We start from the raw sequence: 44,995 nt of genomic DNA, 5'->3' as shown, positions 1-44,995 counted from the left end.
TTTCATTTTTGTAAAAAGTATTTAGCTTAGATAAAATGTAAGCCTTGCAATAGCAAGGCGAAGAATCCATTAAATTCAAGGTATTTCTTAATAACTTCGCAAATTCTTGGCTTCTCTTAGAATGACAAAAGTATGGTTGTTATATTTAGACGTAGCCAAAATATATCACAGTCCTTTGTCATATTAAGCTTTGCGAAATATCTCTTTTTGAATTAAGAGTTTCTTCGCTTTTTGCAAAAGCTCAGTATGACAATGTGAGACTTGAGATGCTTATCACACGCTTGGTATGACAAAAAAGGGTTTGAGCTTTTTCGCTCAGTATGGCAAGGATTTTGTCATTCTAAGCGAAGCAACTCAGCAGGGCTTTTAGGCGTAGCCCAAGCAAAAAAATCTCTTTGCTTGTCATTTTGAGCTTTCGTAGAAAGCGAAAAATCTCTACTTATATTTTGAGCGTAGCAACTCAGCAGAGCTTTTAGGCGTAGCCCAAGCAAAAAATATCTCTTTTTGAATTACGAGTTTCTTCGCTTTTTGCAAAAGCTCAGTATGACAAAAAAGGGCTTGAGATACTTCGCACGAAGCCTCAGTATGACAATGTGAGACTTGAGATGCTTATCACACGCTTGGTATGACAAAAAAGGGTTTGAGCTTTTTCGCTCAGTATGGCAAGGATTTTGTCATTCTAAGCGAAGCAACTCAGCAGGACTTTTAGGCGTAGCCCAAGCAAAAAAATCTCTTTGCTTGTCATTTTGAGCTTTCGTAGAAAGCGAAAAATCTCTACTTATATTCTAAGCGTAGCGACTCAGCAGGGCTTTTAGGCGTAGCCCAAGCAAAAAAATATCTTTTTGAATTAAGAGTTTCTTTGCTTTTTGCAAAAGCTCAGTATGACAAAGGTGGGCTTGAGATACTTCGCTTTTTGCAAAAGCTCAGTATGACAAAGGGGGGTTTGAGATACTTCGCTTTTTGCAAAAGCTCAGTATGACAAAAAAGGGCTTGAGATACTTCGCACGAAGCCTCAGTATGACAATGTGAGACTTGAGATACTTATCACACGCTTGGTATGACAAAAAAGGGTTTGAGCTTTTTCGCTCAGTATGGCAAGTAATTTGTCATTCTAAGCGTAGCGACTCAGCAGGACTTTTAGGCGTAGCCCAAGCAAAAAAATCTCTTTTTGAATTACGAGTTTCTTTGCTTTTTGCGAAAACTCAGTATGACAAAAAAGGGCTTGAGATACTTCGCTTTTTGCGAAAACTCAGTATGACAATGTGAGGCTTGAGATGCTTTGCTTTTTACAAAAGCTCAGTATGACAAAGTGGAGCAAAGATTCTTTGTCGCACTATGCTAGTTTTTGTTAATGCTTTTTGCTTTATTATGAAAAACTTGGCAAGCTTGTATGGGTTAAAATTTTTATGCTAAAAGATTTTGTTTTGAATTTTTGGTCAAAATTATGTTTTTGAATTTATGCACAAAGTTCTAGCCTTAAATTCACAAAGTCTTTAAATTCAAAGCCAAAAAGGAATAATAATGTTCTATCTCAGTGAAAAAACCCTAAAATTAGCCCCTTATTTTTTGCAAGGAGCTATTTTTATGCCCCTAAGGCAGTTTTTTAGCAAATTTAAGCCCAAAAAATCTAATGCTCACTCAAACTATCTTATCATCGCTGCTGTTTATAATGTAGAAAAATACCTTGATGATTTTTTCACCTCCATCATCAAACAAAGGCTTGATTTCAAACAAAACATAAAACTTATCTGTGTTGATGATGGAAGCACGGATAGCTCGGCTAAGATTATAAAAGCTTACGCGGCTAGGTTTCCAAAAAATATTATTTATCTACACAAGGAAAACGCAGGACTTGCAAGTGCTAGGAATTTCGGCTTAGCCTATCTTAAAAAAGAGCCTCAGCTCAATGCGAAATGGCTAAGCTTTGTGGATAGTGATGATTTTTTACACAGGGATTATTTTTATGAGATAGATAGCTTTTTAAATAGGCAAAAAGATGATTTGGCAATGATTAGCTGCAATATGATCTTTTATAGAGAAAAAAGGCTGATTCGCTACAAGGACACTCACTCTTTAAATTACCGCTTTAAAAACAAAGAAACAATCTTAGAAATAAAAAATTTAAATCATTTCATCCAGCTTTCAGTAAATAGCATCTTAATCAAATGCTCAAGCCTTCCCTCAATGCTAAAATTTGACGAGCTTGCTGCTGTTGAGGATGCACCCTTTGTAAATGAGTTTTTGCTTGCTAATTTAAATCAAAAAGCAGCTTTTTTGAAAAATGCCCTTTATTTTTACAGAAAAAGAGCGGATAAAAGCTCAATTATGGATAATTTTAGCACCCACAAGGCCTTTTTAAATATGCCAAAAATTCCCCTCTCCCTCCTCAAACAAAGCCAACTTCCTTTCATACAAAACATAGCCTTGTTTTATCTTTTTTGGCAGCTTAAAGACTGTATCAATGTTTCAAGGATTAAGGCTCTTAGTAAGGATGAGCAAGCTGAGTATCTTTCTTTGCTTGAGCAAAATTTTGCCTATATTAAGGCTCAAAACATAGAGGAGTTTAAATTCACGGGATTTGATTATTTTTACAAGCTTGGCTTACTTTCTTGCTTTAAAAAAGCTCGTCCCTTAAAAGAACTCATCTTTATCAAAGAATTTGATGAAAAAAAAGATGAAATTTTGCTTTCTTTTTTTAGTATGGATGCAAAAGATGAGCTTAGCTTTTTCTTTGATGAGAAGCAAAGCCTTGCAAGTGCCATTAAGATAGCGCAGTATGATTTAATGGGTAGAATCTTTTGCTATGAAAAAAGAATTTGGCTTAAAGTGCCTCAACACTCAAAAAGCTTGAAAATTCTTGTAAATAACAAGCAAATTTTCATATCCTTTAAAAACAAAGAATTTGAAATTTTAAATGCAAGTTTGTTGAACGGTGAATTTACAAGGCTTAAAAAGAAAAGAAAAAAGAATGCCCCGCTTTGGCTAGTAGCTGACCGTTTAGACAGTGCCGATGATAACGGCGAGCATTTTTATAGGCATTTGATGAAAAAGCAGCAAAGGGCGTATTTTGTTTTAAGTAAGCACTCAAAAGACTATGCAAGGCTTAAAAAAGAGGGCTTTAAGCTTGTTTGTCCTAAGAGCTTTTATTTTGTGTATTTGCTTTTTCAAGCTGATAAAATCATCTCTTCACATCTTGATCGCTATCTTTACGGTGCCTTTGGTGCAAACACTCTTAAAACGAAGCATTTTATCTTTTTGCAACACGGCATAATAAAAAATGATATTTCAGCTTGGCTGAATTTAAGAAAAATAGACCTTTTCATTACTGCTACTCAAAATGAATATGATTCTATTGCTGGGGATTTTACCCATTATAAGCTCACACAAAAAGAAGTTCAGCTTACAGGTCTTGCAAGACACGATGCCTTGCTTACACCACAAATGCAAAAAAGGCAAATCCTTGTTATGCCTACTTGGAGAAGAAGCATTGTAGGCGAGTTTAGCAAAAAACTTGGCACAAGAAGGCTCAATAAAAACTTCACTCAAAGTGCTTTTTTCAAAGAATGGCAGGGCTTTTTTCAAAGTAAAGAACTAGAAAGAATTTGCAAGGAGTATGATTACAGCATAATCTTTAATCCCCACCCTGACATAAAGCCTTATATAAAGGACTTTAAGCTTCCTGTTTATATTAAAATCTTTAACAAAAAAAGCTTACAAGGACTGTTTAAAAGCTCAGCCTTGCTGATAACGGATTATTCAAGCGTGGCTTTTGAGATGGGCTATTTGTCAAAGCCTGTACTTTATTATCAATTTGACAAGAAAGATTTTTTTAAAAGCCAGTGGGAAAGAGGCTATTTTAGCTACAAAAAAGATGGCTTTGGTCCTGTAAAAAAGAACTTACAAGGTTTATTAAAAGAACTTGAATCCTTGCTTAAAAATGACTGTAAATTGCCAAAGTCTTATGAAGCAAATTTTACAAATACCTTTAAATTCAAAGACGGGCAGTGCCGCGAGAGGATTTATGAGGCTATTTTGGCACTTGATGAGAAATGATTTAAAAATTTTTAAATTTTTTCATTTTCACTTGACAAAAAGTAGCTCTTAGCCTGTATAATTTTAATTAAAAAAAGTGAGCAAAGAAAAATGGACTTTGAGTTTATGTATCGCTATGTGCCAACCTTTGTGAAAGCAGGCTTACTAACTTTGGAAATCTTTGCCTTGGGACTTTTGTTTGCACTTGTCATCGGCTTTTTGTGCATACTTTGCGAGTATTTCAAATTCACCCTTTTAAGCAAACTTTGCAAAGCCTACATAGAACTTTCACGCAATACCCCCTTGCTTATACAGCTTTTTTTCCTTTACTACGGACTAGGAAGGCTTGGAGTGAGCTTATCTAGCTTTGCTTGTGCTGTTGTGGGGCTTTCTTTTTTGGGCGGTTCTTATATGGCTGAGAGTTTGCGAGGGGGCATTGAAGCGGTGAAAAAACAGCAGTTTGAAGCAGGTCTTGCGCTTGGACTTACAAAATGGCAAAATCTTCGCTTTGTAATCTTGCCTCAAGCCTTTGGCATCGCTATGCCTAGCCTTTCGGCAAATACCATTTTTTTATTCAAAGAAACCTCAGTGGTTAGCATCATCGCCTTGCCTGATTTGGTGCAGACGATGACGAGCATAAATTCCATCACTTACAAGACAGATGAGCTTTTATTTATGCTCTTTATTAGCTATTTAATCATCATCTTGCCCCTATCCTTGCTTTTAAACAGCCTTGAAAAGAGGCTTTCTTATGTATGAGATTTTGTTAGAGCCTAATACTTGGCTAAGATTATTGCAAGGACTTTATATTACCCTTGAAATTTCAGTGATTGCCATACTTGTTTCTTCTGTGGGTGGGCTTTTTATGGGTGTTTTAATGAGCCTTAAAATCCCATTTATTTACGCCCTTTGCCGGCTTTGCCTTGAATTTGTGCGCGTTATGCCCTTGATTGTGTGGCTTTTTGTTATGTATTTTGGCTTGTCGCGCTGGTTTGGGCTGAATTTATCTGCTGTAAGTGCTAGCATAGTGGTATTTAGCATTTGGGGTGTTTTTGAGATGATGGATTTAGTCAGAGGTGCACTTTCTAGCATACCAAGGCATCAGTTTGAAACAGCGGCTAGTTTGGGGCTAAGATGGTGGCAGGTTTATCTTTATATTATTATTCCGCAAGCTACAAGGCGCCTTACTCCTTCAAGCATAAATTTACTCACTAGAATGATAAAAAGCACCACCTTTGCCTTTTTAATAGGAGCTGTCGAGCTTGTCAAGGTAGGACAGCAAATCATTGAGCTTCATCACAAAGAAGCCCTAGCACCCTTTGTGGTGTATGGGCTTATCTTTTTTATTTATTTTTTCTTGTGCTATCCACTTTCACAATTTTCCAAAAAATTAGAGCTAAAATGGAGCTAAGATGAGTATTTTAAAAATCGAAAATTTACATAAATTCTATGGCACAAATGAGGTTTTAAGGGGCATAAATTTAGAGGTGCAAAAAAGCGAGGTTGTGGTGATTTTAGGACCTAGTGGGTGTGGTAAATCCACACTACTTCGCTGCATAAATGGGCTTGAAAGCATTGCAAGTGGGGACATTTACATAGATAAAACAAAGATAGATAAGGATTTTAAGGATTGGACTAAAATTCGACAAAAGGTGGGTATGGTGTTTCAATCTTATGAGCTTTTTGAGCATCTAAGTGTGGAGGAAAATATAATTTTAGCACCTATGAAGGTGCAAAAGCGTCCAAAAGCTGAGGTTTTAAAAGAGGCGAAATTGTGGCTAGCAAAGGTAGGCTTAGAGCATAAAATTCAAGCCTATCCAAAAGAATTAAGCGGCGGACAAAAACAAAGAATTGCCATAGTTCGAAGCCTTTGTATGAACCCTGAGCTAATGCTTTTTGATGAGGTAACGGCTGCACTTGATCCTGAAATTGTCCGTGAGGTGCTTGATGTAATGCTAAATCTTGCCAAAGAGGGTATGACCATGCTCATCGTTACGCACGAGATGGGCTTTGCAAGGGCTGTGGCGGATAGAATTGTCTTTATGGACGAGGGACAAATAGTTGAAATCTCAAAGCCTCAAGATTTTTTCAGCTCTCCAAAAACCGACAGAGCAAAGAAGTTTTTAAATTTGTTTGATTTTTCGTAATTCTTGAATTTGTTGAGATTTTTGTCTTATCTTTGAATTTTTTCGATTTTTATCTTTAAACTTGTTTGAAATTTGAAGTTTTGTAAAAAACTCGAAGATCTAAGATAATTTTGTCATTTTGATTTAAAATATAGACTCAAGATACTCTAATAGGATTTTTTCTTATCAACTTTAATAAATTTTGATGAAAATATCGCCTTAAATTTTTTCGTCTTAACTCTGTTTATTTGAAATGAAGGATAAAATTTTCTTTTTTTATACCTCTAAATTTAGCAAGTCTAAATTTCGCAAACTTCTACTACGCAGTTACAAGAGGCTTAACGAAGTAAAAACATTCACAATTTCGTTTATGTGGTTATGCCCCTTTGCAAACTCGTTTTTGCTATGTTTTACTCGGCAATGATTTGCTCCTTCTTGCAAAGTTGCAAGACGAAACGAATCAAAAAATCAACTAAGCCTTCATAAGCTTTGAAGCTATCACTATAAATTTCACACTCGTTAAGCTCTGCAAAGTCCTAGGCAACAGCTCTTTGGCAGAGCAAATGCTTGAGCGTATAAATGTTAGCCTAGTGTTTTAGCCTTCCTTCTCGCAAAGGGACAAGAGGGGTAACGAAGTAAAAACACAGACGTTTTCTTGTCAGCCCCACACCCAAGCTTACCACGCACCCTTTTTGCACCTTCTGCTTACAGTTGCGAGTGTAAGGAAGCAAAAAATAACTCTCATCAACTTCAACCACTCATTTTCTAAAAAAACTTCGTTTTGCTGATTTTTTCACACTCTTTGGCTATCAAAAGCCTTATTTGATGCACAATTGCATTCACGCAAACACGAGAAATTTTGCAAATTTCGGCGATTTTTTGCCTTTAAATCAAGGCTTCTTGCAAAGTTGCAAGAGGCTTAACGAAGCAAAAAAATACTTCGTAATTCCTTAAATTTCTTTTGAGACAATTAAAGAATGAATCATATACTTGTTTTTCATCTAACTTTTTATACTTTAAAATGATCTTGTATCAAATTAAAGCATCTTGAGCCAAAATATATAAGTTGTTTGATTGTAAGCTAAGTTTTAAATTTTTTAGAATTATTTAAGGTTTGCATACGATCTTTATAAGAAAGTTTAAAAACTTACTTGAATTTTTGCTTTTTGCTAGGCAAAACCCCCAAACACCACACTAAACTGCTTGCAAGGCGTAGCCTAAGCAAAAATATCTCAAAAAAAGAGCTTCTTCCTTGCGACAAGCTCAAAATGACAAAAGCAAAAATTGTCATTCTAGGCGTGTGCTAAGTATCTCTATTTAAGTCGTTTGAGATATTTTGGCTTCGTCTCAATATGACAAGGGATTTTTTTGCTTGGGCTACCGCCTAAAAGCCCTATTGGGTCGCTAGGCTCAAAATGACAAGAGTTTATTTTGAAATTCAAGCAAATCTTAAAATTTTAGCGAATTTAGCAAATATTCAAGCATTTTATGAAACAAGGCTTAAATTACAGGATTTAAATTCAGCTTTTTTTTAAAAAACTTGAATTTCAAAGCATTTTTTTAATAAACACAAAATCCATTTAAAAACCCTTCAAAAGCCCTTTAAATGCTTTTTAACAGCTTAAATCAAAAACTTCGTCAAAATCCTAAATTGAGACAAACTAATTAAAAATTCACGCTCACCCCCACTTTAAAATTCACAGCTTGTTTCTTTTCATAAAAGATTTTTCTTGTGTTAAAAAGCTGATGAAAGGCATTAAATTCAGCAAAAATATCCACTTCTTTAAAGGCATTTAGCCCTGCAAAAAGCGATATTTGGCTGTCATACCCTCTGTTGTTATCGTTGAAATCATAAAAAAGATCATAGCTTGCAAGCAGTCTCAAACGGTTAAAATTAGCCACCACCCCGCTTTTAAGTCCCGCATAAGCATTGTGTATAAACTCATAACGGTAACCCAAATCCCCCAAGGCATAAAAGCCAAAATCCCCAGCGTATCCTCCAAGTCCAAAGCCCAAGTCCATAGTAGGAAAAAGCCTTGTATCCTCGTTCAAAGCCTCGCTGTAAGCTTTTTGTCCTACTTTTTGATAAAGATTTGGCTCAAATTTCAAAGATATGAGTTTTGAGAAAGATCCCGTGCGAAAGGTATCGGCTACGCTAAAAAGGTGCAAAAGCTCGATTTTATGCACGAAAAATTTGGCTTTGCGTGAATTTTTACTTGAATTTGCTCTCAGCGAGCTTGAATTTAAGCTAGAATTCGCAGCATCTAAACCACTCGCAGCACTTGAATTTGCGTTAAAATTCACGCTCCCACTTGAATTTAAACCCGAATTCACGCCCGAACCGCTTAACTTCCTCGCACCCCAAAGCCCATTTACTCGCACTTCCACAGAGGCTAATCTAGATTCAATCAACTCTTTATAAGCATTGTTTGCGTTTTTTATGTCTGAATAAATGGGGGCAAAGTAAAGAAAAGCCCCGTTTGCCGTGCCTCCAAGGGCGATTTTTGAAGCCTTGCGGGTTTTTAAAATCTCATTGTGTCCGTAAATTTGCGTGAATTTTTCTTTGTTTGGCGGAGCTTTTATCTCTTTTAGCTCGATTTTACCGCTTTTTTCAAGCCTTTGAATGTATTCAAGCGGCGTTATAAAGGGCTTTTTGCCCTTGTGGGCAAAGTCAGCGTCAAGCACAGCCAAAACGCTCTCAATGCCGTTCGTGCAGTTGTGCCGCACAAAGTCATAGGCGATTTCCTTGTCTCTTAGCTCCCACAAATGCAGCAAGAAAAGCCGCATTTTCGCCTGCTTTGCAAGCACCTTAAAGACATAAAGGCTCCTTGCTTCGTTACCAAGATAATCAAGCTCCGCGTTATCATAAGGAGAAAGTGCGTAAAAGCCCCGCAGTGTGCCGCTTAACGCCCCTATGTAATCGAGCGGATTAAAGCCCTCGCTAGTTACCGCAAAATAGCTCATCGCGTAGTCTTGCCTCTCGCCACGCTTTCGCACAAAGGGTGCGTTGTTAATGCTTTTGTTAATGTCCTCACGCACAAGCCCTTGCAAATGCAAAAAGATATGCCCCATCGCAGAGCCCGGATAAATCGTGCTTTCAGCGGCAAATTCAAGCATAAGCTCATCAAGCGGGACGATTTGCAAAAACTCATTTAGCCCCTCGCATTTGCTAGTGTCAATGAGCTTTGAAAAGGTTTCATCGCTGAAATTTTGGGCTATGAAATAAAGCCTTGCAGGATAAAGACAGCGAATGGAGTTTTCAAGGCTTTGTGGATTTTTGGGACTTTGCGTGGGCTTTTGTGAATTAAAATCTTGTGAATTTGTGGCGTTATTTTGTAAATTTTGCTTTGTTTGCGTTGTGTTTTGTGAATTTATTGAGTTATCTTGTGGGTTTTGCGTGGAATTTTGTAAATTAAAATCTTGTGAATTTGTAGCTTGGCTTTGTAAATTTTGCGTGGCTTTTTTGTTTTTTTTCCACAACATCATTTTGAAGCTCAGCAAAAAATTTCTCAATGGTAGCGATATACTCAGCCTTTGGGTCTTTGTAGCCATCTTTTGAAAGAAAAAAATTTGATTTTTTGTTGATGCTAGATTTATTTTTTTCATAATGCAAAAGCGTTTTAAACTCAGCGCTTTCATAAATTTCAGCACTTAAAAGCCTTTGTTTTAGGGCGTTTAAATCGCTTTGCGTAAAATTTAAATTGCTTGCAAAATTTTGTGAATTTTTTGTTGAATTTAAACCGCTCACAAAACTTTGTGAATTTTTTGTTGAATTTAGATTGCTCGTAAGATTTTGTGAATTTTTGGAATTTAAGTCATTTTCTAAACGATCTGAGTTTTGTGCCACATTTAAAGCATTTGAATTTTTTGTGGATTTTAAATTGCTTATTAGAAACTGTGAATTTTCTTTTGAATTTAAATTCAAGGGCGAAGTTGAATTTAAGCTTTTATCAAAATTTGGCGAATTTTGTGAATTTTTCAAGGCTAAATTCAAACTCGTGCTTGAATTTATATCTAAAATTTGGGAACTTGCAAAAAGCAAATTCCCAAAGATAAGACAAAAGCAAAGTAACCGTTTTGGCACGAAATACTTGCCCTATTATTTGCTTCCCACTTTTTTCACAGGAACTACAAAATTTGGATTAGAGTATTCCCACATAGCCCCTGTAACACCGTCTGTTGTAGAACCAGGAAGTCCACCAAAGATTATATTACCCCAAAACCAAGAAGACACGCTTTGCTTTCCTGTGATGAGAAGCTCTGTAGCCTCATAGCCTGGATTATCAGAAGGCAAGATCTTAACCACAGTATCGCTAGATCTGCTGATATTAGCCCAACCAGGCAGTTTTACCTTCGCTCCGTTAATGTCCGCAGTTACTGAATCTCCTGTGTTTGTGTTGAAATTCACCCTTTGGCTGGGCTGATTTGAAATGGTCGCGCAAGCGCTAAAAAGCGAGGCGACAACTAAAACGGTAAAAACCGAAGTTTTGTTTAGATACTTCATATAATATCCTTTAAAAGAATTTTTCAAGCTAACGCCAAAGGCATTAGGGTTGAAAGCTACTCGAAATAAAGCCCTATTTTTAGGGGCTTTTAAAAAATGATAAATTTTTTGTGAAATGAAATGCGTTTTTAAGATTTTGAATGAAAAATTTTGAATTTTTGGCTGAATTTTTGAGTGAATTTTTAAATGTGGATTAAGGTTTGAATATTTTTTTAAGTGTAGATTAAAGTTTTTTGAATTTAATTTGAAAATAGCGGATTTTTGAATGTGAGTTAAATTAGCCCTTTTAAAAGGACTAATCGTGCTTGAATTTAGCTTTGTAAATGATTGAAAGTTGTGGCAATTAACGAGAGAGAGAGAGAAATTCTCCCCAAAATGCTTGAATTTGGCTTAAAGTTGTTTGTGAGCTTAGTTGTAGCTTGTTTGAATTTATTTATGAGTTGAGTTATGCCGTGCTTAAATTCATTTGCAGAATGAGTTGCGTTTTGCTTGAATTTGTTTGAAAGCTTAGTTGTGCTTACTTTGCAAACTGTTTTGAATTTGTAAGCTGTTGTGGCAATCTTGCAAGGTGTTTTGAATTCACAAAAGATTTTGGCAATTTTACAAAACATTTCTAGCTTACAAGATCTTTTGGTAGTTTCGTCAAAAACCACAAGCTCCTTTACCAGATCAAAAATAAAAGCCTTGTGAGTTGCATTAGAAAGAGCATTTACAAGCATTGCTTTTTTATCCCTTAAAGATTAAATTGTAAAGCTTAAATTATATCATTTTTTTTTTTTTTTCAATATGAGTTTTGAAATTTTTTTGCAAATTTTTAAACTCAAAGAGCTTTTGTGAATTTTTAAGGATTTTTTAAAAAAATTAGGTTTTATTAAAACAAATTTTTAAAATAAAATGCCTTTAACAAAAGATCAGAGGCTACTTAAACTGTATAAAATACTTAATTTTTGCTGATTTTAGGGTCTTGATTTTAGAATGCTACGCAAAAAAAGGCTAAATTCAAGTTTTTGCACATTTTCTAACCTGCTTTTTTAAAGGTAGTTAAGCAAGAAGATCTTAGAGCTTTAATTTGATGAGAATCTTAAAATTTTTATCTTAATTATGTTCTGTGCAAATAAAGGTAATTTTAGCTAAAAGTATCAATCGCCAAATTTTTATCTTAATTATCTTTTGTGTCAGTGAAGGATAAAATTTACACCACAAAAACTGGCAAAGAAAATTCAAATCAACTCATAAAAGCGTGAATTTTTGAGCCTCTTTGCCAGTGCTCATAATGACAAAAAAATATTTTTTAAAGGCGATTGATACTTTTAGCTTAATTTTTAAAAAAGTCTTTTAAAAAGCGTAATTTTTTCAAATTCTCTTTAAGGCTTCAAACAAAATGCTTCCCAAACGCACCATATTTGAACCACATTTTATAGCTAGCTCAAAGTCCTTGCTCATTCCCATAGAACAAATACTTGCCCCATAAGTCTTTAAGGCCTCATAAATGGCATAGCTTTGCTCAAAGCTTCTTGCGATTTCTTTTTCATCATCGCTGTGTGCGCCTATGCTCATAATGCCACAAAGCTTGATTTTAGGGCAGCTTTCTTGGATTTGTAAGTAAGTATCTATTGCCTCGCTTTTAGCTAGCCCACTTTTACTAGCCTCATTTGCAGCATTTATTTCAAGCAAGGTTGGCAGAGTATAATCTAGCCTTTGATTTAGTCCAAGGGCTAGTTTTAGGCTATTGCAAGATTGCCACAAGATGGGGCGCTGTTTGATTAAAAGATTTATTTTATTGCTTTGAAGTGTGCCTATGAAATGCCAGTTTAGCTTTAAATTCTCTACCTTTAAGGCATGATCTTCGTTTAAGATCTGCCTTTTTTGGGCAAGGGCTTGGACCTGATTTTCTCCAAATTCGCTAAGACCCAGCCTTGCTAATTTGGCTATGTCCTCAGCCCTTGCATATTTACTTGCTACAACTAGGCTTATGTTTTTTGTTTTTTCTAGGATTTCTTCTAAATTCATTTGTTTTACTTTTGTTTTAAAATTCACAGATCTATGAAACTGGCAAAGATGAAAAGGTATTTGCTGTGTTGTTAAGATATGTTGTGTTGTTAATGAATTAAATGGCGCACCCGAGGGGATTCGAACCTCTGACCTTTTGAACCGCAATCAAATGCTCTATCCAGCTGAGCTACGGGCGCAAGATTAAAATATTTGGCTTTTTGTGTTGAGCTTAAAAGCTTTGTCAAATCAAACTTTTGCAAGAAAGCAAAGTGCTAAGCTGTTAAAAGTTCTCTTTTGTCAAAAAAAGCTCGTCTATCAAGGCAACTTGCTTTGTCGGTAAAGAGACACCGTGCTAAAAAGCCAAGATTTAAGATACTTTGTTAGCAAAGAAACTACGGTTTAAGATGCCTTGCTAGTGTCAAAAAAGCTTTGAGATACTTTGCTAACACTGACAATACTAGTGCTGACAAAACTCAACATTTTATTAAAAAGCCATTAAAATATAAAAACAAGTATTTTATCACAAAAAGCTTAACCTAAAAGCTTTTTTATCTTTTTTTGTTAGCCATTTGATAAATAAAGGCAAAGACCTCTGCAACGGCTTTGTACATATTTTGAGGTATCTCATCTCCTAGATCTAGCTTAGAAAGGATCTCCACTAAATCCTCATCCTCTTTTATGGGAACTCCGTGTTCTTTGGCTAGATTTATCATCTTTAAGGCTTGCTCACCCTTTCCTGTGGCAAGGACCTTTGGAGCACTTTGCAACTCCTTGTTATAGCCTAGTGCTACGGCTTTTTTTATGTTTTTATCCTTTGCCATTATGCTTTTTTGTCTATGCCCATTTGGAAATCATAGTCTCTTTGAGGATATGAGGGTTCTAGCTTTGATCTAATTATATCTCCTACAAAGAAATTTGAGCTTAAAAGCCCAGCCTTACTCAATGCCCTTTTTAGATGATGGACATTTTCATATATGCTTTTTCTAAATTCTTTATCCTCAGCCCTGATGTTAATGTCAAGATATTTGTCTTGTTTAAGTGCTATTAATATATCAAGTTCTCCAAGTCTTGCGAAATTTAGTCTAATTTGGGCAAAATACTTGTCCTTTTTGCCTCTTTTAAAGATGACGCGAGATTGATTTAAATCCTCCCAAAACAAGGGCAAATAGGTATTTATGCTATCATTTGCAAGAGACATTAGCTGGTTAAATTCAATTTGAGCCAAAAGGCGGTTTGCTTGATTGGCCACTGCTTCATTGCTTTCATTTTTGGCTAGATTTGAAACCTGCAAGAGGGTTGATTTAAGATCATTTTTAAGCTCTGTGCTAAGATCAGCCTCATTTTTAGGCATGATCTTAGCTAGATCCTTGCTTGCTTCTTTCATCTTGTTTTCTAAATTTTTAAGATCCAAAAGATTAGTCTTGGCATCTTGAGCCTTTGGATCTAGCTGTTTTAAGGCTTCATTTATCTTTCTGCCAAGATTTGAAAGCTCTTTGCTTAAATTTTCAAGCTCAAACAATTGAGTCTTTTCATTGACAAAAACTAGATTTTTAACCTGAGGAGGCTGGGTAAATTTAGCCTCAGTTAAAAGAGGCTGGGTTTCTTGTGAATTTAAGCTTGTATTTTGAGAATTTGCTAAAACTTGACGGTTTTCTGGTGCGTTAATCTTAATCTCTCTTTGTGTTTCTTTTTGAAACTGGCTTAGATCCTTTGTGGCTTGTTCTTTTTTTACATTTTCTTGCCTTGAAGGCTCATTTTTGGCTGTTTTGCTTTTTACTTCTTCTTTTAGATCCTCTTGTGTTAGGCTTTCTTCTTCTTGCTTTGTAGAACTTTCTTCTTTTAGAACCTCTTTTTCATCCTTTGAGGCTTTAAATTCAGCCTGATCTAGATCCTCGTTATTTGCTCTGTTTCCCTCTTCTTTAATATCTATTTTTTCTAAGCCTTCTTGCTTTGAATTTAAAGGCTCTGTTTTATTTGTAGTTCTAGCTTCTTCTTTTGAATTTAAGGTGCTTTTGTCCTCTTGCCTTGTGGGGTTTGCTTCTTCTTTTGCAAGCCTTGCTTTATCAATTGTGCCTTCTTGTGCTTTTGAGGTTGCTATTTTTTCATCTTTGGTGTTTGAAGGATTTGTTTGTTTTTCTTCTTTTGAATTTAAGGAATTTGTTTGTTTTACATTCTCATCTTTTTGAGAGCTTTGTGAATTTTTATCTACTTTGCCTTGTTGAATTTTATTTTGTGGGTTTAAGTTAGGTTCTTTTTGTGAATTTAAACTAGCGTCTTTTTGTGAATTTGGCTGAATTTTATCCTTATTAATTATGCTTTTTAGAGTCTGTTCTAGCCTTACAAAGCCCTTGTTTAACTCCTTTAAAATGCGGGTGTCTTCTAGGGCTAGGCTTTGAGGGCTTCTTAATTCTTGCTTGAAGGTGCTTTCTAGCTTGTTTAGTTGATTTAGGATCTTTGTGGCAATTTGATCTATTTTATTTTGAGCTAGGTTTGGGTCCTTGCTGATATAATTTTTATAATCCTCAAGCTTTGAGCTTAAATTTAAAAGGGTTTTAAAGCTTGAAGCCTTGTAATTTTCTTGATTTTCGCCCTTGTGGCTTGTGATGATCTCTTTTAAGGCGTTTAGGGAGCTTTTTGGATCAAGATCCTTTGTGGCTAGGTTTATGATCTCGGTTGCTATTTTATCTGAGCTAAGAGATTTTATGGAATTTAAAAGGCTGTGAAAGCTTTTGGGTAAAGTTTCAGGATTGAGAGCATCTTTTAGCTTTGCCTCAAAGAAGACGCCTGAGTTTTTAAAAAGGGGGGCAAGATTGTTTGCTTTTAGCTCACTTGCTGGTTTTAGCATAGTTTCTAGCTTGTTTAAAAGATCAGCAAAAATCTCACTTTTTTTCATTTCATTGGCTAAGAGTTTAATCTCAGTGCTAAAATTTGGAGCGAAATTTAGTTTATTTCCTTGCTTGATTAAGCTTTCACTTAAAGAGCCCTTGCTAAAAAGCTGATCTAAGACCTTATTTACAAGGCTTTTAAGCCTTAAATTCAACTCCTCAGAGCTTAAAACCCTTTGATCTTGATGATTTGAAATAGCACCTAAATTTTTCTTTAGAGCCTGACTGAGCCCTTCTTTTGATTTCTCATCGCTTTTTTGGGTTTTTGCTTCTAAGTTGCTGTCATTTTTGGCATTTGCTATGGTGTTTAAAAGCTGGGTGTTAATCATCGCTTGAAACCATACTTTTGAGATTTCTTTGATAGATGCCTTTTTTGTTAGGCTTATCTATGGCAAAAAGTATTAAGATGGCTAAACTTGCCACATAAAACCAAACAAAGCCCTTGAAATTAAAGGCTTGCATTAAAATTCCAAGCAATAAAGGAGCTAGCAAGGAGCCAAAAGAGTATGAAAAAAGCACAGCTCTGCCAAGTTCTACTCTTTTGTTTTTATCTTCAAGCATATCATTTGCCCTTGCAAGTGCAAGAGCGTAAAGACAAAAGATCCCCATACCCAAAAAGATAGCTAGGAAGTATTGCCAAAACAAGCTAGGATCAAAAAACACATACAAAAGCATAGAAAAAAGGGCTATACAAGCACATAAAATGATAGAAAATTTGCGTCCTAAGCTATCTGATATAAAGCCTATCGCACTTTGTGCTATAAAGCCTCCTAAAATTCCAAAAAAGATGAAATATGAAACCTCAGAGGCCCCATAACCTTGAAGCAAGATAAAAAGAGAAGCCATAGAAAAAAAGCCATTCATAAGCATCCCGCCAACAAAGCTTGTAAGTAAAGCAAGAGGCGCTATGTCTAGGATTTTGGGTAAGGAAATGGGGGTTTTTGCTGGGATTATGGGCTGTTTTATGCGGATTAAATTCAAAGGTATAGAAGAAAACATTATAAAACAAGCAGCAAGTATAAATAAAAGCCTTGCCTCTAAATCAAAGGCTATAAGCAAGATACCAAGGGAAAAGGAGGAGTAAAATACGATCTCATAAAAGCTAAGAACCCTTTGTCTGATGGCATTTTTAGCCTTTTCATTAAGCCAAGATTCAATGATGATTAAAATTCCATAATAACAATATCCCATAATAATCCTCAAAAAAGCCCAAAAATAAACATTTTCATAAAAATTATGCAAGATAATGCAAATGGAAAAGCCAGCAGAAAACAAGCCAAAGGCTCTTATATGCCCTACCTTTGAAATGATGCTTTGAGCCCCAACCGTGCCTATCATAGCTCCCACAAAAAAACAAAAGCCTACAAAGCCCACAAAGCCCTCGCCAATGTCCATTTGCTTTAAAATAATCCCAACAGAACTAACCACAAGGGCATTTCCTATGAAGACAAAGGACATTCCTATGAAGAGTGCTGTCATTGATCTAATGGTTCTTTTAGAACTTATCATTTCTCATCCAAAATGCAAATATAAAAACTGTTAAAACAAGGCTTGAAATTCCAGCTATGAAGGCAAAAATATCAAGCAAATCCCATCTTTTTAAGATCAAAAAACCAAGCACAAAAAGACAGTAAGCAAACAGTTTCGCTAGATTGAAAAATACCCTAAAATTCTTTAAAGCTACCTTAAAACTAGGCTTAAACTCATCCTTTATGATTCTAAATTTAGAGATCCTTGAATTTTTGCTTACTGCTTTTAGAAGTAAAAAATTTGGTCTTTCCTCAAATTTATATGTTTTAGCTTTATTTAAGATATTTTTTTGATAGGATAAAAAGGATAAAAGAATTATACAAAGTGTCATAAAAAAGGCAAATTCATAGCTTAGAAAGAAGGGGAGATTGAGGGTGTTTTTGTATAAATTTAAGCTAAGATATATTATTATATTTACAAGTATAATGATAAAACAAAAGGCTTTTTTTCTTTGCATACAAATTTTAAGCCTTTTGATTCTTTATAGCCTTTTCCTTTGGATATAAAGAATAATGCCAAATGCTAAATCCTATCAAAGCTGCTCCTGAGATGATGTGAATTTTTCTTGTGGAGGGATTATTCATAAACAAGGCAGTTGTGGCTGTTAGGGCTAGGGATATGCCCATGCCTATTTTGGCGAGTTCTTTTTGGCTTTCAAGCGAGAATTTAGCCTCTGTTTTGGTCTCTTCTTTTTTCATTTTTATCCTTTCTTTTTTTATATTTAAGCCTTGCATTTTTCATCACACTTAGAGCCAAAAGGCAAGAAGAAGCAGCCGCTAGGGCAAGAAGCAAGGGCATTAAGCTTGCTTCTTTTTAAGCTTGATTCTTTGCAAGGCGTTAAATAATAAGGCTATGGTAGTGCCATTGTGCATAAAGGCTGTTTGTATGGGGCTTAATCTACCCAAGGAAGCAAGGCTTAAAATGAGGGTATTTACCACAACAGTGATATTAAAGCCTCTTTTTACCTTATGTAAGCAAATGTCTGCTAGCTCCTTTGCCTCAGCCACAGCCTCTATGTCATCCCTTAAAAGCACCAAATCAGCACTAGCCTTTGTAATGTCAGCTCCTTTGCACATACCTATGCCAACATCGGCTTTAATTAAAGCAGGTGCATCATTAACTCCGTCTCCAACAAAGGCTACCTTCTTGCCAGATCTCATAATGTCTTCTAAAATTTCGGCCTTTTCAGTGGGAAGTAGCTGTGCAAAATAGCTATCTAATCCTAATTGCTTGGCTGTTTGAGCTGCTTTTTTCTCGCTATCTCCTGTTAGCATTATAAGTTCTTTAACCCCTGTTTGTCTAAGCCTTGCTAGAACTTCTTTTGTGTTTGAGCGAATGGTATCTTTAAGCAAGATAACGCCCAAAAGCTGACGGTCAAAGCCTATAAAAAGCAAGGTTTCTCCGCTATCTTCAAGCCTTTGAATTTGTGTCTTGTAAGGGGCAAAGGGGATTTTCTCATTGCTTTCTAAAAATCTTCTACTGCCTATGACAACAGCCTTGCCCTCTATCTCGCTTTTAACTCCGTGGGCTACTATGAAGGTTACCTCATCATGATGTATGTGGGTGAAATTTTTTGCCTGGGCTGCTTTTACAATGGCCTGGGCTATGGGGTGAAAATAATGCTCCTCTATGCTAGCTGCTAAATTTAAGATCTGATCGCTACTAAATTTATCTGAAAATGAAACAACATCAAGCACCTCTAAGTCGCCATTTGTAAGTGTACCCGTCTTGTCAAACACAAAGGTGTCAGCCTCTTGCAAGGCTTCAAGCGTCTTTGCACCCTTTACTATGATGCCCTCTCTACCAGCACTTGAAATGGCTGCCTTGAAAGTTACAGGCGTAGTAAGCTTTAAAGCACATGAATAATCAGCTTGCAAAACGCTAGCACTTCTCATTAGATCCCTGCTAAATACATAAGATGATATGGCAAGCCCTAAGGTTATAGGCACGAGTTTATCTGCCATCTTTGAGGCTGACAGTTCTTTTGAGCTTTTTTGCACAAGGGTTTCTTCTATGTAGTTTTTAATCTTTGCTACTGCTGTGTCTTTGCCAACGCTTTCTGCCCAAATTTTAATTGTGCCTTCTTGCACCACTGTGCCTGAGAGCACCTTATCGCCACGAGCCTTTTGCACAGGGGTTGCCTCTCCTGTCATTGAAATTTGATTAACCAAGGCTTCTCCGCTAACCACATGCCCATCGATTAGGATCATATCACCAGCACCGACTATTACTATATCGCCTATTTTTAGCTCATCGCTTGATACTTGCTTTTGATCCACCTTGCCGTTTTTATTTACCTCTATCCACGCTTGAGTTTGAGTTGGCTTTGAAAGCTCCTTTATAAGATCATCACTCTTATACATAGTAAGCTCTTCTATATACTCACCAAGTGCTAGCATAAAATTCGTTGAATTTGCTGTGCGGTAATCTTGCAAGTATAAAGAAATAGCCACAGCCATAGCCTCAAGTGTCCTTGAATTTATGCCGTGATTATAAGTTTCCTCAACACCGCTTAAAAGCAAAGGTGCACAAGCTATGGCAGAGGTGCCAAATTTGGCTGTTTTATTTTTAAGCACAAAGTCAAGAAGCAAGGCAGTTAAGGATCTTGCAACCTCGGCTGAGCTTGGAATTTCACTTCTTAGAGCAAGATAGCTTTCTTCTTTTTTGTGTTTTAGCCCCTGAGTGATTTCTTCTTGCAAAAGAGCTTCGATCTTTTTTTCTATCTGTTTTAAATTTTTAGTGTATAAGATGATGATATTACCCAAAATGGCATTAACCCTAACATCTCTAACACCTTCAATTGCCGAGATAGACATTTGCAAGGATATGGGATTAAGCTTATAATCCTCCCCTAGCTTATAACGAAACCTAGCGCGGTTTTTTGTGCTGTGAAGCAAAGATAAATGAGCACTCATCTTTATGAATTCACCTCCGCCTTGGCATCCTCATAACGTTCTTTAAGCTCCTCAACTCCCATTTCAAACAAGGAGCTAAGCTTTGCAAAGCCTTTTAAGAGTGCTGTTTGGGCATTTTTATTTGTTAGTATAAAAGAAGCAGCAGCACCTATTAAAGCACCTATGATGAAGTCTCTTTGGGTGTTGTTTTGTCCTAGGGTGTTTGAAAACAAAGAGCCTCTTTGATTTTGCATATTTGCTCCTTGATTTATGTTGGCATTTGCATTATTTGCATTGTTGGCATTGGCCGCACCGTTTGTGTTATTAATGTATGGATTATTTACATTTGGCGTGTTGTTGTTTTGATTAGTCATTTTTTCTCCTTTAATAATTTACATTCAGAATGAGAGATCTTATTTAGCGCATAAACTCCAGCAACCCCAGCTGCTAAACAGGCCAAGGCCTCCAAAGAGCTTCTTATAGCTGTTTTACTTTGATCTCCTAAGGCATTTGAAGCAGCTATGCCACTAGCTGCTATGATGCCACCTTCTATGCTTGAACGAATTATATTCTTAGTCATTAAAGCCTTGTCTCTTTGTCCTTGCTTATACTGAATAGCCTCATAAGCAGAGGAAAGCATAAGGGCAAAGGCTGCCCCACTTACTGCGTGCCCCTTAACTGAGCGGGGCATTCCTGTGTCTATTAACATTACTTAACCTTTGTTGTTGTGCCCTTTGTCCTACTGACAGTTTTTGCACCCTTTGTTGTCTTTGTTCTTTGGGATATTTTTTGGCTAAGCTCGCCTACATTATCCTTAAAATCAGCAAAGATCCTCTTAGCCCCTCTTTTGATCTTAGGGCTAAATTCCTCAAATTTATCCTTCATATTATTGATGGTTTTTTGAGAAAATTCTCTTCCTTTTTGTAAATTCTCCTTCACTTTTGGAGAATTTACAATTTTTTTTACCTTGTCTTTTTTTGTGTAAAGCAAGGCCAAAGCAGCACCAGCTGCTAATCCTGCTAGAAATGGTAATGGCATTTTTACTCCTTTTTGTTTGTTAATTCATTAAGTAAGAAGGCTCCAAGGGCTCCAAGCACAGCCCCTCCAAGCAAGGAAAAATTTATCTTGCTTAAAAAGCCTTCAAGTTCTGCTTGACTTAGTTGATTGTTTTGAAGCTTGTTTAGGGTGGCATTAGCCTCTGTGAGAAAGCTTTTTGCCTTTGTAAGCTCGTTTGCAACTGTGTTTGAATTTATAGAATTCACAGTGCTATTTACGGTCTCTAAGGCAGGTAGAATTTCGTTGAAACTATGTGCTTGAAACAAATAAAAACTATCCTTCACAACAAAATCTGCCTCATTTTCTATGAGTGTGTTGTAAAGGGCTATGTTTTCGTTTTCATTTTGGATCAAAAGCCCTAAATCGCTGAGTAAATCTCCGCTTAAATTAAAATTTGCATCCACATAAGCATTGTTTGGAACTGTCTCATTTGCATTTTGCAAATATGAAGCCAAGGTATTTATGTGGGCTTGCTTTAAGTCTATGATAGGTGCTAGGGGGACATTGTAAATACTTGCAAGATTGCTGTAAAGTTGCAAGGACTTATACTCGCAATCCATAGCACTTAAAATATTATTTGTATTTGTCATTTATAAAGCCTTTATTAAGCTACTAAGCCTTTCATATACAAGCTTGGTATCATTTTTGTTTAGCCACAGCTCCCACAAGGTAGGATCAAATGTTTTATCATCGTATTCTATGGTTAAAGAGCCTATGAGTTTATTTATCTTGAAACTTTTAATCATAGGCAGGTTTTTTGCCTCCTCAAAAAAGCTATCAAGCTTAACAGAATCTGCCTTGCCAAAAAGCTCTTTTAATTTTAAACTAGCCCTTAGTCTTATCCTTCCTGGGACGTGATGGATAATTTTGAAATATTGAGCGAAATTTTCTAGCTCTTCTACTGTAAAATTTAGACTTTTTATGGCTTCAAAACTCTTACTCATAGATAAACTTTCAATTTTGATAATAAAACATTTATGTGATTATATTTTAAAAAACTTTAATTTTTGCTTAAATTCATAAACAAAAAAATATTTTATAAATTTTACAAGATCTTTAAGAAAAATTCAAGTTAAATCCAAATTTCAAAAGCTCATTCATAGTAGCTTTGCTGGGGGTTTATGTGAATTTTGTCTTTACTTTTTATAAGCTGAATTTATTTAAAAATAGCTAAAATTCAAACTTCTTAAATTCAAAGGCTATTTTGTAAAAAAATATTAATTTTAGACACAATACCATATTTATCATTCATATTAAAGCGAAAAAGCTAGGCATTTTCTCAAGAAAATACCACAAAATAAAAGCAAAAAATTCACGCAAAAGCGTGAATTTTTAAGCCTCTTTGCCTTTTAAAAACTGTTTTTTCTAAAAAAGTATCACAATGACAAAGCGGCACTTTTTGAAGAGTAGCCAGCCTAAAAAAGCTTGTTAAATACAAAAAGCTTATTTTAAAACTAGGCAAATTTTAGAGCCACTAAAAAGCTAAAATGTAGATTGAAACTATATTTTAAGCCCTTCACACAAGCTAAATCTTTAAATTATAAAACTTTACATAGATATTAAATTCAGCCTTGCAAATTTATTTTTATCATAATGGCTTAAATTCACGCCCTACTTAGGCACAATGGCAAAGGCTCTCACAGGAAAGCCTGGCATTTTCTCAAATTTAGGCACACCTATGAAGATTAAAGCACCCTTTGGCGGTAAGAGGGTGAGATTGTTTAGCACCTCTACTTGATACTTGTTCTGATCTAGGACAAATTTCTCGCTTAAAAGAAAATTATTTTTCACTATATCAACACTTGCATCCGTATCCAAGGTCTCATGTCCTATGGCTAGGGCATCTCTTTGATTTAAAACTAGTTCCAAAGCCTCTATGCTCCACCCAGGAGTATGTGCTAGCCCATCTTTATCTTTGTTGTAAAAATCACCCTTGCCCCATCTCTTGCTCCATCCGCTAGCAAAGGCTACAAAAGAGCCTTTTTCTATCTTGCCATTTTGCTCCTCAAAATCCAAAACATCCTTAGCGCTCAAAATAAAATCAGAGTTTTTTTCCACCTCTTTTTCTTTGTTGATAACCACAAGTGGCAAGATAAGCTCTTGTAATGAAAGCTGCTCTAAGCTTCTTTTGTTTAGGCTAAAATGACAAGGTGCGTCAATGTGGGTGCCATACTGGGTTACAAAGGAAAGTTTATTTACAAAAAAGCCATCCTTTTCAACCGTGTAAAGAGTTTGCGTTTGTAGATCAGGAAAAGCTCCAAATTTTGGGATCAAAGCATTTACAGTGTGGCTTAGTTCTATCCATTCGTTTGCCCTTAAGGTATTTAAAGCCTTTAATAACTCGCTCATAAGTTCTCCTTTCGTTTAAATGAAGAGGGCTTTTTTTGATAAATTCAATGAAAAAGCCCTCTTGTTTCTAACATTATAGCGAATTTAGCTTTGTTTTTAAAAGGATTTAGGGTTTTTTTGCTTTAAAGAAAAATGACAAAAAGATCTTAGAATGAAAGTCTTGTGTAAAATAAAGCTTGATTAAGAGGTTTTGCATATGAACAATTTAAACTCTTTTTTAAAAAAGATAAAATAGCTTGAATTTTAAAAGATCTTCTAACACGCTACACTCTTTATTGATATAAGAATTTAAGAATAATGCAAAAATGGCTTTATGTTGTGAAATATTGCTAGAATTTAAGAAAAAGCCCTTGTGTGGATAAAAGCTTAATAGAAATGCGGAAAAGTTAAAAGCAAATATGGATAAAATAAAGCCTAATAAAAATGCAGAAAATTTAAAGGCAAAGATGATTAAAATTTTAAAGGGTTTAAAATTTAGGAGAAAGTTTCTTCTCCTAAATACAAATTTTACTGCAAGAGGGTTGCTATCTTGCTTTGAAGCACAGAGGTTTGATGAGCCATAGCAAAGGCAGAGGCATTTTGCTTTAAATAATCAGCGTTAAAATCTATTACATTTTGTGCCACATCATCATTAAGCATACCTCCCTCAGCAGCCCTTACGCTAACACTGTTTCTCAAACTCACATTTATGTTTGAAGTGATAGCCTGAGCACCTGCTCCTATGTCTGCTCTTAGGGTATTTACCTGATCTATGAAATTTGTTATGCTGCTTTGATTGCTAACATCCAAATTTGTGGTGTTGAGAGGATTTGCATTTACATTTTCCACAGTGCCTGTGCCAACCACAAAATCAAGGCTTTGAAAGACATTTTTGCCATTATAAATGGCATTATTGAAAGAATCATTTATGGAGGTTATTAAAGCATTTGCTTGAGTATCTATCATCCCTCTTTGTCTGTCATTGAGTGCGGCATTGTTTCTTTGAACTGAGAGTTGATTTAGCTGATCAGCAGTTTCGGTAATGCCTCTTAAACTAGCATCGGCAATTTGCAAAACACCTATGGCATCATAGGCATTTGCCACGCCTTGATCTATGGTATTTGCCTGGGTTCTTAGCTGATCGGCTATGGCTAAATTTGAAGGATCCATTCCATTAATAGCACGAATGGCTGCTATGTTTTGCAAGGCTCTATCGCCACTTTGCCTAGACTCGTTGAGATAGTTTGTTTGTTGCATACTTGTGGGGTTGTTGTTTATAGTCATGGCTTACTCCTTTAATGAAAACTTAATCAATTATACTCTTTTTTGCTGATTTAAAGCTTAAAAAAAATAAAATGGCTTGAAGAATCACAAGCACCTTCACAAGCCTCTCGCTTTGAGCGTGAAGTTCTTTAAATTCATCACTTGCAAGTGCTTCTATGCTTTCTTTTCCAAGCATTATACTTTCTTGAAGCTCGGTTATTGGCTGAGTATAATACAACAAAAAAAGCAAAGATAGTGCCAAATTTATCAAAGCTAAGAAAACTTTTGAAATTTTTAATCTCGCATTGAAATTTTCTCTTAAAGCCACAAGCTCAAAAAGCAAATTCAAAGCACTCACACACACAGCCACATAGGCAAAAGCCAAGAAGATCCCAGACATCAAAAGCCCTCTTGAAAAAAGATCCACCTCAACAGTCAATGGTGTATAAAAGATGATCTTAGCCACCACTATGCCCAAAAATAATTCTATGCCTATAATGCCGCCAAGTAATAATAAATTCACAGCCTTCATTTCTTAACTCCTTTTAATTTATGGCTCAATTAAACTTAATAAGATTTTTTCTAATCAATTTTAAGAAATTTTGATAAATATTTTGTCCTAAATTTTTGCTACTATATCTAAAATTTTGTTTCTTTTAAATGAAAGACAAAAATTTTCTTTTAGCCATAAAATTTGACTAAATGAAACTTCGCAAAGCTCCTTCTACTTGCAGTTACAAGAGTCGTAACGAAGCAAAAAATATTGTCTATACCGTTTATGTGGTTTTATGAGTGTGCAAATTCATTGTTAAAGTGTTTTACAAGGTCTTGAGCTTTTGCTCCGCAAAGGGACGAGTGAAACTAAGTAAAAAAACCACCAAGCCATCGTAGGTTTTCGGACTATCGCTGTAAATACAGCATTTAGGGCATATTAAAAGTCTCTTTATGACAGACAGTAGCTCTTTGACAAAGCAATGTTTTACTACCTATGTATAAACGCTAACCTAGCGTTTATACATACCAACACATAGGCATTTTCTTGCCAACCCCACGCCACGCTTTCCCATTGCTCATTTAGCTCCTTCTACTAGCAATTACGAACCGTAAAGCGAAACAAAAAATATCTTAAAATTTTTCTAAATTGTATCTGCGAAATTCAGAAACAGACCTTTATTTTGCATAGTCGTTAATTTAAAAGCCTTTCAATTTGGTTTAAGTCTAATTAAGTCTAATTTATAGATTTTAGCCCTTTAACTGTCTTTTTTAAAAAGCACTAAATTTGTCCTTGCAAGGCTTTTTAAAAAAGTCAAAGCTTAGGCAAATTCAAGCAAAAGTGTGAATTCTCACACCTGTATAAAAATTCAAGCAAGAGTATGAATTTTCGCATTTGCTTGTGATATTTTGAAAAATGACTAAATTCGCACTAAAAATGACAAAAAATCTTCTTTAAATTCAACTCTGCTTATAAAAAAGATTGATAAAAAATCTTTAAACAACTCAAAATTTTTATAAAGCATTTTAATCTCTCATCCTTGAGGCCATTATGTTTGCTATTATTGAGCCTGATATATTATGCCATACGCTAAAAATAGCCCCTGGCACAGTTGCTAAGGGCATAGTAGCAAAATGAGTAGCTGCTAAGGAGCTAGCTAGACCAGAGTTTTGCATTCCAACCTCTATGCAAATAGCCTTGCATTTTGCATTGTTTAAACGACAAAGCCTAGCCACTATAAAGCCTAGCAAATAGCCCAAACAGTTATGAAGTGCTACAACGGTTAAGATTAAAAAGCCAACCTGCATTAGCCTAGATGAATTTGCACCAACAACCGAAGCCACTATGCAAACTATAGCAAGCACAGAGATCAAAGGAAGCACCTGCGTTAATTTGCTTGTTAGCTTATGAAAGAATTTATTTATGATAAAGCCCAAAGCTATTGGGATAATAACTACTTGAAGTATGGATACAAACATACTAAGAGCATTTACCTCTACCTTTTGCCCAGCATAAAGCAAGGTTAAAAGCGGAGTTGCAAACAAGGCTAAGATAGTAGATACAGAGGTCATACCCACAGACAAAGCCACATCTCCTCTTGCAAGATAGGTCATTACATTGGAGGCTGTGCCTCCTGGGCAAGTGCCTACTAGGATAAGTCCTACTGCTAGATCCGTAGGCAGATCAAAGAGCATAGCGAGGATAAAGGCTAAAAAGGGCATTATGCTAAACTGTGCTATAGCTCCTATTATGAGATCCTTTGGTCTTGTAAAAAGCACCTTGAAATCCTCAAATTTCAAAGTAAGCCCCATACCAAACATAACTATCATTAAAAGATAGTTGATATAACTTGTCTTTATGAGGCTAACTGAACTGGGGAAAAACAAGGCCACAAGGGCTACAAGCAAGATTATAATAGCCATATTTTTGCCGAAAAAATCACTTATCTTTTTTAAAAACTTCATCTTTTAACTCTCATTTAAAAGCTATTTAAAGCCAAGATATTTATCTTGTCCTTGCTAAAAGAATTATTATACATTGAAAACATAAATTCAAGCAAAAAGATTTAAATTTGGCTCAAGACAATTTAAGCGGATTTTCTCTTATCAATTTTAATAAAATTTGATAAAGATTTTGTCCTAAAATTTTTGTCTTAATTTTGTTTCTTTTAAATGAATAACAAAATTTTCTCTTTTAGCCATTAAATTTAGTAAGCCTAAACTTTGCAAACTTCTGCTTACAGTTACAAGAGGCTTAACGAAGTAAAAAAAAATCACAATTTCGTTTATGTGGTTTCGCCCATTTACAAACTCGTTTTTTCTATGTTTTACCATATAATGTGCCTTTGCATACAAATCCACCAAGGCACAGTAGGCTTTGAATCTTTTCTAAAATTGTGATTTTCTACATCTGCAAAGTCCCTTATAATCGGCAATAGCTCTTTCGCCAAGCAGTGTGTAACTACTTGTGTATAAGCGCTAACATAGCACTTTAACAAGCCTTTTGCTTACAGTTACGAGTGAAACGAAGTAAAAACACAGATGTCTTTTTACCAGCCCCACATCCACGCTTGACACGCACACCACCGAAATAACTTTCATCAACTTCAATCTCACCGCTCATTTTAGAAAGCTTTTTGCATTCTTTGGCTATCAAAATGCGAATTTCTTTTACACACAACTTTGTTGTGAAATTTGACAAATTTCAGCGATTTTTTCGCCTCTAAATCAAGGGCGAAATACTTAAAAATTCCTTAAATTTCTTTTCATAAATTTGGAAATGAACTATATGTTTATTTTTCATCTAATTTTCCATACTTTAAAATGATCTTGTATCAAATTAAAATATCTTGAGTCATTTTTAAAAAACTACAAGGTGCCAAACAATCTTGCCTATATGAAAATTAAATCTTTTCAAAAATATTGCTAGAAGCGAGGTCTTAAAAGGCTTCGCTTTTTTTAATTTCCCAAAAGAATATAGTTTTTATTCGCTAAATTTTTAAAGCTTAAAGAATTGCTTAAACTCACGCAAGCCTTACTGCTTGAAGTGCTGGTAAAATCAGCATTTATTAGGGCATTTGTAGCATTAAGCACTCCGGCCTTAGAAGTGTCATTTGGCTTGAGTATGTTTTGATTTTGTGCCTTGGCTAAATTTTCTATCAAGGTTTTAACACTATCATTTGTAGCTATGCCAAGTGCTAATACATTACTTTCGTTGATAAAGACAAAGCGAACGCATTCCTCATCATTACCCACCTTAAATTTTACTATCCTTGTGCCTGTAAAATTGCTCAAATCCACATTTTCAAGCTCTGTTACATTGCTCATAGAGGCTGTGTTTGAGAGCATGTCGTTTTTAAGGGCGTAAGAGCTTAGATCGCTGATGATGGTTTTTATGTTGCTTAAAGCCTTGCTTATCTCAGCCTCATCTTTGCTTGCTGTAAGTCGTGGCAAGGCAATGGCTGCTAAAATGCCAAGTATGATGATGACAAAGATCAGCTCAAGTATGGTAAATGCTCCTCTCACAGCTCTTCCTTTTTTGAATTTATTTAATTTTGGCTTAAGGGCTATTTTTGTAAAAATCTTAATTTATAGTATAAACTTGTTCTTTTATCATAAAACTTAGTTTTAAACTTTTGTAATAAGGCTACTCAGTAAATTGCAAGGCAAAAACTAAAAAATCTCTTTTCCTAAAAGGCTTAACTTAAAGCTATTTTGCAAGACTTAGTAACAAATATCAACGCTTTTTGACAAAAAAATTTAAAAAGCACTTAGTAAAAAATTTTAAATACATTTAAATCAAGACAAAGCAAGTTTGTTTAAATAAAAATATTACAAATAACGCTATTTTTAAAACAAGATCTTTAAATTCTTAACTTTTTTAAAAATACTTTCAAATTTTATACAGTAGATCTGTGAATTTTAAGCAGATCTCATATACTTATTTTAACTTTTTCTATACATTTTAAGGCTCAAAATGCCTTAACAGGATTTTTTCTTATCAATTTTAATAAAATTTGATAAAGATTTTGTCCTATAAACTGCTTTGTGTCAAAATTTACATAAATTTACACCCTAAAAAAATGCTTATTTTTAGGGCTTATTATATCCTCGTTAAGACATACAAAGTCCTTTCTTTCATAAAGCTCACAAGCAGCCCTTGCTATCATCAAGGCATTATCCGCACAAAATTCAAGCGGTGCAAGCAAGAGCTCGCATTCATAATCCTTGCAAAGTGTTTGAAGCTGGGCTCTTAATCTTAAATTCGCACTTGCTCCGCCCACCACGCCAAAAGCCTTGAATTTATGCTCTTTAAAGGCTCTTTTTACCTTATCCATCAAATGAGCCACGGCTGCTTCTTCAAAGGCATAGGCTATCTCGCTTTTTTGTAATTCACTTAAATTTGAATTTAGGCTTGAATTTTCACTTGAATTTGAAGTGCTGCTTGAATTTAAGTTTGAACTGTGGTTTGAATTTAAATTTGAATTTAAGGTCGAAGCATTACTTGAATTCACAGTTGAATTTAAATTTAAAGTGCTGTTTAAATTTAAACTTGAAATTAAGCTTGAAGTGCTGTTTGATTTTAAGTTTGAACTGTGGTTTGAATTTAAACTTGAAGTTAAAGTCGAAGCATTGCTTGAATTTAAACTTAAATTTTGACTTAAATCACTGCTTGAATTTTCAGTTAAATTTAAAGCACTACTTGAATTTACAGTTGAAACATTGCTTAAATTTAAGCTTGAAATGCCCTTTGAGACTTGACTTGAATTTAAGCCTTCTTTTGAATTTGTGCTTGAATTTTTAGGGTTTAACTTTGTATCTAAGCTAGCTTGTGAATTTTTTTCTAAATTCATACTCAAGGTATTATTAATCTCCACCCTAACAGCATTTTTAAGCCCTGAGAAGCTAAAATTTAGATCCTTGCTCTGTCTTAGAGGAACGGTAAATTCAAGGCTTTTGCATCTAGCCTTTTGGGCTAGTTTTTCTACAAAGATCCCACCTGGATAGCCAAGTTTTAGCATCTTAGCTACCTTATCAAAGCTCTCACCAAAGGCATCATCAAGGCTTTGTCCAAGGATCTTGATCCTTGATTTTTTATCAATGTATAAGAGCATAGTATGTCCCCCACTTACTAGCAAAACACCCATATCAAGCCTTGCTTTTTGATCAAGAAAAAGGGAGTAAAAATGCCCCACAAGGTGATTTACTGCAATTAAGGGCAGGTTTAAGCTAGCACTTAAAAGCTTTGCCATAGTTACACCTCCTAGCAAACTCACAGTAAGCCCTGGCTCATTTGTAACCGCAACAGCACAAAGCTTGTCAAAATAGTCTTTACACTGCTCTAAAATTTGTGGTAGTGCGGTAGTGTGAAGCCTTGCAGCAAGTTCAGGCACCACGCCTCCAAATTTAAAATGTTCTAATTCTTGGGAGATCTTTTTGTGAAATAGACACTCTAAGTTTTCCTTGTCGATGATGGCTACTGAGCTATCATCGCAAGAGCTTTCTATGGCTAAAATTAGCTTTTTCATTCAAATTCCACAAGGATGGAGCCTAGGAATTTATCCTTTCTTTTTGCTTGATTGTATATTTCATTGCCTTGTTGGGGAGGGTTTTTGATGAGTTTTTTGAAGGATTCTTGAAAGCTTTGTTGTTCTAATTTTGCACCCCTTAGCTCGTAAAACTCAACCCTGAAAATCTTTCCTGCTAGATCAAGGGAGTATTGAGGAAGCATTTTGTTCTTTTCAACCCTCAATCCACTCTCATCCTTTCCTACATCAAGCCCTATGACATTGACACGAACGCCTTTGATCTTTGGCACCATAAAATATTTTTTAACGCCAACCTTACTAGCAAAGGGGATTATCTTTTCCTCGCCATCAACTATCATTAAAAAATCATTAATGGCGTCTGAAAATTCAAGGTATTCAGGATAAATTCTAGTTTGAAAGCGGTTTCCATACTGAACGAAATAAGAACCCTTGTCTGCTACAACAGCAGTAAGCTCGTTGCTGGTGTTATAATCATAAGCTCTTTGTAAGGGAAAGGGTAAATACCTAACAGTTGGCCTTGGCAGATGAAGATGAAGTAGGATCTTGTTTGCAAATAACTTGACATCAATTTCTGTGTCAATGACCCTTTTAACGCCATCAGGGCTTAGATCAAAGCTTCTTGTAAATTCAATGCCAGCTGTTTTTAGATAGCTTTCAATGGCAACTAAATGATAATACACCCTTAAATGCACGGGCAAGTTCTTGCTAGCCTCGTTGGCAAAGGCGGCTTTGTTGTTTGAGATGACAAAGTAAGTTAAGGCTTTTAGCATCTCAGCATCTGCTAATTCCTCTGTTTTGGTGTTTTTAAGATAATACTTATGTTTTTCGTCTATTAGCTGTGAATTTACGCCCTCAACTGCCTTTTGAGCTATGCTTTCAAGCTCATTATACTTGCTAGCATTAATTTCTTTTGTGTCTATGACACCTGAGTTGCCCCAACGTTTAGGATTATTCATCTCATCTATGAAATCAGGGCGGTAAAAGCCCCAGCCATCGTGTAAATTTAGCACCATTCCAACCTCAGGCAGCAAGATTAAATTCTTTATCCTTTGTACTGTTTCATAATCAGGATCGTTTTTGCTGAGTTTAGCAAATTTGCGGTTTAAATCCCCCTTTACCCCACGGGATCTTTTGATTATGCTATCAAAGGCAAGATTTGGTGCTACTATGATCTTGCCCTTGGTGATGTTATAATCACTTATTAATAGGCTTGCTGCGTGAAAGCCACCTGGCTCATCTCCTTGAATGCCACCGAAGATTAAAACTGTGTTGTTGTCATTTAGGCTTTTGCCGTTTTCACTCACTGTAAATTCAAGCGCACAGGCAAAATTGATAAGTAAGATTAAGAAGATATTTTTTTTCAATGCTTTCCTTTTAAAAATTCTTTCACCCTTAAATGAAGCTCAAAAATTTCAGCTAGTTCTTTAATCTTAGGCTCGCCAAAATGATCTAAGCTCTTAAAGATACCCCTTTGTATGTCTAAAAATTTGCATTTTCCATTTAAAAACTCTTGGACCTTAAAATCATTTGCACTGTTTATCAAAACTCCAAGATCGACATTATCAAGTAAGGGCTTTTTTAGCGAAAAAATGGGGTATTTTTTAACGCTTATTTTGTGAAATTTTAAACTAGCAAGTTTAACAATATCTAATGTTTTGGTGATTTTTTGCTCATTTTTCATAAAAAGAGCCTGAGAGATGGCTAGTTTCATATCTGCTACTGAAAGATAGGCACTAACACCTCCGTCTTTAAATTCACAAAGGGCGTGGATTATGGAGCTTGGTTCTATTAGAGCGTCTATGTTTTTAAGCTTAAAAAGATGGTAAGCTTCTATGATCTCAAAGAGCTTGTTTGCCATGGTGGCACTGTCTATGGTGATCTTTGCACCCATGCTCCAATTTGGATGCCTTAAAGCCATCTTGGCATCAACTTTTTTTAAATCCTTGCTTTTAAGCTTAAAAAAAGCACCCCCACTTGCGGTGATGATTAGCCTTGAAATGCTTTTTTTGTCTTGATTTTTTAGCAAAAAATTCAAGGCAGCATGCTCGCTGTCTATGGGGGTGATCCTTGCATCTTGTAAAAACTTCCCAGCCACAACCAAGCTTTCTTTGTTTGCAAGGGCTATGCTTTTATTCAATGCCTTTGCCTTTAAGCTTGTGCGAAGCCCTGCAAAGCCAACTATGGCATTTACTACAAGCTCATCATCGCAAAGCTCTAAGATCTGCTCTAAGCCTTCTTGATCCGTAAAAATGCGGCTTTTATTAAACTTAACCAAGCTTTTATCGGCATTTTTGCCTATGCAAACGAAACTTGGCTTAAATTCTTCTATTTGCTTGTTTAAAAGCTTGATGTTTTGATTACAACTTAAAGCACTTATTTTTGTTTTAAATTTCCTTGCTAAAAGAAGGGTGTTTTGTCCTATGCTACCTGTGCTTCCAAAGACTATCATAAAAGGGCTATTAGGACAAAGGGTGCTATTATAATCGCATCTATTCTATCTAACAAGCCTCCGTGTCCTGGTATTAAAGATCCGCTATCTTTAAGATCAGCCTTTCTTTTAAAATAGCTTTCAAGCAGATCTCCAATGACGGCAAAAATAGCCACAAAAAAAGCACAAAATAGGCTAAGAAAAAAGCCGTATTGAAAGAGACCAAAGAGCATTCCAAGCACTGTGGCGCAGATTAAGCCTCCTATTACCCCCTCTCTTGTCTTGCTTGCACTTGTTTGTGAAAAGGGGGTTGTGCCTATTAATTTACCTATGAAATAAGCACTACTGTCGCAAACTACCACTATGAAGATCAGCCAAAAAAGCACAAACATACCCTGATCCAAATAAAGCTGCCACAAGGCAAAGATAGGCACAGTTGGATAAAGATAAGGCAAAGCCTCTTTAAGTGTATCTGCTTTTATATAAACTAGGTATCCAAGCACCAACAAAAAAAGCAAGGCAGCAAAGGCAAGAGGCTCTTTGCTTATACTAGCTAGGACAAAGGCTATTAAAACAAAGATTATATTGGCTTGCTTAGCATTAAAGAGCTTTTTTGCCTCCTCAAAGGCAAAGTATAAAAGCACGCCAAAGACCACGAAGGTCAGCCAAAAGCTATCAATCAAGGCGACAATAACTACCGCCACCGCCATAATCACACCCCATAAAATTCTATCTTTTAACACAGTTACTCCTTTAAATACTTAGATCCAAGCGATGCCTTCCTTCTAAGACAAGAGTCTCGCTTGTTTCTTCTTCGTTTGTTTCATTTTCTTCTTTGTTTTGCTCTTCTTCTTTTGACTGTTTCTTCTTTTTTTCCTCCTCGGCCTTTTCTTTAATCTCTTCATTTAGCTCATCGCTTTGTTGCACGCTTTCAAGCTTTTCAATGGCCTTTTCTTTGGCTTGAAATTCAGCTAAATTTGCCATACTAGCAAAGCTTTCCTTAGCAAGTTCATTGCTAACCTGAGTTGAAACCAAGGACACATTTTGATTTACAAAATGGCTATTTCCCAAAGGTGTAACAGGCATTTTCACTCCTTTAAAATGCGTAGGCTTTTGTGATTATAATAATTCACAAAGGCTCTTTGTTTAACCGTAACAAATTTTCTCTGAGTATAATCGACAAAATAAGCATCCTTGTTTAAATTTGAAAACTCAACGCACAACTTTGAGGCAAATTGTATCACATTTTCGCTAATTTTTTGCTTATTTGATACTATAAAAGCGTGAGCACCAGCGTAATCTCTTATATGAAACCACAGATCATCCTTTTTTGCATTTTTAAGCAAGAACTCATTTGCCCTTTCATTTTTACCCACAAGAATGATAAAGTCATTGTAGTAAAACCTCGCTACTCCTAAATTTTTTTCCTCTTTTTTTTCCCTTTTTTCTTTTTTTGGGAATAAAATTTCACACTCAAAGGCTGAGTTTGCTTTTTTAATAAGCTCTAAAAGTTTGTTATAAAAGGCTAGTTTTTCTTCTAAATTACTTCTTTGTAGGTGCAAATTATTAGCTCTTTGTTTTAATTTCTTAACTTCTTTGAAAGTTTCATTAGCCCAGATCTTAGCAGCTTTGTCAAGCTTAAATTCAAGCTCTTGTCCCTCAAAATCAAACAAAATAAAATCTCTTTCATAATCTTTAATCTTATATAAATTTGCTACTAGGATCTTTGCTTTGTGGCTAAGATTTTCAGCCCTTGCAAGTAGTGCTTCTTCTTTTTGTAAGCTTTTTAGCATTTCATTTAGGGAGCTTATTTTTTTATTTAAAAGAGCTTCTTTGTTTTCTTTAAGAGCTTTTATTTTTTGCTCGTTTATTTTTTGAAAAACAGCATTAAAATACTCGTTAAAATCTTCAATCTTTTGAAAATTCTCATCCATCTTAAAGGGCTTTAAGGGTTCTAATCTTAGCCCACATTTCACCACACGGTAGCTCTTTTCAATATGCCTTAAAGCCTCGATTACACATTCTTTTTCATCAACTATAATTACATTTGTATTTTTTCCTGTAAATTCAAAATAGATCTTTGCATTTAAGCTTTTGTAAGATTTTAAGGAGCTTGTTTTTATGAAAAGCACTCTGTTATTCTCAAGCAGATCAAGTTCTAAAATCTCAGCATTTGAAAAAAATTTAGTAAGCATTAGATCAAAGGGGGCATTATAGGTTTTACCCACCAAAGTTGCCTTATAGATCGCACTTTCTGATCGGCTTAGATCAAAAATTAGCTCCTCATCTTCAAATTTCACGCACAAGGCATTATCTGCAAATCTTTTAATGAAGATTAATCTTTTTTGTGCTTGTAAAAATTTAGCAATTTGCAAAAGCTCTTGGTATTTCATAATGAAATTATAAGCTCTTTTTGATTATAATTTCATTAAAAAAGCAAGATGAAAACTCCTTGTGTCATTTTGCCTAAATCAAATTAAGCAAGATAAGCATTTTTATAATTTTAGTAAAAAACCCTTGAATTTTTTAGCTTTAATAATTAAATTGTGAATTTAAAAACTACAAAAAGTGAGTTAGCTTGAGTTATTTTAGATCTATTTTTATCTTGTTTGTATTTGTGCTTTTTTTAAGGGCTGAGAATGAGCTTGAAAAGGAGCTTAAAAAGCCAAGGGAATACGACTTTGCGCAAATTGCCTTTCAAAACTACACAGGCGAGGATAAAAGCCTCACTTTTTTAAGCATTAGCACACATAATGTTAATTATTTTTTGCCCCTTTCTTATACCTACAAGGGCAGAACAGGGAGAAACAAAAGAAATGAGGTTAAGTTTCAAATCAGCATCAAAAAGCCTATCTTTGAGAATTTTTTTGGGCTTGATGAGGAGCTTTATTTTGCCTATACTCAAACTGCTTGGTGGCAGCTTTATGCCACCTCGGCTCCTTTTAGGGAGCTTAATTATGCGCCTGAGTTGTTTTTGGAGTTGCCCTTGAAAATTCAAGGCTTTAATATGCTTAAAAACACAAGAATAGGGCTTTTACACCAATCAAACGGCAAGGGCAATGAAAACTTTGAATCTCGCTCTTGGAATAGAATATACAGTAGCTTTTTATTTGTCCATAACCGTTTTGCCCTTTCTCCAAGGTTTTGGTATATTATAGACGAATCAAGTCTTAACGATAACAAAGACATTGCTAAGTATATGGGGTATTTTGACTTGCAGTTTGGGTATTTGGGAAAGAATACCTTCATAGCCACCCTTTATAGAAACAACCTAGATCTTGAAAGCAACAAGGGTGCTTTTGAGTTTAATGCTGGTTTTGATCTTTTTAATAACGGCATTTTTTGGTATGTGCAGTATTTTAATGGATACGGAGAAAGCCTTATTGATTATCACAAATTAATGCACAAGCTCTCAATAGGCTTTTTGGTGGCTTATTAAGCCTTTGAATTTATCTTGTCAATGCTATTTTGTGAATTTTAAAGAAGATAGAGCTTTTAAATTGCTTATTTTCAAAAAAATGTTACTTTTTGTCACACTAAGCGTGTGCGAAGTATCTCGTAATTTAAAAAGAGATATTTCGTTTTCTACGAAAACTCGAAATGATAAAAATTCAAAAAGAGTTTCTTCGATCGCTTCGCTCCCTCAGAATGACAAATTACTTGCTACAAAAACTCAATATGACAACATAAAAGTAAATTTACAAATTTTGTCATACAAAGCGTGTGCGAAGTATCTCGTAATTCTACTTGTCATTCTAGGAATGAGGCAGAAGAATTTCAAACACCATTTTGTCATACTAAAGAGCTAAGTATCTCACAACCTTGTCATTTTGAGCCTTGCGAGAACAAGGCGAAGAATCTCAAATAAATTTTAGAGATATTTCGGTTTCGCCTCAATATGACAAGAGATTTTTTGCTTCGGCTACCCAGCCCGCTGGGTCGCTACGGTTAAAATGACAAAGATATGAATTTTTATCATACAAAGCGTTGCTAAGCGATTATTTTCTTGTTATACTGAGTAAATGTAAAATATCTTAGAGAAAAGAGCTTCTTCCTTTGCTTTGTAAGCTTAGAATGATAAGAGTGTGGATTCTTCGCTTTCTACTAAAGCTCAGAATTACAAAGGGGTCAAAAATTTCCCAGCTTCTCATACTAAACATTGTGAGCTATCTTAAACAAATTTTGTTATATCAAACAAGATAGAGTTTGAGATCTAAGGCTAAAAAGCTGATAATGTTCTTTTGAATTTGCTGTGCCTTGCAAGGTCTTTTAAAGCGTAGCTTTTTTATAAAACAAAGTTTCTTTAGCACAGCAAAGCTTCTTTAAAAAACGAGGTTTCTTTTTTAAAGCCTAAAACAAAGCTTTTTTCTTTATAAATGCCCAAAATGAAACTTTGTTAATAAGCTTGAATTTACTAGACAAAAGGACAAAAGCTCACAATAAATTCAGCACTGTTTAAGAAAGTTACAAACGAAAACATAAATTTAAGCCTTTTAAGCTCAATTTAGCCAAAGATCAGCCCTTTTTTATAAGCACATCCCCTCTATAAATGCCATACACCTTGTAGCTTCCATCCTTAAGCATTATGATTACTGCATATTCTTCTTGGACATCGCCTTGTTCCATGCCAGGACTTCCTATGGGCATGCCAGGAGTTGATATGCCTATGACATCCTTTGGTCTTTCTTTAAGTAGCCAAGATATAGCAGATTCAGGCACATGTCCTTCTATGGCATAGCCTTCAACTAAGGCTGTGTGGCAGCTTTGATACTGGGTTTTTATGTCTAGTTCTTCTTTTAGCTTATAAAATTCACTGCTTTTGTGAATTTTAACTGTATAGCCTTGATCTTGCATATACTTAGCCCATCTTCCACAGCATCCACAAAAGGGACTTTGATGAAGTTCTATGGTGCTTTTTGCAAAGATCAAGCTACTTGTTGCAAACAAAAGTAAAAGTTTTTTCATTGAAGCTCCTTTATAGCAATTTTATTAGCTCTATTTTAAAAAACTATTGATCTTAGATAAAATACCATGTTTGTCATTCTAAACGTGTGCCAAGAATTCACGAATTTATAAAGAAACACCTTGAATTTATGGCTTCTTCGTCCGCAAGCTCAAAATAACAAATCAACACTTTTTTGAAAAAAAAGCCTTTTGAATTTTAAGTTGCGTCATTTTTATAAAAAAACTTGATTTTAAATAAAAACGAGAGCTTTCAATTCAAGCATAGCAAATATCCTTAAATGTCTCTAAGATTAAAAGCCTTCTTAAATTTAAGCACTCTTTGCAAAAAATGTGAATTTTTTAAGCCCTCATCCTCCAATAAATTCATAATAAACTTAGAATAAGCTTAAAATAAACTTAAAGCCTCCTTGCCAAAAAGGCTCTATCAAGGTCTGCTGTATCTTTGAAAAATTCAGCCTCAAAGCCATTTTTGCGTAAAATTTTAGCTAAGATCTCACGCTGATCGTAGCCAAATTCACAAGCAAGGAACTTTGCCTTTTTTTCCTTGGCAAAAAAAATGATTTTTTTAAGTATTTCGTGTCCTTTCTTGCCTCCAAGCAAAGCCCTTTTAGGCTCCTTGCTTACATATTTATCAAGGGGATAGTTTTTTGCTATGTAGGGTGGATTTGAAAAGATAAACTCAAACTCGCCTTTCATTTTAGCAAAATCACAAAGTTGAAAATCTATCAAATGCTCTACTTTCTGAGCCTTGGCATTTTGCAAGGCAACATTTAAAGCCTTTTTACTAAGATCGCAAGCTATTATCTTTCTTTTTAGCTGTTTTGCAAGGACTATGCTTAAAGCCCCGCTTCCAAAGCCTATTTCTAAAATCTTCTTGTAGGCTTTCTTTTTTAGCTCATCAAGGCAAATTTGAAGCAAAATTTCGCTATCAAACCGTGGGATCAAAACCCCCTTTTTAATAAAAAGATCAAGTCCGTAAAAACTAGCCTTTTTAAAGATATACTCAAAGGGCTCGCCCTCTTTAAAACGGTTTATTAACTTAAAATAAGCCTCTTTGTTAATCTTAAATTCAGGATTTAAAAAAAGCCAGGCTCTATCCTTACCCAAAAACTCAAGCAAGATAAACTCAGCATATCTTTCATTGCCAACCAAGCTAGCCCTAGCAAGCCTTAAGGCCTCGCAAACCTTCACATCAAGGCTTTTAATCTCTCATCGATGCTAGGATGTGAAAGATGAAAGAAAGAATAGATCTTACTGGTTTTTACAAAGGCTTTGTTTTCCTTTGCTAGAACAAACAAGGCATCACGCATATCTTTGTTTGAGGTCATTAGGGCACCGTGCTTATCAGCTTCAAACTCGTTTTTACGGCTTATAAAATTCACAAAGGGAGAAAAGATTAAACTAAACACCTCACCAAAGATCAAAAAAAGCACAAAGACCCCAGCATTTACCCCGTCTAAGCCACTTTCTTTATAAAAAAATTCAGGCAAATGCGCAAAAACAAAAAAAAGCAAAAATAGCATCAATGCCCCACTAATTAAGCCCTTGATTAGATCCTTGTGTACAAAATGTCCAAGCTCATGCCCTAAGACAGCCAAAAGCTGTTTTGTATCAAGTGCCTTTAATAAAGTATCAAAAAGCACCACCCTTTTACTCTTGAAAAGTCCTCCAAAATAAGCATTTAGCCTTGTATCTCTCTTGCTTGCATCCATCACAAAAACGCCCTTTGAGCTAAAACCGCATCTATTCATCAAGGATGAAATTTCATCTTGCAAGTTCTCATCCTCAAGCCTTTGCATCTTGTTAAACATAGGAGCAATTAGGGTTGGATAAAGCACATTTGCCACCAAGATAGCTAAAAAGGAGATCCCAAAGGCTGCTAACCACCACAAATCCCCTAAAAACTCATAGCAAAAAACAAGGGCATAAATAAGCAAAAAGCCAAAAACCACAAGCAAAAAAAGCCCCTTAACTGTGTCTTTTATGAAGAGTGCTGGTGTAATGGTGGAAAAGCCTTGCTTTTTATCCTTGATAAAGTCCTTATATATCGACAAGGGCAGACTTAAAAGGGTGTTTATAAGTAAAAAGGCTAGTAAAAAAGCGGTGTTTTCAAGGGTGGAGTTTGTGTTAATAATCAAGCTTTTAAGCAAAGCAAGTCCCCACACAAGCCACACCACATATAAAATGAGGGTATAAAGGTGAGAAAAGATGCTAAATTTTTCATTTGTAATGGCTATACTTGCAGCCTCCTTGTAAGCACTTTCATCCAAGATCACTGCCTTTTTATCTCTTTCTTTTTTTAAAAAGCCAAGCTGCACAGCAGAAATTCCCACAAAAACAAGGGTATAAATACACAAAATGCTTATAACTGTCATAAAGATCCTTTCTTATAAATTTTAACTTTTTTGCTGAATTTATCACATAATTTTATCTTTTTAAGCTTTATCTAAGAAACTATGCTTTATTACTTTAAAGTTCTAAGATTTTTTAGTAGATCTTGCTTAAAAGGGTTGTTTAAATTCAACACAAGGCCTAAATTTTTCTTAATTGTTACAATTTAAAGTTAAAAAGAAACAAACAGCACCTAAAATTTGCAAAATTTGCTTAAAATTTTAAAAAGCCTTGAATTTGCAAAGAAAATTTAATATTTTAGCCTTTTTTAATCTTAACAAAGCCAAGCTTTAAGCCAAAGACAAAGCAGGCTAAATTCACAAAGGCTAATTTTTACAAGCTAAATATAAACAGTGCTTTTGCCGATTTGATTAAAAAATTAAGGATTAAACTATGTTTAATAAAAAGAAAAAAGAGCCCTTAAAAATCCCTCCAAAAAAGATAGATCCAAATGATTACATCCTAGATGATAGGCTTTATGGCTTTACTCAAAAGATCAGAGAAATGGCAAAGGACAAAGACAAGCTCGCCCTACTTGCAAAGCAGCTTACAAGGCTTATAAAGGCTGATAAGGACTTTAAGTCAAGATAAATTTTGAATTTTTAAGAACTTCTTAACATAATTTCAAATTTAAAGTCCTTTTCTAAAAAGCATTATTATTTAACTGCAAAATATGCCATGAGCTTAAAAGCATTTTAAAAAAATTTTCAAAATTATTTTTTGCAAAAAGCTTTTGTGAATTTTTTTACAAAAAAGATCTTTGTGAGTGATTTCTTCGCCTTGCTTATAAACTCAAAATGACAGTTTTGTCTAAATTCAAGCACTTTTTTTAAAAGCCCTTTGAATTTTAAACCTATTTTAAAGCCCTTTATCTTAAATTTAAGCCCTTGAATTTAAACTAAGTTATTTAGTTAAAAGCCACATAAATTCGCAACTCTGTCAAGGTTATAATAAAAATTTAAGCCTTAACTTAAATCATTTTAATCTTTAAAGATCTAAATTAGGCTTTTTTAAAGCATTTTAAAATCCAAAAAACGCAAAAGAAAAAAGCTCAAAAATCCCTAAAATATGTCATAATAAGAGCTTAAAAGCATTTAAAAAAGGGGGGGGCAAATTCAATGAGTAAGCTAAAAATAGATCTAAATAGCGATTTGGGCGAGGCTTTTTCTGTTTATAAGATGGCAGATGATGAGGGCATTTTAAGCTTCATTAGCTCAGCAAACATAGCCTGTGGCTTTCACGCAGGAGATCCTTGCGTTATGAATAAAACCGTGAAGATAGCAAAGGAACAAAATGTTGGCATAGGAGCACATCCTGGCTTTGCTGATCTTTTGGGCTTTGGTAGGAGAAAGATGCAGCTTAGTTTTATTGAGGCAAAAAATTATATCTTGTATCAGCTTGGAGCCTTAGATGCCTTTGCAAGAGCAAATAAAACCAAGCTAAGCCACATCAAAGCCCACGGAGCCCTTTATAATATGGCTCTTAGTGATGAAAAACTAGCCCTTGCCTTGTGTGAGGCTGTGCTTGACTTTGATGATGAGCTTATTTTGCTTGGTTTAAGTGAGTCCTTGATGATAGAGTTAGCACAAAAAAAGGGGCTTTGCTTTGCAAATGAATTCTTTGCTGATAGGGCTTATAATGATGATAAAAGCTTGGTTTCAAGGGACATTCAAGGTGCTGTGATAGAGGATGAGGAGCTGGCATTAAAGAGGGTTTTAAGGCTACTTAAAGAAGGAAGGGTTGAAAGCATAAGTGGCAAGGAGCTTTCCTTAAAGGTAGATAGCATTTGCGTGCACGGAGATAATCCAAATGCCTTAAAGCTTGTATCAAGGCTAAGAAGAGGCTTAGAGAAAGAGGGCTTTGAGCTTTGTTCTTTGAAAGAACTAGTCTTGTGAATTTTAAAAATTTAGGCTAAATTTTGGCTTTGTTTGCTTTGCCTTGCTTTGCTTTGTGTAGCTTTGTTTGCCTTTGCTTAGCCTTGCTTGTTTGGTTTGATTAGTTGAATTTTCTTTGCTTTTGCTTGGCTTTGCTTACTTGTTTTATGCTTAGCTTTGTTTGTGTAGTTTTGTTTGCTTTGTTTAGTTTTGCTTCAAGCCAAGATTTTATAAGCTTAAGCTTTTTTAAATGCCTCCTTTTAAAAAGATCAAAACAAGCATACTAAGCACGAATAAGCTAAAAATTTCATAAAGCTTAAAGAGGTAAAAACAAGCTTTTATGGCAAAATAACAAGCACTGTAAAAAGACAAAATTAAGTCTCTTTTGTCGAAAAACATTCAAAGTTCTCATAAGCTACTAAGTTAAACATAACCTTGTATTGCTAAGCAAGGACTGTGATAGAGATATTCCATTTTCTAGGAAAACTCAATATGACAAAAATTCAAATAGAGATATAATTTAGCTTAAATTTTTATCCAAAATTCACAAAACTACTTCTTTTCATAAGCTTTCTCACAAAGATCCTCTTTTGCAAATAAATTTTTTGGGAATGGGTCTTTGTTTTTCATAGGCATTAATTTAAAAACCCTTTAGTTTAAGTTTAATTAAGCCTTTTTTAAAAAAAATAGATTTTTGTTTCGCCAGATCTTACAAGCTGCTAAACTTCTTTCAGCACTAAAAACAAAGAAAAAAGGGCTTATTTAAGAAATGACTGTAAAAAAGTATTGCTTTTTAATTTTTATCTTTTTAGATCAAAGACAGTTAAAAAATTCAAGCAAAAACTTCATTTTTAGCATCTTCACCGTAAAGGTGAAAAATTCACCACAAAGCTAAAACAATACTTTTTTAGAGCTAAATACTACCTTGTTTAATCTTATTTACTCTCAGAAAATGATTTGTAGCTACCTAAATGCCGCATTTACAACAATTTACAAAGGGCTTGCAAATTACTTTATAGTTCTTTTAACTCTCAAGGCTTTTGATTTTCAAAAAAGTTCTTAGCCTTGCAAAACGCCCTGCCTTAGGCATTATCAAATAAAAAACTACAAAAAGCTTTTAAAACTACATACATTCAAGGCATTAAAAAAGAAGCTTTTATCTACTTTGAAAGAAAGTCAAATTTTATGTAAGATACAAGTTAAAAGGCTTGTTTTAACTTTATAAAATATCTCAGAAAAATCCTAGAAAATTTAAAACTACACGCTAAAAGCTTTAAATTCACGCCTAAAACTTTAAATTTAAGATAAAAGCTTAGATAAAATCTTAGTAAAAATAAAGAGCTACTTAGTTTAAATTGTCTAAGAATTTACAAAACAATCAGCTAAGTTTTGAATTTTTAAAAATTCACACCATCATTTACTAAGTTTGTCAAAGCAAGATGATGTTTTTATATAAAATTACCCCACACTTAATAAATTTAAAAGCTCTTAGAATTCAAGCCCTTGTCTAAAAATGCGTAAATTTTTAAACTCACAAAGCTAAATTTTATACAAGCCTCGCATTAAAACGCAAAATTCAACAAAGCTCACGCAAAAAACACAAAAATTCACAAAAAGCTTTAAAATCCACTCCACAGATGCAAAAAATTCACAAAAAGCCCGATTTTCTAAATCTTAGCTTACTTGAATTTTTACCTTAAAATTAAGATAAATCTAAACAAATTCGCAAAGTTCCAAAAATTCAGCAAAGCCTATCAAAGCTAAAAATCCCGCGCTAAAACCCAAATTCAGCACACCCACACAAAGGTCCCTAAAAATTCACGCAAATTCTCCAAAAATCCCACGCAAAATTCAGCAAAATCACAACACGGCTTTAATTTTTAAGCCCCAAGCCATACTTTGATTTTAAACAAAGTTACATTTCCCCCAAAGAAAGTCCAGCAATGTTCTCTAAAATTTCCACGCTCAAAACACTCATCTCAATTACACTATGACTTGAATTTAAATTCAAGCAGATTTGATTTATTTGTCATTTTGAGAGTAGCGACCCAGCATTTTAGGCGGTAGGCGAAGCAAAAAATCTTTAAAAATTTATTTGAGTTTCTTCGCTTTCTGCGAAGGCTCAGAATGACAAGGATTTGAGATTGAGTTTCTTCGCTTTCTGCGAAAGCTCAGAATGACGAGGTTTTGAAATGCTTCGCCTTGCTCTCAAGGCTTAAAATGACGAGGTTTTGAGATACCTCGCAACGCTTTGACAAAGATTCAAGCTCATTTTTCAAAAAGCTAGAACTCATCAAAGCAAGATTTTTGACAATAAACTAAGCCTTGATCTATCTTAGTTCATTTAAGATATGACAAAACGGTTTTAAAAATTTTGGCTAAATCTAGCCCTTTGCTTGAATTTTTGACATATTTTAATCACTGTTTCAGTTTATATTCTAAGCTATTTTTGAATTTATCCAAGCTTTAAGAAAAATTCAAGGCTCAAGACAACTTAAACTCAAATAAAGGAGTTTTAAGTTATGATTACAGCGATGAAAAATAAGTATATCAATCGTTTCAAAATTTCAAAGGCTAAATTTAGAGAAATTGTAAAGTATTTTTTTACTTCGTTACACTCGTAACTTTTGGGGAAGCCTTGATATTAAAGCCTCTAAAATTGCAAAATTAAGCAACAATTCTTGCC

At 34.9% G+C, this 44,995-nt stretch carries 41 protein-coding genes, 1 tRNA gene and 2 pseudogenes; 8 read left to right on the top strand and 36 right to left on the bottom strand.

From position 1 onward, the window contains the following. Window positions 1-335 precede the first annotated feature (335 nt). A complete protein-coding gene (locus tag DMC01_RS13370; RefSeq protein ID WP_185908770.1) occupies window positions 336-491 on the bottom strand; it encodes a hypothetical protein in 156 nt (51 codons plus the stop codon). 541 nt (window positions 492-1,032) lie between these two features. Here DMC01_RS13370 and DMC01_RS05970 point away from each other — a divergent pair. The 5 genes from DMC01_RS05970 (at window position 1,033) to DMC01_RS05950 (ending at window position 6,179) form a co-directional block, all read left to right on the top strand. Further along, a complete protein-coding gene (locus DMC01_RS05970) occupies window positions 1,033-1,266 on the top strand; it encodes a hypothetical protein (RefSeq protein ID WP_142693361.1) in 234 nt (77 codons plus the stop codon). Between the two features lie 255 nt (window positions 1,267-1,521). Further along, window positions 1,522-4,053, top strand: coding sequence for a CDP-glycerol glycerophosphotransferase family protein (locus DMC01_RS05965; RefSeq protein WP_142693360.1), 2,532 nt, complete (start codon window positions 1,522-1,524; stop codon window positions 4,051-4,053). A 90-nt stretch (window positions 4,054-4,143) separates the two neighbouring features. Further along, entirely contained in the window at window positions 4,144-4,791 is a 648-nt protein-coding gene (locus DMC01_RS05960; RefSeq protein WP_142693359.1) for an amino acid ABC transporter permease, read from the top strand. Beyond that, window positions 4,784-5,443: an amino acid ABC transporter permease gene (locus DMC01_RS05955; RefSeq protein ID WP_142693358.1), complete on the top strand. Its 660-nt coding sequence runs from the start codon at window positions 4,784-4,786 to the stop codon at window positions 5,441-5,443. Before DMC01_RS05960 ends, DMC01_RS05955 begins: the two co-directional genes overlap by 8 nt. Window position 5,444: 1 nt before the next feature. Then, on the top strand, window positions 5,445-6,179 hold the full coding sequence (locus DMC01_RS05950) for an amino acid ABC transporter ATP-binding protein (RefSeq protein ID WP_142693357.1): 735 nt from the start codon (window positions 5,445-5,447) through the stop codon (window positions 6,177-6,179). Between the two features lie 566 nt (window positions 6,180-6,745). Here DMC01_RS05950 and DMC01_RS13365 read toward each other — a convergent pair. From DMC01_RS13365 to DMC01_RS05795, 32 genes and pseudogenes are all read right to left on the bottom strand, one after another. Beyond that, window positions 6,746-6,916 carry a hypothetical protein gene (locus DMC01_RS13365; protein ID WP_185908768.1) on the bottom strand — a complete coding sequence of 57 codons (171 nt, stop codon included), beginning with the start codon at window positions 6,914-6,916 and terminating at the stop codon, window positions 6,746-6,748. Between the two features lie 907 nt (window positions 6,917-7,823). Further along, a complete protein-coding gene (locus tag DMC01_RS05945) occupies window positions 7,824-9,644 on the bottom strand; it encodes a lipoprotein N-acyltransferase Lnb domain-containing protein (protein WP_185908758.1) in 1,821 nt (606 codons plus the stop codon). Then, window positions 9,571-10,242, bottom strand: coding sequence for a DUF7843 domain-containing protein (locus tag DMC01_RS13360; RefSeq protein ID WP_185908756.1), 672 nt, complete (start codon window positions 10,240-10,242; stop codon window positions 9,571-9,573). The genes DMC01_RS05945 and DMC01_RS13360 overlap by 74 nt, the downstream gene beginning before the upstream one ends. A 15-nt stretch (window positions 10,243-10,257) precedes the next feature. Further along, window positions 10,258-10,662, bottom strand: coding sequence for a hypothetical protein (locus DMC01_RS05940; protein ID WP_142693355.1), 405 nt, complete (start codon window positions 10,660-10,662; stop codon window positions 10,258-10,260). A gap of 311 nt (window positions 10,663-10,973) precedes the next feature. Next, the gene (locus DMC01_RS05935) at window positions 10,974-11,381 is read right to left on the bottom strand and encodes a hypothetical protein (protein ID WP_142693354.1); all 408 of its coding nucleotides are present in this window, start codon (window positions 11,379-11,381) and stop codon (window positions 10,974-10,976) included. A 634-nt stretch (window positions 11,382-12,015) separates the two neighbouring features. Then, window positions 12,016-12,699, bottom strand: a complete 684-nt coding sequence (locus DMC01_RS05930; protein ID WP_282432261.1) for a YggS family pyridoxal phosphate-dependent enzyme — start codon at window positions 12,697-12,699, stop codon at window positions 12,016-12,018. 75 nt (window positions 12,700-12,774) lie between these two features. Continuing rightward, window positions 12,775-12,851: transfer RNA gene (locus DMC01_RS05925), tRNA-Arg, on the bottom strand. Window positions 12,852-13,202: 351 nt separating this feature from the next. Then, window positions 13,203-13,475 carry a FlhB-like flagellar biosynthesis protein gene (locus DMC01_RS05920; protein ID WP_142693352.1) on the bottom strand — a complete coding sequence of 91 codons (273 nt, stop codon included), beginning with the start codon at window positions 13,473-13,475 and terminating at the stop codon, window positions 13,203-13,205. Further along, entirely contained in the window at window positions 13,475-15,868 is a 2,394-nt protein-coding gene (fliK, locus tag DMC01_RS05915) for a flagellar hook-length control protein FliK (protein ID WP_142693351.1), read from the bottom strand. Before fliK ends, DMC01_RS05920 begins: the two co-directional genes overlap by 1 nt. Further along, on the bottom strand, window positions 15,861-17,045 hold the full coding sequence (locus DMC01_RS05910) for an MFS transporter (RefSeq protein ID WP_246059056.1): 1,185 nt from the start codon (window positions 17,043-17,045) through the stop codon (window positions 15,861-15,863). Before DMC01_RS05910 ends, fliK begins: the two co-directional genes overlap by 8 nt. Then, a complete protein-coding gene (locus DMC01_RS05905; protein WP_142693350.1) occupies window positions 17,035-17,526 on the bottom strand; it encodes a hypothetical protein in 492 nt (163 codons plus the stop codon). Before DMC01_RS05905 ends, DMC01_RS05910 begins: the two co-directional genes overlap by 11 nt. 7 nt (window positions 17,527-17,533) lie before the next feature. Then, entirely contained in the window at window positions 17,534-17,767 is a 234-nt protein-coding gene (locus tag DMC01_RS05900; RefSeq protein WP_142693349.1) for a hypothetical protein, read from the bottom strand. Further along, a complete protein-coding gene (locus tag DMC01_RS15880) occupies window positions 17,736-17,867 on the bottom strand; it encodes a hypothetical protein (RefSeq protein WP_282432260.1) in 132 nt (43 codons plus the stop codon). Before DMC01_RS15880 ends, DMC01_RS05900 begins: the two co-directional genes overlap by 32 nt. After that, window positions 17,867-19,984 (bottom strand): heavy metal translocating P-type ATPase, encoded by a 2,118-nt coding sequence (locus DMC01_RS05895; protein WP_142693348.1) that lies wholly within the window; start codon window positions 19,982-19,984, stop codon window positions 17,867-17,869. The genes DMC01_RS15880 and DMC01_RS05895 overlap by 1 nt, the downstream gene beginning before the upstream one ends. A 2-nt stretch (window positions 19,985-19,986) precedes the next feature. Then, window positions 19,987-20,337, bottom strand: a complete 351-nt coding sequence (locus DMC01_RS05890) for a YtxH domain-containing protein (RefSeq protein ID WP_142693347.1) — start codon at window positions 20,335-20,337, stop codon at window positions 19,987-19,989. Further along, window positions 20,334-20,672, bottom strand: a complete 339-nt coding sequence (locus tag DMC01_RS05885; RefSeq protein WP_142693346.1) for a hypothetical protein — start codon at window positions 20,670-20,672, stop codon at window positions 20,334-20,336. The genes DMC01_RS05890 and DMC01_RS05885 overlap by 4 nt, the downstream gene beginning before the upstream one ends. Then, window positions 20,672-21,001, bottom strand: a complete 330-nt coding sequence (locus DMC01_RS05880; protein ID WP_142693345.1) for a hypothetical protein — start codon at window positions 20,999-21,001, stop codon at window positions 20,672-20,674. The genes DMC01_RS05885 and DMC01_RS05880 overlap by 1 nt, the downstream gene beginning before the upstream one ends. A 2-nt stretch (window positions 21,002-21,003) precedes the next feature. Then, window positions 21,004-21,609, bottom strand: a complete 606-nt coding sequence (locus tag DMC01_RS05875) for a ferritin family protein (protein ID WP_142693344.1) — start codon at window positions 21,607-21,609, stop codon at window positions 21,004-21,006. After that, window positions 21,610-21,963: an HMA2 domain-containing protein gene (locus tag DMC01_RS05870; protein WP_142693343.1), complete on the bottom strand. Its 354-nt coding sequence runs from the start codon at window positions 21,961-21,963 to the stop codon at window positions 21,610-21,612. Between the two features lie 667 nt (window positions 21,964-22,630). Then, the gene (locus DMC01_RS05865; RefSeq protein WP_142693342.1) at window positions 22,631-23,368 is read right to left on the bottom strand and encodes a cyclase family protein; all 738 of its coding nucleotides are present in this window, start codon (window positions 23,366-23,368) and stop codon (window positions 22,631-22,633) included. A gap of 507 nt (window positions 23,369-23,875) precedes the next feature. Further along, window positions 23,876-24,631, bottom strand: coding sequence for a flagellin (locus tag DMC01_RS05860; protein WP_142693341.1), 756 nt, complete (start codon window positions 24,629-24,631; stop codon window positions 23,876-23,878). 22 nt (window positions 24,632-24,653) lie between these two features. Further along, complete coding sequence (locus DMC01_RS05855) at window positions 24,654-25,133, bottom strand: DUF4149 domain-containing protein (RefSeq protein ID WP_185908754.1); 480 nt, start codon at window positions 25,131-25,133, stop codon at window positions 24,654-24,656. A gap of 995 nt (window positions 25,134-26,128) precedes the next feature. Further along, window positions 26,129-27,067 (bottom strand): bile acid:sodium symporter family protein, encoded by a 939-nt coding sequence (locus tag DMC01_RS05845; RefSeq protein ID WP_142693339.1) that lies wholly within the window; start codon window positions 27,065-27,067, stop codon window positions 26,129-26,131. 112 nt (window positions 27,068-27,179) lie between these two features. Then, a pseudogene (locus DMC01_RS16540) lies at window positions 27,180-27,905 on the bottom strand (IS1595 family transposase). 155 nt (window positions 27,906-28,060) lie between these two features. Further along, on the bottom strand, window positions 28,061-28,627 hold the full coding sequence (locus DMC01_RS05830; RefSeq protein WP_142693337.1) for a prepilin-type N-terminal cleavage/methylation domain-containing protein: 567 nt from the start codon (window positions 28,625-28,627) through the stop codon (window positions 28,061-28,063). 542 nt (window positions 28,628-29,169) lie between these two features. Next, the gene (locus DMC01_RS15875) at window positions 29,170-29,616 is read right to left on the bottom strand and encodes a tRNA (adenosine(37)-N6)-threonylcarbamoyltransferase complex transferase subunit TsaD (protein ID WP_282432262.1); all 447 of its coding nucleotides are present in this window, start codon (window positions 29,614-29,616) and stop codon (window positions 29,170-29,172) included. A 273-nt stretch (window positions 29,617-29,889) separates the two neighbouring features. Next, window positions 29,890-30,630: pseudogene (gene tsaD / locus DMC01_RS05820) on the bottom strand (tRNA (adenosine(37)-N6)-threonylcarbamoyltransferase complex transferase subunit TsaD); the annotation flags it as partial. After that, a complete protein-coding gene (gene pgp1 / locus DMC01_RS05815; protein WP_142693336.1) occupies window positions 30,627-32,015 on the bottom strand; it encodes a peptidoglycan D,L-carboxypeptidase Pgp1 in 1,389 nt (462 codons plus the stop codon). The gene pgp1 and the pseudogene tsaD, both read right to left, overlap by 4 nt. Beyond that, window positions 32,012-33,100, bottom strand: coding sequence for a 1-deoxy-D-xylulose-5-phosphate reductoisomerase (dxr, locus tag DMC01_RS05810; protein WP_142693335.1), 1,089 nt, complete (start codon window positions 33,098-33,100; stop codon window positions 32,012-32,014). Before dxr ends, pgp1 begins: the two co-directional genes overlap by 4 nt. Next, window positions 33,097-33,822 carry a phosphatidate cytidylyltransferase gene (locus DMC01_RS05805; RefSeq protein ID WP_142693334.1) on the bottom strand — a complete coding sequence of 242 codons (726 nt, stop codon included), beginning with the start codon at window positions 33,820-33,822 and terminating at the stop codon, window positions 33,097-33,099. The genes dxr and DMC01_RS05805 overlap by 4 nt, the downstream gene beginning before the upstream one ends. A 10-nt stretch (window positions 33,823-33,832) precedes the next feature. After that, window positions 33,833-34,165: a hypothetical protein gene (locus DMC01_RS05800; RefSeq protein WP_142693333.1), complete on the bottom strand. Its 333-nt coding sequence runs from the start codon at window positions 34,163-34,165 to the stop codon at window positions 33,833-33,835. A gap of 2 nt (window positions 34,166-34,167) precedes the next feature. Then, window positions 34,168-35,472, bottom strand: coding sequence for an NFACT RNA binding domain-containing protein (locus DMC01_RS05795; protein ID WP_142693332.1), 1,305 nt, complete (start codon window positions 35,470-35,472; stop codon window positions 34,168-34,170). 185 nt (window positions 35,473-35,657) lie between these two features. Between DMC01_RS05795 and DMC01_RS05790 the strand changes: the two genes are divergently transcribed. Further along, complete coding sequence (locus DMC01_RS05790; RefSeq protein WP_142693331.1) at window positions 35,658-36,518, top strand: phospholipase A; 861 nt, start codon at window positions 35,658-35,660, stop codon at window positions 36,516-36,518. A 1,076-nt stretch (window positions 36,519-37,594) separates the two neighbouring features. Here the strand turns inward: DMC01_RS05790 and DMC01_RS05785 are convergent. The 3 genes from DMC01_RS05785 to DMC01_RS05775 all read right to left on the bottom strand — a co-directional run bounded on the left by DMC01_RS05785 (window position 37,595) and on the right by DMC01_RS05775 (window position 40,419). Beyond that, window positions 37,595-38,044, bottom strand: a complete 450-nt coding sequence (locus DMC01_RS05785; protein WP_142693330.1) for a DUF411 domain-containing protein — start codon at window positions 38,042-38,044, stop codon at window positions 37,595-37,597. A 396-nt stretch (window positions 38,045-38,440) separates the two neighbouring features. Beyond that, a complete protein-coding gene (gene prmC, locus DMC01_RS05780) occupies window positions 38,441-39,235 on the bottom strand; it encodes a peptide chain release factor N(5)-glutamine methyltransferase (RefSeq protein WP_142693329.1) in 795 nt (264 codons plus the stop codon). Continuing rightward, on the bottom strand, window positions 39,232-40,419 hold the full coding sequence (locus tag DMC01_RS05775; RefSeq protein ID WP_142693328.1) for a M48 family metallopeptidase: 1,188 nt from the start codon (window positions 40,417-40,419) through the stop codon (window positions 39,232-39,234). The genes prmC and DMC01_RS05775 overlap by 4 nt, the downstream gene beginning before the upstream one ends. Before the next feature lie 409 nt (window positions 40,420-40,828). On the opposite strand from DMC01_RS05775, the gene DMC01_RS05770 reads away from it, so the two are divergent. Together DMC01_RS05770 and DMC01_RS05765 are read left to right on the top strand one after the other, a co-directional pair. Next, window positions 40,829-41,026, top strand: coding sequence for a molybdenum cofactor biosynthesis protein (locus tag DMC01_RS05770; protein ID WP_142693327.1), 198 nt, complete (start codon window positions 40,829-40,831; stop codon window positions 41,024-41,026). Between the two features lie 527 nt (window positions 41,027-41,553). Beyond that, entirely contained in the window at window positions 41,554-42,330 is a 777-nt protein-coding gene (locus tag DMC01_RS05765) for a LamB/YcsF family protein (RefSeq protein WP_142693326.1), read from the top strand. Window positions 42,331-44,995 lie beyond the last annotated feature (2,665 nt).

This window comes from Campylobacter troglodytis, assembly GCF_006864425.1.
In the GTDB taxonomy this organism is placed as follows: domain Bacteria; phylum Campylobacterota; class Campylobacteria; order Campylobacterales; family Campylobacteraceae; genus Campylobacter_D; species Campylobacter_D troglodytis.
Note: the sequence above shows the minus strand (reverse complement) of the source record. Positions and strands in the feature narration are given on the sequence as shown.

Excerpts from the sequence above, each read along its gene's own strand:
- DMC01_RS05890 (WP_142693347.1), bottom strand. The coding sequence starts at position 20,337 with ATGACTAATCAAAACAACAACACGCCAAATGTAAATAATCCATACATT.
- DMC01_RS05950 (WP_142693357.1), top strand. The coding sequence starts at position 5,445 with ATGAGTATTTTAAAAATCGAAAATTTACATAAATTCTATGGCACAAAT.
- DMC01_RS05935 (WP_142693354.1), bottom strand. The coding sequence starts at position 11,381 with ATGCTTGTAAATGCTCTTTCTAATGCAACTCACAAGGCTTTTATTTTT.
- DMC01_RS05870 (WP_142693343.1), bottom strand. The coding sequence starts at position 21,963 with ATGAGTAAGAGTTTTGAAGCCATAAAAAGTCTAAATTTTACAGTAGAA.
- DMC01_RS05945 (WP_185908758.1), bottom strand. The coding sequence starts at position 9,644 with ATGATGTTGTGGAAAAAAAACAAAAAAGCCACGCAAAATTTACAAAGC.
- DMC01_RS15880 (WP_282432260.1), bottom strand. The coding sequence starts at position 17,867 with ATGCCCTTGCTTCTTGCCCTAGCGGCTGCTTCTTCTTGCCTTTTGGCT.
- DMC01_RS05875 (WP_142693344.1), bottom strand. The coding sequence starts at position 21,609 with ATGACAAATACAAATAATATTTTAAGTGCTATGGATTGCGAGTATAAG.
- dxr (WP_142693335.1), bottom strand. The coding sequence starts at position 33,100 with ATGATAGTCTTTGGAAGCACAGGTAGCATAGGACAAAACACCCTTCTT.
- DMC01_RS05920 (WP_142693352.1), bottom strand. The coding sequence starts at position 13,475 with ATGGCAAAGGATAAAAACATAAAAAAAGCCGTAGCACTAGGCTATAAC.
- DMC01_RS05940 (WP_142693355.1), bottom strand. The coding sequence starts at position 10,662 with ATGAAGTATCTAAACAAAACTTCGGTTTTTACCGTTTTAGTTGTCGCC.
- DMC01_RS05795 (WP_142693332.1), bottom strand. The coding sequence starts at position 35,472 with ATGAAATACCAAGAGCTTTTGCAAATTGCTAAATTTTTACAAGCACAA.
- DMC01_RS05905 (WP_142693350.1), bottom strand. The coding sequence starts at position 17,526 with ATGCAAAGAAAAAAAGCCTTTTGTTTTATCATTATACTTGTAAATATA.
- DMC01_RS05800 (WP_142693333.1), bottom strand. The coding sequence starts at position 34,165 with ATGCCTGTTACACCTTTGGGAAATAGCCATTTTGTAAATCAAAATGTG.
- DMC01_RS05900 (WP_142693349.1), bottom strand. The coding sequence starts at position 17,767 with ATGAAAAAAGAAGAGACCAAAACAGAGGCTAAATTCTCGCTTGAAAGC.
- DMC01_RS05765 (WP_142693326.1), top strand. The coding sequence starts at position 41,554 with ATGAGTAAGCTAAAAATAGATCTAAATAGCGATTTGGGCGAGGCTTTT.
- DMC01_RS05965 (WP_142693360.1), top strand. The coding sequence starts at position 1,522 with ATGTTCTATCTCAGTGAAAAAACCCTAAAATTAGCCCCTTATTTTTTG.
- DMC01_RS05860 (WP_142693341.1), bottom strand. The coding sequence starts at position 24,631 with ATGACTATAAACAACAACCCCACAAGTATGCAACAAACAAACTATCTC.
- DMC01_RS05845 (WP_142693339.1), bottom strand. The coding sequence starts at position 27,067 with ATGAAGTTTTTAAAAAAGATAAGTGATTTTTTCGGCAAAAATATGGCT.
- DMC01_RS05955 (WP_142693358.1), top strand. The coding sequence starts at position 4,784 with ATGTATGAGATTTTGTTAGAGCCTAATACTTGGCTAAGATTATTGCAA.
- DMC01_RS05880 (WP_142693345.1), bottom strand. The coding sequence starts at position 21,001 with ATGCCATTACCATTTCTAGCAGGATTAGCAGCTGGTGCTGCTTTGGCC.
- DMC01_RS05770 (WP_142693327.1), top strand. The coding sequence starts at position 40,829 with ATGTTTAATAAAAAGAAAAAAGAGCCCTTAAAAATCCCTCCAAAAAAG.
- DMC01_RS05775 (WP_142693328.1), bottom strand. The coding sequence starts at position 40,419 with ATGACAGTTATAAGCATTTTGTGTATTTATACCCTTGTTTTTGTGGGA.
- fliK (WP_142693351.1), bottom strand. The coding sequence starts at position 15,868 with ATGATTAACACCCAGCTTTTAAACACCATAGCAAATGCCAAAAATGAC.
- DMC01_RS05885 (WP_142693346.1), bottom strand. The coding sequence starts at position 20,672 with ATGTTAATAGACACAGGAATGCCCCGCTCAGTTAAGGGGCACGCAGTA.
- DMC01_RS05960 (WP_142693359.1), top strand. The coding sequence starts at position 4,144 with ATGGACTTTGAGTTTATGTATCGCTATGTGCCAACCTTTGTGAAAGCA.
- DMC01_RS05785 (WP_142693330.1), bottom strand. The coding sequence starts at position 38,044 with ATGAAAAAACTTTTACTTTTGTTTGCAACAAGTAGCTTGATCTTTGCA.
- DMC01_RS05895 (WP_142693348.1), bottom strand. The coding sequence starts at position 19,984 with ATGAGTGCTCATTTATCTTTGCTTCACAGCACAAAAAACCGCGCTAGG.
- DMC01_RS05865 (WP_142693342.1), bottom strand. The coding sequence starts at position 23,368 with ATGAGCGAGTTATTAAAGGCTTTAAATACCTTAAGGGCAAACGAATGG.